Genomic DNA, 55377 nt, shown 5'->3' on the forward strand with positions numbered 1-55377 from the left:
GGCCGTAGAGCTGTGCGACCGAGCTCGACAGCACGACGAGCATCAGGAACGCGAAGATGCCCGCCTCGACCGCCAGCGGGCCCAGCGCCACCTGCTTGTTGCCGAGGATGCCCGCAAGAACGGTCATGCCGCCGTACAGCAGCGTGAAAACGAACAGCGCACGCGGGAAGACGGGCGCGGCGGGCTCTGCGCCCAAGAGGGGCGCGTGGGGGGCTTCGGTCATCGCCCGGCGATCTGGCACCGCGCGCGGCAAAAGGGAAGCGGGCGCGAATCCGGTTTCCTCCAAAACCGCTTTGGGCTAGCGACGCGGGTCATGCCGCCAGTCGTCGCCAGTCTCGTCGGGATCGTCGCGATCCTCGCCATCGCCTTCGCGCTGTCGAGCGGCAAGCGCCGCATCCGGCTGAGGATCGCCGCATCCGCCTTCGCGCTGCAGGCGCTCATCGCCTTCATCGTCCTGCGCACCCCGTGGGGCGTCGCGGGCATCCAGGGCATGGCGAACGGTGTCGCCGCGCTGCTGAGCTACGCCAACGAAGGCACCGCCTTCCTGTTCGGGCGCGAGAATCCGCTGGCCAATACATTCGCGCTCGGCGCGCTGCCGGTGATCGTCTTCTTCGCCGCGCTGGTGTCGATTCTCTACTACCTGCGGATCATGCAGCGGGTCGTGCGCTGGGTCGGCGGGGCGATCGGCTGGGTGACGGGCGTCAGCCGGGTCGAGGCGCTGGGCGCGGCGGCCAACATCTTCGTCGGCCAGTCGGAAAGCCCGCTGGTCGTGCGGCCCTACCTCGCCAACCTGTCGCCGAGCCGATTGTTCACCCTGATGGTCGTCGGCATGGCGGGCGTCGCAGGCACGATCCTGGCCGCTTACGCGGGCCTTCTGGGCGAACGCTACCTGCCGTTCCTCCTCGCCGCCGCGTTCATGAGCGCGCCGGGCGGCATCCTGATGGCCAAGATCATCATGCCAGACACCGACGATGCATCGCCCGCTGCCGAAGGCGAGATCGTGCTGCCCGAAACGCGCATCAGCGCCGAAGGGCCCGCCGCTCTGGTCGAGCGGGGCAAGGCGCACGAGGTCGAGATGGCCGACAGCTTCGAGGACGGGACCAAGCCCGCCAACGTGATCGAGGCCGCCGCGCAAGGCGCGCAGACCGGCGTCAAGCTGGCGGTCGCGGTCGGCGCGATGGTGCTGGCCTTCGTCGCGCTGGTGGCGCTGGCGAACGGAATCCTCGGCTGGTTCGGCGGATTGTTCGGGTACGAGAACTGGAGCTTCCAGGCCGCGCTCGGAGCGCTGTTCGCTCCGGTCATGTTCCTTATCGGCGTGCCGTGGGACCAGGCGCCCATCGCCGGCGGTCTTTTCGGCACCAAGGTCGTGCTCAACGAATTCGTCGCCTTCATCGATCTCGGCCAGATCGGCGCCGGCGTGCTGACCGACCGCAGCCGCGCGATCGTGACCTTCGCCCTGTGCGGTTTCGCCAACTTCTCGTCAATCGCGATCCAGATGGCGGTGACCGGCGGTCTTGCGCCCAACCAGCGCCCGGTAATCGCCAAACTGGGCTTGAAGGCGCTCGCCGCCGGCAGTCTCGCCAACCTCATGTCGGCCGCGCTGGCCGGTCTGTTCCTCCCTTACTGAGCTCTCACCGATGTCCGAAATCGCCTCCGTATCGATCGCCCGCCCGCTGGAGGAAGTCGCCGATGAACTCGGCCGCAGCTTCCGCGAATACGGCTTCGCGGTCATCCGCGACCACGGCATCCCGCAGGACCTCATCGCGCGGGCCGAAGCGCTGTCGAAGGAATTCTTCGCGCTGCCCGATGAGGTCAAGAAGGGCTACAAGATCGAAGGCGGCGGCGGTGCGCGCGGGTACACCCCGTTCGGCGTCGAGCGGGCGAAGGACGCCGAAGTTCACGACCTCAAGGAATTCTGGCACGTCGGGCGCGAGCTGCCCGCCGGGCATCCGCTGAGCGAGTACATGGCCGACAACGTCTGGCCGGACGAGGTCGAGGGTTTCCGCGAGACGTTCTCCGAACTCTACGCTGCATTCGAGACGGCCGGCGGCCGCGTGCTGGAAGCGATCGCGCTCCATCTGGGCCTGCCGCAGGACTGGTTCGCCGCCACGGTCGAGGACGGCAACTCGGTCATGCGCCTGCTGCATTACCCGCCGCTCGACGGGCCGCGGGCCGAAGGCGCGATCCGCGCCGCCGCGCACGGCGACATCAACACCATCACCTTGCTGCTGGGGGCCGAGGAAGCGGGCCTCGAGCTCCTCACCGCCGACGGCGAGTGGAAGGCGGTCGACACCCCTGACGGCGCGCTGGTGGTCAACATCGGCGACATGCTCGACCGGCTGACGAACAGCCGGTTGAAATCGACCCAGCACCGGGTCGTTAATCCGCGCGGGGAGGCGGCCTATCGCAGCCGGTATTCCATGCCGTTCTTCCTGCACTTCCGGCCCGACTTCGACATCGTCACGCTCGACAGCTGCATCGATCCCGATCGGCCCGACGATCACCCCTCCCCGATCAGCAGCCACGAGTTCCTTCAGCAGCGCCTTCGCGAGATCAATCTGGCCTGAAGCTCGCCGCTCGGCTCCCACACACGTTGCGAAAATGTCGCATCGCCGGCAAATTCGCCGCGGCCGGGAACCTATCGGGTAATCGGACGGCAGGACGTTTGCGTACAAGCGTAAGGAAAATGCAGCGGAAACTGCGTTTCTGCACGATTTGAACTCCCGCTTTCGCGCGCGGAAACTGTCACTTCACCGACACAAAAAGGGCGCTAAGGGGGTGGCGCCGCGAGAGAGGCGATTCTCGCCCGGGTGCGGCGCACCGATTTCACAGCTGGTCTTGGGACTCATCCTGCCATCTTCCGGCAGCTTTTTTCGGACAGGGATCTATCCGCACATGAAAATCGCTCTTCTCCGCTCCAGCGCGCTGATCGCCCTCGCGATCCCTGGCGCGGCTTTCGCCCAGTCGACCGGTTCGGTCGATTTCGAGGACGATGCGATCGTCGTCACCGGCACCCGCGCGACCGACGTCGCCGGCGTCGAAATTCCCGACACGCCCAAGGCCAAGCAGGTCCTCGGTGAGGAGATCATCCGTCGCCAGCGCCCCGGCCAGACGGTCAACGACATCGTCAACCTGGTTCCTGGCGTCAGCTTCCAGAACAACGATCCCTGGGGTTCGGGGGGTGGTAATTTCACCATCCGCGGCTTCTCGTCGGACCGCATCTCCCAGACCGTCGACGGCATTCCGCTGAACGATTCGGGCAACTACGCCCTTTACACCAACCAGCAGCAGGACCCCGAGACGCTGGGTTCGGTGAACGTCAACCTCGGCTCGACCGACGTCGACAGCCCGACTGCTTCGGCCGTCGGCGGCACGATCAACATCCGCACGAAGGAGCCGGAAGACACCTTCAAGATCACGAGCTCGATCACCTATGGTGACGTGTTCGGCGAAGGCCGCAAGTACAGCCGTCCCTACATGCGCGGCTTCGCCATGGTCGACACCGGCGATCTCACCGGCTTCGGCACCAAGGCGTTCGTTTCGGCCAGCTACACGCGCTACGACAACCCGTTCAACAACTACGGCGTCAACGAGAAGCAGCAGTATAACGCCCGCATTTGGCAGGACGTCGGCGTAAACGGCGACTTCATCGCCGTGGCCGGTCACTACAACGAGAACCGCAACAACTTCTTCGGCAGCCAGCCGCTGAACAACGATCCGACGCGCACCGCCGGACCGAGCAGCAGCCAGCGCTTCCCGCTGACCAAGGAAGAGCGTTTCTACGACATCAACTTCCCCTGCACGACGACGACGCCGCGCGCCGGCGTGGCCGATGCGGCCAACTCGTGCGGCACCGAATTCGATCGCCGCTACAATCCGTCGAACACCGGCAACATCCGCGGCGCTTCGAAATTCACCATCATGGACGGTCTCGTCCTGACGATCGATCCGAGCTTCCAGTACGTGAAGGCCAACGGCGGCGGCACCTCGACGGCGCGTGAATACGGATACGACGTGATCAGCGCCGGCGGCCGTGCCAACTGCGCGACCAACCCGGCCACCACCGGCCAGATCAACTGCCAGGTCGGCTACTTCGGCGGTTCGCCCTATGCCGGTGTGGATCTCAACGGCGACGGCGACCGTCTCGACACCGTCACGGTCACCACCCCGAGCCAGACCCGTACGCGCCGCTATGTCGTCATCGGCAACCTCGCGTACGAGTTTACGCCCGACCAGTCGGTCCGCCTGAGCTACACGCACGATCGCGCCAACCACCGCCAGACGGGCGAGGCCGGTTTCCTGAAGCCCAACGGCGAGCCGTTCGACGTCTTCCCGGTCAACGACCCGATCGTGGACGCCAACGGGAACGTCCTGCAGAAGCGCGACCGCCAGTCGTACGCGACCCTCGACCAGGTTTCGGGCGAGTATCGCGGCCGCTTCGGCAACTTCCTGGCCGTGCTCGGCCTGCGTGCGCCGTTCTTCAAGCGCGACCTGACGCAGAACTGCTTCAGCACCTCGGGCAACGCCAACCAGGGCTTCGTCGACTGCGCCTACGGCCCGGCGGCGGCGGCCTACCAGGCGGCCAACCCGTACAGCTACAACACGACCGCCAACCGCCCCTCGGGCGCGGCGCTTCCGCAGCAGCGCATCTACAAGTACGACGACATCCTGCCGAACGTCGGTTTCGTCTACGACTTGGGTGCGCCGTCGATCGCGTTCAACTACGCCAAGGGCCTGTCGGTCCCCGGCACCGATCCGCTGTACAACTCGATCTACTTCCCGGCGACCGCGCCGGGCGTGCAGCCCGAGCCTGAGACGACGGACAGCTTCGATCTGTCGTTCCGTTACAAGACCGGCAATGTCCAGGCGCAGGTCGCCGGCTGGTACACCAAGTACAAGAACCGCCTGAAGAACGCGTACGATCCGATCCTTGACCAGATCATCACGCGCAACATCGGCGCGGTCGACAAGTACGGCGTGGACGGCTCGGTGTCCTACCAGCCCACCCGCAACACGCTGCTTTACGTGTTCGGTTCGTGGCAGACGTCGGACATCAAGAACGACCAGACGGGCGGCGTCTGCTCGGCGACCCAGGCGGGCAACGGCCAGTACGGCTGCACCGCGGCGGGCCAGTCGTTCGTCGTCCAGACGGCCGGCAAGCAGGAAGCGGGTAGCCCGAAGGTCACCTTCGGCGGCCGCGGCCAAGTCGAACTCGGTGATCTCAGCATCGGTGCGCAGGTGAAGTACACCGGCAAGCGTTACGTCAACGACGAGAACCTGCCGATCTTCAGCCTTGTCAGCGGCGCATATCGTCAGACGTACACCGCGCAGACGAAGGCCTACACCACGGTCGACTTCGACATCCGCTACAAGATCGCGGAATCGCCGCTGGGCGGCGACGTCGCGGTCCAGCTCAACGTGACGAACCTGTTCGACACGCTGGCGCCGGGCGGCTTCGGCGGTTCGGGCGATCGCTACACGACCCCGTTCGTGCAGATCCTCCCGCCGCGCGCGGCGAGCATCTCGCTGATGTTCGGCTACTAAGGCTTAACCCTCGCGCCGCTACCCGGCGCGGGTCACGAGCAAGCGGCGGCGGCGTTCCTTTGCTGGGGCGCCGCCGCTTCGCGTTCGGGGGGCTGGAACGCGGAGCCGGTCCGGGTCATTGTTGCTGGCGAAGATGGCTGCCGAAACGTCCTTCGCCAACGCCTCGCGGCGCCCGCGGCCGCTCACGCTCGTCGCGATCGTGCTGCTGCACCTGGCAGCGATATACGGCCTTGCCCGCGCGTTCGCCCCGGACGCGGTCGCCTCGGTCGAGGACAGCGTGCTGTCGACGATCACCGTCACGGTCGAGACGAAGCAGTTCGAACCGCCGCCTCCGCCGGAGCCCGAGCCCGAACCCGATGCGGGCGAACAGGGCAACGAGGGCAGGAAGGCCGTGCCGCGCGAAGTCGTCGCGCCCGAACCGCGCATCGTCGTCAAGCCGGCGCCGCCCGCGCCCAAGGCCAGCTCCACCGGCGCCGCCGACACCTCCGGCGCGCGGGACCAAGGCACAGGCACCGGAGCCGGTGGGACAGGGACCGGCACGGGAAGTGGCAACGGCGGCAGCGGGCAGGGCGGAGGCGTCGCGACGAAGCCCGAATGGATCGGCGGCAGGATCAACAACGCGCGCGATTACCCGATCCCGCCCGGCGGCAGGCAGGCACGCGTCGGGACCGAAGTCGTCGTCAAGGTGACCGTCGGTACCGACGGCCGCGCATCGGATTGCAGCGTCTTCCGCCCGAGCCCCGATGCGGAAGCCGACGCGATCACCTGCCGCCTTGTGGTTCAGCGCCTGCGGTTCCGACCCGCGACCGACGCTGCGGGCAACCCCGTCGCGGCGCCGTTCTACTGGCGACAACGCTGGTTCTGACCCCCCCCCGGGGCGGCTGACCGAGCGAGTGGCGCCCTATATTCGAGACGACCCGTGACCCGATGCGCCAGAAGCACGCACGGATTCACAAATATTGTGCGCTGCAGCGGAACCGAATCCGCGCGTGCATCGTTGGGAAGTGTTGCTCGGCTCCTGGGTGGAAAGGATGCCTTCCCGATCATGACTTCCAACGTGTTTCCGACTGCATCGCACGCAGCCCCGCTGGTGCCGTTTCGTTCGCCGCGCGCGCAGCGCCGTGTTGCGGTCGTCGGGAACTACGTCCCCCGGAAGTGCGGGATCGCCACCTTTACCGCCGACCTCGTCGAACAACTCGCGCGGTATCGTCCCGAAGTATCGGTCGACGTCTGGGCGCTCGACGACGCTGGTGACGACCTCGGCTACGAAGGGGTTGCGGGCACGATCGACCGAGCGGACCCCGCCGACTACGCGCGCGCCGCAAAGGCGATCAACGATGCCGGCGTCGACGCGGTCTGGCTTCAGCATGAATACGGTATCTTCGGCGGCGCCGACGGCGAAATGGCGATGGAGTTCGTCGACCGCCTCGCCGCCCCGCTGATTGTTACCTGCCATACCGTACTGACCGAGCCTTCGGTCAACCAGCGCCGCATTCTCGAGCATCTCGTCCAGCGCGCCTCGCGCATCATGGTTATGTCGCACCGCAGCCGCGATCTCCTGATCGAGCGGTATCACGCGCCGTCCGAAGCGGTCGAAGTGATCGAGCACGGCGCGCCCGACCGGCCCTTCGGGCGGCAGGACGAATTCAAGGCGCGCATGGGGCTGGATGGGCGGACCGTGCTCACCACGTTCGGGCTTCTCGGGCCCGGCAAGGGGCTGGAGCACGCGATCGAGGCGCTGCCCGCGATCCTCGCCGATCATCCCGGCGTGCTCTACCGGATCGTCGGCGCGACTCACCCCAATCTCGTTGCCCAGCACGGCGAAAGCTACCGCGAAGGCCTGCAGGCGCGGGCCGAGGCGCTGGGCGTGGCGGACGCGATCGAATGGGACGACCGCTTCGTCGAGACCGACGAACTGCTCGACCAGCTCGAAGCGTGCGACATCTACATCACGCCCTATCCCGGCTTGCAGCAATCCACCAGCGGGACGCTGAGCTATGCCGTCGCGCTGGGCAAGGCGGTCGTCTCCACCCCGTACGTTCATGCGCGCGAGCTGCTCGCCGGCGGGGTGGGCTATATCATCGATCCCAACAGTTCGGGGGCCATCGCGCAGGCGGTGAACTCGCTGCTGGACCATCCGCGCGAACTCGCGGCCATGCAACGCCGCGCCTACGCCAAGGGGCGCGAGACGATCTGGCCGCGCTTCGCCGCTGCCGCCGCCGCGCTGGTGGAAAGTGCGGTGTCCGAAGCCCCGCGCGAACCGGCCCGCCGGACCGCGCCGAGCCTGGCAGCGCTGTTCGCGATGAGCGACGCCACGGGCATGCTCCAGCACAGCAAGGGCGTGGTGCCCGACCGCAACCACGGATACTGTCTCGACGACAACGCCCGTGCGTTGATGCTGATGAACCTCGCCGCGGGTGTCACGCCGGAAGAACGGGCGGTCCGGACGACGGCGTATGCCGCCTTCATCCAGCACGCGTGGAACCCCGACCGCGGGCTGTTTCGCAATTTCATGAACTACGACCGGTCGTGGTGCGAGGACGAGGGGTCGGAGGATTCCAACGGCCGCGCACTCTGGGCGCTGGGGCGCACCGCACAGGATACGACCGACGACGGCATCCGCGACTGGGCGATGGAGCTTTACGACCAAGCGTTGCTCGCCCGGCCGGAGATGGAGAGCCCGCGCGCGGTCGCCTTCGCCATGCTCGGCGCGAGTGCGATGGTTGCGGCCAAACCCGGGCACGACATCTCGCTCGCCCTGCTGGCGCGCGGTACCGATCTGCTCGAACGATTGCTCGGCGGCGCCCGCCGGCCCGACTGGAGCTGGTTCGAAACCGTGCTCGGCTACGACAATCCCCGCCTGCCGCAGGCGCTGATCGAGGCCGGACGGACGCTGGGGCGCGAGGATTACCTCGCGACCGGGCTCGAGACGCTCGACTGGATCGCCGACCGCCAGACTGCCACGAGCGGCCATTTCCGACCTATCGGATCGGAAAGCTTCGGCATCGAATTCGAGGCCCTGCCGTTTGACCAGCAGCCGCTGGAGGCGCAGGCCGCTATCGACGCGGCGGCTTCGGCCTACGCCGCGACCGGCGACGCGCACTGGGCGGTCCACGCCCGCGCTGCTTGGAAATGGTTCTTCGGCGGCAACGACCGCGGCGTCGTGCTCGCCGACCTTGCCACCGGCCGCTGCCGCGACGGCATCAATCCGCGCGGTCTCAACCGGAATACCGGGGCAGAATCGATCCTCGCGTTTCATTTATCGCATTACTCCATGCTAGCGCTCGGGCACACCGCGACCGACGACGATTCGCCAGGGGGCAAGATTGAACACGACCGACAGGAAGCCGGCCGGCCCCTTGCACATCCTTGATACCCGGCTTCACGCCGATCCCTCGCGCGTAGTCCTGCGGCCGTTCCACCTCGGCTGGCAGGCGAAGAATGCCGAGAGCAGCCGTGCAATGAAACTGGTCGAGGATATCGCAGCCTTGCCGGAAGAACGGGTGCGCGCCGAATACGGCAAGATCCTCGCCGACTTTGCCGAGCGTCACTGGCAGACGGAGGACATGTTCCGCGAACGGTGGAAGGAAGTGGAACATTCGCTCCCCCTCGACCGGATGCAGTTTTCCGAAACGCGCCGAAAGCTGATCGGGGCGTACTTCTGCCACGAGTACACCTACTCGGCCGCCGCGCTGATGAACCCGTCCATCGTGCCGCACCCCGACCAGAGCGGGTGCGAGGGCGGGGCGTGCCGCTTCGTCATGAGCCTGCGCGCGGTGGGGGAGGGGCACATCTCCTCGATCGCCTTTCGCGAAGGCATCGCCTGGCACGACGGCCGTTTCGAACTCTGGCCGCAGAGCGCGTTCGCCACCTCGGTCGAACTCGACGATGCCAGCCTGTCGGACGCCGACAGCGCGGTCACCGTCCATCGCCATCGCGAGAGCAGCCTGTCGAACACCGTGATCTTCCCGATCACCGAACAGCAGCGCAACGGCCTCGAGGACCTGCGCATGGTCCGCTTCGACCACGGCGGCGGCGACTACGAATGGATCGGCACCTACACCGCCTATTCGGGCAGCACGATCCGGTCCGAACTCCTGCGCACCACCGACTTCCGCCGCTTCCTGCTCGAGCCGGTCGACGGCCGCGCGGGGCGGAACAAGGGCATGGCGCTGTTCCCCGAAAAGATCGGCGACGACTACGTCATGGTCGGGCGGCAGGACGGCAAGAACCTGTATCTCCTGCGCAGCCGGCGGATCGACCGCTGGGACGACGAGGGGACCTTTTTGATGGGCCCCCGGTATCCGTGGGAATTCATCCAGATCGGCAACTGCGGCAGTCCGATCAAGACCGAGCACGGCTGGCTGCTGTTCACCCATGGCGTGGGCGCGATGCGCAAGTACGCGCTGGGCTGCGCGCTCCTCGACCTCGACGATCCCTCGAAGGTCATCGGACGCACGATGCAGCCGGTCCTGACCGCGGAGGATGCCGACCGGTCGGGCTACGTGCCCAACGTGGTCTACACCTGCGGCGTGCTGCACGTGGGCGAGAGCCTCTTGGTGCCCTACGGTATTTCCGACAGCTCGGTCGGCTTCGCGACTGTCAAGGTCGACGAACTGATGAAACTGATGGTGTGATCGGCGCGTTATGGGTGCGATGAGCCCTCCCCGGATCACCCCCGTCATCTTGTGCGGCGGCAGCGGCACCCGCCTCTGGCCGCGCAGCCGCAAGCCCAAGCCCAAGCCCTTCCTGCCGCTGGTCGGAGAACGCACGATGTTCGAGGCCACGCTCGACCGGTGCATCGACGACGGGACCTTTACCAATGCGGTCATTGTCGCGGGCTCCGCGCACGTATGCCACATCGCCGAACAGGCGGGCGACACCCCCACCGTGATCGTCGAGCCGGCTGCCAAGAACACCGCGCCGGCCATCGGTCTTGCCGCCGCGCTGCTGCCGACGGACGCAATCATGCTCGTCTGCCCGAGCGACCACCACATCGCCGAGCCCGATGCCTTCGTTGCCGCCGCAAAGGCGGCCGCGAAACTCGCCGCCGACGACTGGATGGTCGCCTTCGGCATCGCTGCGGTGCGCCCGGAAACGGGCTACGGCTACATCCGGACGGGCGAACCGATCGAAGGCGGCAACCGGGTCGACCGCTTCGTCGAGAAACCCGACCTCGAGACCGCCGAGCGGTTTCTGGCCGAGGGCGGGCACGCCTGGAACGGCGGCATCTTCGCCTTCCGTGCGGGCGCGTTCATGGACGAACTCGCCGCGCACCGGCCCGACATGGCCGAAGCCGTGCGGCAGGCGGTCGCTGGCGGCCGTTACGACGGGCAGACCTTCCACCCCGCGCCCGAACCGTTCGCCGCGATCGAAGGCGAGTCGGTCGATTACGCGGTGATGGAAAACACCCGCCGCGCCGCGGTCGTCCCCGCCGACATGGGCTGGTCCGACATCGGCGGGTGGGATGCCCTGCGCGATGCGCGTCCGGGCGACGAGGCGGGCAACCGCACGATCGGAAATGCCGAACTGGTCGACTGCCGCAACGTCCTCGTCGAGACCGACGGGCCGCGAGTCTCGGTGATCGGACTGGAAGACGTCATCGTCGTCGTCGACGGCGACGAGGTGCTTGTCACGACCGCAGCCGGCGCGCAGCGGGTCGGCAAGCTTTCGGGAGCGGCGAACCAGTGACAGTCTCCCGCGCACTCGAGACGAAGTCGGTCGAGAAGGTCTGGGGCCGCGAGACGCTGCCTGCACCCTTCAATGCGCCCGAGGGCCAGCGGATCGGGGAAATCTGGTTCGAACCGCCGCCCGAACTGCCCGAACTCCTCGTCAAGTATCTCTTCACCAGCGAGAAGCTGTCGGTCCAGCTCCATCCTTCGGACGCGCAGGCACCCGAAGGCAGCCGCGGCAAGGAGGAGTGCTGGCTCGTCCTCACCGCCGATCCCGGCGCGCAGCTCGCGGTCGGTTTCACCCGTGATGTGTCGCCGGACGAGATGCGCGCCGCCGCGCTCGACGGTTCGATCGAGCAGCTGCTCGCATGGCACGACGTGCAGCCGGGCGACTTCATCTACCTCGATGCCGGCACGGTCCATGCGATCGGGGCGGGGCTGTCGCTGATCGAGGTCCAGCAGAACTCGGACATCACCTATCGCCTCTACGACTACGGTCGCCCGCGCGAGTTGCATCTCGACCAAGGCGTGGCGATCGCGCACGGCTATCCCCAGCCCGAGCGGCTGCGGCGGCACGTGCCCGATACCGGCGAAGTATCGCTCGTCGACGGGCCGCATTTCCGGCTCGACTGGCTCGACGGCGCGCCGTCGGACGAAGCGAAGGCGCGTTACGGCGACCGGGCGCTCCTGGTAATTCCCGTCGATGCGCCGGTGACGCTGGCGGGTGAAGAGATCGTGGCCGGCGGCTGCGGGCTCGCCGCATCGCTGGATGACGTGGCGTTCGCGCGGGGCGGCCGGGCGCTGATCGCCCAGCCGGTCTAGCTTCCCCGCCCGCTCAGCCCCGGGCGATCTTTTCCAGCAGCTCGCTCAGCTCGGCCTTGCCATAGGGCTTTTTCAGAAGCCCCATCGCCCCGTGTTCCTCGAGCTTGTCGGCCAGTTCGCCGTACCCGGTTGCCAGCACGAACGGCACGCCGATGGTCTTCAGCTTGGCCGCCACCGCGTCGGAACTTTCGTTGCCCAGGTTGTAGTCGAGGACCGCGAACTCGGGCGGGTCCTTGGAAATCGATTCCAAAGCCGAGGCCACGCTGCCCGCGGTCGTTACCGTGCCTACGCCCAGCGAGCGCAGGCTGTCCTCGGTATCCATGGCGATGATCATGTTGTCCTCGACCACCAGCACATGGCCGGGGATCGAACCGGCCGACCGTTCCATCGTATGCGGCACCCGCGATTCCTCCGCTGTCTTGCCCGTGCGCGGTTTGCCCGGCTGGACGTAGCGCCCGGGAATCATGAATTCGGCTTCGACGCCCGACAGCTTGTAGCGAATCTGGGCATCACCCTTGAGCTCGTACGGAATCGAACGCTCGATGATGGTCGAGCCGAAACCGCGCCGCTCGGGCGCTCGGACCGGCGGGCCTCCCCGCTCGCGCCATTCGATACACAGGTCCTTGTGATCGTCCTGCGACAGCGTGAGCGTCACCGAACCGCTGCTGTCGCAAAGCGCGCCGTACTTGACCGAGTTGGTCATCATCTCGTGAAGGACGAGCGCCAGGACCGTGTAGGCTTCTGGCGCGACGAGGACGTCGTCGCCTTCGATGGTCACCCGGTCCTCCTTGCCCGCCAGATAGGCGTGGGCCTCGCTCTCGATCAGTTCGGCGAGCGACGAAGGCGTCCAGTGATCCCGCGTGATGTGGTCGTGCGCGGTCGCTAGTGCGGAGATGCGCCCGCCGATCAGCTCGCTGAAGCTGGCGATGTCGGTCGCCTCGTGCCGCGACTGGCTGATGAGGCTGCGGATCAGGTTGAGGATGTTGCGGACCCGGTGGTTCAGTTCCGCGATCAGCAGTTCCTGCTGTTCCTGTGCGCGGGCCCGGGCCTGCACGGCCTCGTCCGTCAGGCGCAGGATCACCTCGAGCAAGGTGACCCGCAGCGACTCGGCGATCTGGCATTCCTCCGTCGTCCATTCGGCGCTCTGTCCGGTGACCGACTGCTGCCACGCCTCGAAGCTCTTGCGCGGGGTGAGCCGCGCCCCGTTGGGGCCGTACTCGACCGGCTTTTCGGGATTGCCGGCCCAGATCACCGACTTCTGCAGTTCCTTGCGCCACAGAACGAAATAATCGCGCGGGCGGCGGCTGACGGGAATGACCATGGCGCCCACGACCTTGTGGGAGAAATTCTGCGCGGCGGGAATGCGCGACGCCAGTTCGTTCGATGCGAACGTCCGGCTGGTCGAACCCGAATTCAACGCCGGGATCAACGCCTTGAACTGTTCCTCGCTCGGCGCTGCGCCCCGGGTGCGGTAGATGCCGTCGATGTAGGCGCTCGAACCGTCGTGCGGGATCACCTCGCCGATCACCCCATCGAGCGTAGGCAGGCTTTCGACGAGCGACACCCCGCCCGCGAGCCGGGCCATCAGCCTGTCGTGAAGCTCGCGCCCCTTGGCCGAAAGCTGGCTACCGATATCGGTCAGCACTCGATCGAGGAGCAGCGAGAAGAGCTGACTGAACAGTTCGGCGACCGTGCGCAGCGAATAGGGCAGGGTGCGGGGGCTGTAGTGGTGGCAGGCGAACAGGCCCCACAGCTTGCCGCGGACGATGATCGAGATCGACAGCGACGCCTCGACGCCCATGTTGCGCAGGTACTCGAGGTGGATCGGCGAAACCGCGCGCAGGGTGGACAGCGACAGGTCGAGCGGCCGTCCCTCGATGCTGAGCTGCGGTATGAGCGGAACCGGCTCGCAGTTGACGTCGCTGATGATGCGGAACGGGTTGCGGATGTAGAGCGCGCGGGCCTGCGCCGGGATGTCCGTTTTGGGATAACGCAGCCCGTGGAACGCCTCGAGGTGGGATTCGCGCGCTTCCGCGATGACTTCGCCCGACAGGTCCTCGTGGAACTTGTAGACCATCACCCGGTCGAACCCGAGCAGGCGCTGCATGTGCCGAGCCGCCTCGTCGACCAGACCCTGAACCTCGCTGCGGTCCTCCAGATCGGTCATGATCGCGCGCAGGGTGCCGACATGGCTGGTGAAACCGACCGCGTCGTGCGGCTCGAACTCGATGACGGTGTTGGAGCCCGACACGTGCAGCGCGACGTCGAACAGCGGCCCCCCGCCGGTCATCGGCATGCCGAAAATCCGTTCGACCGGGTCGGTGCCGCGCAGACGGGCGAGCGCGGTCCGCAGACGCCCTAGCGCCTCGGACGACAGGATTTGCGCGAGTTGCACCCCGGTCGAGATCGCACTGCCGGCGCCCAGCATCTCGTCGAAGTTCGCGGAGTGATGCGAGACGATCCAGTCGCCGTTGACCGCCACCAGCGCGCCGAAAGGCTGGATGCCGCCGAGCAGGTGGATGGGCTCGCGGTCGCAGTTGGTGAGGTCGACTTCGGCTTGGGGGGTCATGCGGCTCTTTTCATGGGTGTGTTGGCCAGCACGGCGGCGAACGTCGAGAAGACGGCGCGCGCGGCGGCGATTGCGGCATCGCGCGTATCGGTATCGGCGAACGGGTCCTGCAAACGGGGGCGCAAGCGGGCGAAGAACGCGGGCATGGCATCGTCGGACAGGAATGCAACCGGTACGCTCGCATCGCGCTTGCGCAGGTCGGCCAGCATGGCACCGTTGCCGAGAGAAGAGCCCGCCAGCGCCCACGCGACGCCGATCGCTCCCGCGGCGGGCGCGCTGAATGCGGGGGCGGAGCGCGGCGGGCTATGACCGATGGCAGCGAGATCGGCTGCGATGAGAGGGGTCTGGACCGGCGGGCGCAAGGCGGCGGAAACGGCTGTCCCTACCCAGGCCTCGATCGGCAAGCGCGCGGCGTACTGGACCTGAAGGAAGCGCGCGTAGTATCGGGGCTGGGCCAGGTCGAGAACGGCCATGCCCGTATCGAGCTGAGCGTGATCGTCTGCGGTTGCCCCGCGCAACACCTGCCTGATCGATTGTGGGTCCTGCACGCCTTTACGCTTCTTCCACTGCCGGAAGCGCCACCACCGCGCGACCTGTTTTCTCGTCGTTCGGAGGGCGCGCGCAATGATCCCGCTCGCCCCCGATATGGCATAACCTTCGTGGGAACCCATAAGTTCCGCCTATTGAAAATTCATTGTTGCGCGGGGCTGAGGGTGCGGCAGCGCCCGGAACCCGCTATATTCGGATCGTGCACACGCCGTCGACCGACCACGCATTACCCGGAAGCGGCAATCGGCTGCGGGCGCTGCTTGCCGCGCTGGTGCTGGGGGCGGGAATCGGGTTCGCCGTGGCATATCTCGTCATGGAGCCTGCGGCTGCCGATCCGCCGCCGGGGCGCACGATCGTGCTGACCCCGGCCGACCGCGCGCAGATCGCCGCGAATCTGGCCGAGGTCCAGGGGGGGCCGCCGACGCAGGCCGAACTCGGCGCCGCCATTGAAGACCGGGTGCGCGAGGAAGTATTCTATCGCGAAGCGCTGCGGCGCGGGTTGGGTCGCGGCGATCCTGTCGTGCGCAAGCGGCTCGCACGATTGATGGAAGGCGCGGCGGCGGACGCCAGCGACGACGATCCGCCCGACCAGGCGACGCTGCGCCGCTGGCTGCGCGATCATCCGGACCGGTTCGCGCAAGACTTGCGGCTCGGGTTCGACCAGGTGTTCTTCGAGACCCGCCCCCGCGCCGTCGTGGGCCGCGCCTTGATCGAGGGCGGTGCCGACTGGGCGCGTGTCGGCGACCCCTCGCGGTTGCCGGCGGCTTTCGCGGACGCCGGCCGCCCCGCCGTCGCTCGCGAGATGGGCGAGGATTTTGCGATCGCAATCGAGGGCCTGCGTCTCGGCCGGGCATGGCAAGGCCCGGTCGAAAGTACGCTCGGCTGGCATCTCGTGCGCCTGCGAAGCCGCGAGCCCGGCACCATCCCGGCGTTCGAGACCGTGCGCGACCGGGTGGAGGCCGACTGGCGGGCGGCCACCGCGGCGACCCGCGCCGATGCCGCGTACGAGGCGCTGCGTCGGCGTTACACGGTGCAAACGGGCGGCTAGGCCGATTTCTCGTTCCGCACGCCCATTCGCCCGCCCCGTTATCTTGCCATTCACCCCCCGGTGCCTACATTCCTCAGGCACACGAAAGGACGGCGAACCGGCATGAGCGAAGACAAGGAGCCGCAGGGCCCCGGGGGCAATCCCTGGATGAAGAGCCTGATGGTGTGGGGCGGGATATTCCTCGCCCTGCTTCTGGTGGTCTCGATGTTCGGCCAGGCGGCCAGTGCGCCGGGCTCGGCGATCGGCTACTCGGAGTTCAAGACCCGCGTCGAGGCCGGTACCGTCAAGAGCGTGGCGATCGCGCCGGACCGGATTACCGGCACGATGAAGAACGGCGATACGTTCTCGACCGTGCCGATCCCCGGCGACGGCCAGCTGCCGCAGCTTCTCGACGAGAAGGGCGTGTCGTACAGCGGCAAGGAACAGGACCAGCCCAACGTCCTCCTCTACCTCCTGATCCAGTCGCTGCCGTTCATCCTCATCCTCGGCATCGCGTTCTTCGCGCTGCGCCAGATGCAGAAGGGTGGCGGCGCGGGCGGCGCGATGGGCTTCGGCAAGTCGAAGGCCAAGATGCTGACCGAAAAGCAGGGCCGCGTGACCTTTGCCGACGTCGCCGGCATCGACGAAGCGCGCGAGGAGCTGGAGGAGATCGTCGAATTCCTCAAGGACCCGTCGCGCTTCTCCAAGCTCGGCGGCCAGATCCCCAAGGGCGCGCTGCTCGTCGGCAGCCCCGGCACCGGCAAGACGCTGCTGGCCCGCGCCATCGCGGGCGAAGCGGGCGTGCCGTTCTTCACCATCTCCGGCTCCGATTTCGTCGAGATGTTCGTCGGCGTCGGCGCCAGCCGCGTGCGCGACATGTTCGAGCAGGCCAAGAAGAACGCGCCGTGCATCGTCTTCATCGACGAGATCGACGCGGTCGGCCGCCACCGCGGTCACGGCCTCGGCAATTCGAACGACGAACGCGAGCAGACGCTGAACCAGCTCCTCGTCGAGATGGACGGCTTCGAGGCGAACGAAGGCATCATCATCATCGCGGCGACCAACCGCCCCGACGTGCTCGACCCCGCGCTGCTGCGCCCGGGCCGCTTCGACCGCCAGGTCGTGGTGCCGGTGCCCGACATCGACGGGCGTGAGCAGATCCTGTCGGTCCACATGAAGAAGGTCCCGCTGGCGCCCGACGTCAACAGCCGCACCATCGCGCGTGGTACGCCGGGGTTCTCGGGTGCGGACCTCGCCAATCTCGTCAACGAGGCGGCGCTGCTCGCGGCGCGGCGCAACAAGCGCCTCGTCGCGATGCAGGAGTTCGAGGACGCCAAGGACAAGGTCATGATGGGCAGCGAGCGCCGATCCATGGTCATGACCGACGACGAGAAGAAGATGACCGCCTATCACGAAGCCGGCCACGCGCTTGTGTCGCTGAACGAGCCGGCGTCGGACCCCATCCACAAGGCCACGATCATCCCGCGCGGCCGTGCGCTGGGCATGGTCATGCGCCTGCCCGAACGCGACAACTACTCGTATCACCGCGACAAGATGCATGCCGATCTCGCGGTCAGCATGGGCGGCCGCGTGGCGGAGGAAATCATCTTCGGTCACGACAAGGTGTCGAGCGGCGCCAGTTCCGACATCCAGTACGCGACCAAGCTCGCCCGCAACATGGTCACCAAGTGGGGCATGAGCGAGAAGCTGGGCCCGCTGCAGTACGAGGAAAGCCAGGAAGGCTATCTCGGCATGGGCCAGACCGCGCGCACGATGGGTTCGGCCGAGACGAACAAGCTGATCGATTCCGAGATCAAGGACCTCGTCGAAGGCGCGCACAAGCGGGCGACCGACATCCTGAAGGACCAGGAGGACAAGCTCCACCTGCTCGCCCAAGCCATGCTCGAATACGAGACGCTGACCGGCGACGAGATCAGGGAACTGCTCGACAGCGGCAAGATCGATCGTCCCGACGAGCCGAGCAAGCCGCTGGCGCGCCCCGTGCGCGGTTCGGCGATCCCCAAGGCCGGGCGCCGCTTCGGCGGCGAGGCTCCGCAGGCCGGCTGACAGCTTCCGTTCAGGACCGGGCGGCGAAATGCCGTCCGGTTCCAACGGGAGGATTTCGCGGTGCGCGCATTCAAACCGGTCGCTTCGGCGATGGCCGTTGCAATGGCTCTGGCCGTGGGCACCACCGCCCATGCCGCACCGTCCGAAATCAACGCCGACGTATTCTACACCAACGCCCGCGAACTGATGGGCAAGGGCATGGCCGCGATGTTCGACAAGCGCGCCAAGCCCATGGTGGCCCAGATGAAGGACGCGGCGACCCTTGTGAAGGCGGAGAACGAGGCTGCGACCGCCCGCGGCAGGCCGATCTATTGCGTCCCCGATGCCGCCCGCAAGAAGGGCATGTCCCCGGACATGGTGGTGGAGAAGATCGGCCGCCTGCCGCAAGCCCAGCGCAAGGCCTCGACCCTGCGGCAGGCATGGCGTGCCGTGCTGATCCGCGACTACCCCTGCCGCTGATTGTTCAGGACACCAGCATCGCGATGATCCCCGCGAACAGCGCGATCGCGATCCAGGCGAAGGCGCTCAGCAGGATCATCCGCACGATCGCGCCCGCCCGGGTAGTGCCATAGGTACCGCGGATCTGCCGGTACATATGGAACGGGGCATAGAGCAGCAGCAGCCCGCCGATGCTCCCCAGGTTGAACCAGAACAGCAGGCTCACCACCGCCACCAGCGCGATCATGAAGGTGATCGAGTAAGTGACGAAAACCGTGTGGTCGTAGCCGCGAAACCGCCGGCTGAACGGAAACAGCAGCCACACGAACGGCACCGACAGCGGGATCAGCATCCAGCTGTATTTGTAGGCGCTCGTCTGTGCCTTGTAGATGGCGAGTTGCGGGTTCTCGCGCACGTGCTCCACCGCCTTCGCGATCGTGCTGCCGGCGGGCAGGGGATTTTCCTCGAAGCCGGTGCGAAACCCTTCGGCGAGATCGTCGGACATCTCGAGCGCACTCGACAGGCCCTCTTGGTCTTCCTCGAGCGAGGCGATGCTCTGCTCGATCCTCTCGCGCTCCGCCCCGGCCGCGTCCGGCAACTGCGCCTTCAACTCCGCGATCTCCTTGGTGTTCGTGTCGTAGGCGAGGCGCGCCTGTTCGGTGCCGACGCCTTCGGGCATCACAGTCGGCGCCGACCCGCCACCCAGCGCATTGAACAGGGCGAAGCTTAGGAACACGACGAACAGGAACAGCGCGATCGGGCTGACGTAGCTCGCGCGTTTGCCGTCGATGTACTCGCGGGTCAGCCGGCCGGGCTGCCAGACGAGCAGCGGAATAGTCCGCCACGTCTTGCCCTCGAAGTGCAGCACGCCGTGGAGCAGGTCGTGGAAGAACGCGCCCACCGTTCGGTGGACGTGCGCCCGCTGCCCGCAGGCATGGCAATGGCTGCCAACGAGCGTAGTGCTGCAGTTGAGGCAGGCCCCCTCTTGCGTGTGACCGGCATCCTCGCCCGCTTCGGGCTCCACCGCACGCGATACCGTGGCCCCCGTTCCGGCATCGGCCAGCCCCGTGGCGATCTCGCTGAAGTCCCCCGACATGGGTCTGCGCAATACACGACGGCGAAGCGCTCGCGCCAGTGGGAACATACATGGAACATGGCGGTTGGATGGGGAAAGGAGTTCACCCCATGACTGCACCCACCCCAAGCGAGCATCCCAAGTCCGAACCCGTTTCCAACGCCGAGAAGCCGGCTGACGAATGGACCACCGGCGACGAGGCCATGACCGGCGCGCAGGCGAGCTATCTCAAGACGTTGAGCGAGGAAGCCGGCCAGCCCGATGCCTACGATACCGGCCTTACCAAGGCCGAAGCGTCGAAGCGGATCGATGCTCTGCAGGCGGAAACCGGGCGGGGCCAGTAGGCCGGGCCGGCGGAACCCGCCCCGACGAAAAAGGGCCACCCTCGCGGGCGGCCCTTTTTCTATATCGCGGGTGAAGCGGGATCAGCCGTCGTAGTCGCCGCCGACCGAGGTCTGGCGGGCCGGGGCGGCCGCGGTGATCCGGAGCGCTTCGGCCGACTGGCTGAGGCTGCCGATCTCGTCCGCCTCGTCCTCGTCGTCGGGCAGGATTTTCTGCAGGCCGACGACGACCGATTCGTGGAGGTCCTTGGGGCCCACGGTCTGCTCCGCGATCTCGCGCAGGGCGACGACCGGGTTCTTGTCGCGATCGCGGTCGAGGGTCAGTTCCGCGCCGCCCGAAATCTCGCGCGCGCGCTGCGCGGCCAGCAGAACGAGGTCGAAACGGTTGGGGATCTTGTCGACGCAATCTTCGACGGTAACGCGCGCCATATGGCACTCCGGTCAAACAGGTGTTTCTGGGAAGGGGATCGCCTAGGCCCGATGCCTCGCCAAGTCAAGAATTTGCCGGTAGGCCCCGCGCCATGACCGCCGCGCCGCCCTATGTCGATCCGCCGCCGTTCACCGTCGAGGCGCAAGGTCAGAAGCTCGTCTTCTACCCGGCCGGCAAGGACCGGCTGGCCGCGCTGATCGCGATGATCGAAAGCGCGCGCGAATCGATCCGGATGTGCTTCTACATATTCACCGAGGATGCGAGCGGGGTGATGGTGCGCGACGCGCTGGCCTGTGCGGCGCGGCGCGGGGTGAGGGTGAACCTCATCCTCGACGGGTTCGGGGCGGATGCGCGCAAGGAGTTCTTCTCCTCGATGTGCGATGCGGGCGCGAAGTTCTGCTGCTTCTCCCCACGGTGGACCCAGCGCTACCTCATCCGCAACCACCAGAAGATCGTCATCGTCGACGGGCGGCAGGCGATGATCGGCGGCTTCAATGTCGAGGACAGCTATTTCGCGCCGCCCGCGCTCAATGGGTGGAACGACCTCGGCGTGACGGTGGAAGGTTCGGCGGTGGACGACCTGTCGCGCTGGTTCGACCAGCTCGACGCCTGGACCGAGGACCCCCACGCCAACTGGCGCGCGATCCGCCGCATGGTGCGCCACTGGCAACCCGGCGACGGGCCGGTCCGCATACTCATCGGCGGGCCGACGCGCGGCCTTTCGAGCTGGGCCCGGTGCGTGCGCAGCGACCTCACCGGCGCGCAGCGGCTCGACATGATCATGGCCTATTTCTCGCCGTCGAACCGCAACCTCAAGGCCATCGGCGATGTCGCCTGCCGCGAAGGGGCGCGGCTGGTGATGGCGGGCAAGAGCGACAACGGCGCGACCATCGGCGCGACCCGCTCGCTTTACGACTACCTGCTGAAGCGGCGCGCCGAGATCTGGGAATTCGACGCCTGCAAGCTCCACACGAAAGTGATCGTAATCGACGACAAGAGCTATGTCGGCAGCGCGAACTTCGACATGCGCAGCCTCTACCTCAATCTCGAGGTCATGCTGCGGATCGAGGATCGGGCGCTCGCCGACCGCCTCAGCGAATACATCGGCCAGCACCTGGGGGCCGCGACGCGCATCACGCCCAGCGAGCACAAGAAACGCGCCGGCCTGTTGAACCGCATCCGCTGGAACGCCTCGTGGTTCCTCGTCGCGGTCGTCGACTACACCGTCAGCCGCAACCTCAACCTGGGGCTCTAGCGCTCAGTCGTAGCTGGAGTAGCCGCGCCCGTCGTCGGCGAGGTCGGAGAAGCGGGTGATGTTGGGCTCGAACTTCAGCCGCACCTTGCCGGTCGAACCGTGGCGCTGCTTGGCGATGATGAGTTCGGCGAGGCCGTGGACGCGCTCCATCTCGCTCGCCCAGGCCATGTGCGCGTCGTGCACCTTGGGATCGTCGTCCCCCTGCGGCACCTTGGGCTCGCGCGCGGCGACGTAGTAGTCCTCGCGGTAGACGAACCACACCATGTCGGCGTCCTGCTCGATCGAGCCCGATTCGCGCAGGTCCGACAGCATCGGCCGCTTGTCCTCGCGCTGTTCGACCGCGCGGCTGAGCTGCGACAGCGCGATCACCGGCAGGTCGAGTTCCTTGGCGAGCGTCTTGAGGCCGCGGCTGATCTCGGAAATCTCGTTGACCCGGTTGTCGTTGGCGCGGCCCGACCCCTGCAGCAGCTGGAGGTAGTCGACCACGATCAGCCCGATGTCGTGCTTGCGCTTCAGCCGCCGGGCACGCGTGCGCAGCGAGGCGATCGTCAGCGCGGGCGTGTCGTCGATGAACAGCGGCAGTTCGGCGAGCTTCTGACTGGCGAACGAGAGCTGCTGGAATTCGTCGCGGCTCAATTTGCCCATTCGCAGCGCGGAGGAGGAGATGCCGGCGGTTTCCGCCAGGATGCGGGTGGCGAGCTGGTCGGCGCTCATTTCCAGGCTGAAGAAGGCCACCCCCGCGCCCACGCTCGCCTTCTCGTCGATCCCGTCGCGCTTGTCGCGTAAGGCTCGGTCGGCGCAGTTGAAGGCGATGTTGGTGGCCAGCGAGGTCTTGCCCATGCCCGGACGCCCGGCGAGGATCACGAGGTCGGAATCGTGCAGGCCGCCGATCTTGTCGTTGATCGAGACGAAGCCGGTGGTGGTGCCGGCGATGTGCCCGCCCGAACCGATCGCCTTCTCGATCTGGCGCAGCGCCTTGTTGGTCGCCATGCCGAAGCTGGTGGCTTCCGAATTGGTCGTCGCGCCCTCGGCCACTTCGAACAGCGCGGCCTCGGCCGCCTCGATCTGTTCCATCGGCGCGACCGATTCGGACGTGTCGAGCGCCCCCTCGACGAGGTTGCGGCCCACGCTCACCAGTTCGCGCAACAGCGCAAGGTCGTAGATCTGTTCGGCGAGTTCGCGCGGGGCGAGAAGACCCTGTCCGTCGGCCGTCAGGCGGGCGAGATAGGTGATGCCGCCCAGTTCCTTCAGCGCCTCGTCCGCCTCGAAATAGGGTTTCAGCGTCACCGGCGTCACCACCGCGCCCCTGTCGAGCAGGGTGACGACGCGTTCGAACACGCGCTGGTGCACGGGCTCGAAGAAATGGCGCGGCAGGATGGGGGTGGCCAGTTCTTCCAGCACCCGGTTGTCGATCAGCACCGCGCCCAGGAACGCGGCCTCGGCCTCGATATTGGCGGGCAGCGCGCGGATCGTGGGCGAATCGGCGGCGGTGTCGGTCGCGGGGCGGATGAGGAGGTCGGTTTCGGCCATGCGCCGCACCATGGTCGAAGCGCGGGTGCGGGAAAAGCACGTTGCGGCGAAAGCTCGCGGACAGGGTTGTGGAAAGCCTTGCGGGCACCCGCGGCCATCTGCGAAGGCTCGCCGACCATGACCGGCGGCTTCAGGGAATCATGGCGGATCGCCAAGATCGCGCTCGACGAGGATACGATCCTCTGGCGCAATGCCGATATCGAACAGGAACGCCGCGTGGCGATCTACGACCTCATCGAGGAGAACGCCTTCAAACCTGTGCGCGGGGTGGAGGCGGGCCACGACGGTCCCTACGACCTGAGGCTGGCGGTGCAGGACGGACGGCTCGCGCTGTCCATCGCGGCGGCCGGCGCGGCCGAACCGTTCGAGACGCTGGTGCTCGGCCTCGCCCGGTTCCGCCGGCCCATCCGCGACTACTTCGCCATCTGCGACAGCTATTACCAGGCGATCCGCAAGGCGACCCCGGCCGAGATCGAGACGATCGACATGGCACGGCGCGCGATCCACAACGATGCCGCCGATCTCCTGCTGGAACGCCTCGCAGGCAAGGTGGAAACCGATCACCCCACCGCACGCCGCCTGTTCACGCTGATCTGCGTGCTGCATATCCGCGGCTGAGCAACGGGGATCGCGAATCGTGGGACGTAAACGCAAGGCCATGGGCTGGCGCACGCGAGTGCTCGGCGTGGCCGTGCTCGCGGTTATCGCCGCGGTGGCGTGGTCGTGGTGGTCGCTCCGCCACTGGACGCCCGACGCCGCTTTATGGCCCGACCAGGGGGCCGAACTGTCCGCCGCCGACGGGCTGGTGCGGATGGACACGCTGAAGGCACTTGGTGCGCGATTCGTCTATTTGGACGCGACCGATGGCGAGACGGGCCGCGACCCGGCCTTCGCGCCCAACCTCGCCAAGGCGCGCGAGGCGGGGCTGCAGGTGGGCGCGGTGCATCGGTTCGATCCGTGCACGATGGCCGACGGGCAATCGGCCGCCTTCGTCGTCACCGTGCCGCGCGCGGGCGACCTGTTACCGCCGGCCATCGCGCTCGACCGGACGGCGGAAGACTGTCCCAAACCGGTCAGCGAGGCGGCGGTCGAAAGCGAGCTGATGACTCTCATCAACCAGGTGGAGGCGCACGCGGGCAAGCCGGCGATCCTCAAACCCTCGCAGGCGTTCGAGGATCGCTATCACCTGGCGGGCCGGATCGAGCGCAACCTGTGGGTCGAAGGGACGTGGCGCGAGCCGACCTATGCCGGACGGCCGTGGCTGATGTGGACCGCCAACGAAGCGTTCGCCAGCGATGCCGCAGACGAACCCTTGCGCTGGGTGGTGGTGCGGCCATAGCCGCGCTGCATATCGCGGTTGCCGTGCGGCCCGCGATTGCCCAATCAGGCTCTAACATCTCGCGAGGCGGCTGCGACCGGCGGCTGCCCGCGCACCTCGCCGCACACGGGAACGACCATGCCAGTTTCGGACACCGACCTCATCGCCGCCGCCCGCGCGGCCGCCGAACAGTCCTATTCGCCTTATTCGAACTTCGCGGTGGGCGCCGCGCTGCTGTTCGCAGACGGCAGCGTCGTCACCGGCACCAACATCGAGAACGCGAGCTATGGCCTCGCGCTCTGCGCCGAGACGGTCGCCATCGCCAAGGCGATGGACGCCGGCGTGCGGGGCGGCCTCGTCAAAGTCGCCGTGACCGGGCCCAATGACCGGGGTGGCGCCGATGCGATCACGCCATGCGGACGGTGCCGGCAGGTGCTCAACGAACTCGCGCAGCTCGGCGGTACCGACCCGGAAGTGCTGTGCGTCGGGCCGCACGAGGTGAAGTCGGTGCGCCTCGGCGAATTGCTGCCCCATGCGTTCGGGCCGGCCAGCCTGGCGTGATCGACCGTCGTTCCGTGCTCGGGGGGCTGGCGGCCGCAGCGATGGCCGCGCCGGTCGCCGCTCCGGCTGCCTTTCGCGAAGCGGCGCGCCGCCTGCCGGACTTCCTCGATCCGGGCGACACGGTGGGGCTCGCCTCGCCCGCCAGCGCGATCGATCCCGAAGAAGGGCTCGCGAGGGCCGAACACTGGATCCGCGGCATGGGCCTCGTCCCCAAGGTCGGCCCCAACGCCGGCAGTCGCTACGGCTACCTCGCGGGCACCGATGCGCAGCGCGCGGCGGATTTCAACGCGATGGTCGCGGACCCCGATGTGACCGCGATCTTCGCGGTGCGCGGCGGATGGGGCGCGGCGCGGATCCTGCCGCTCATCGATTGGGGTGCGGTGCGCGCAAACCCCAAGCTGCTGATCGGCTACTCCGACGTCACCGCGCTGCACCTCGCCTACGCCGCGCGCGCGGGCTTCGCGACGATCCACGGCGGCAACGCGACCAGCAGCTGGCGCCCCGTGCAGTGGGAAAGCCTGTGGCAGCTCGCCTTTGCCGGCGCGCGGCCGGTCCTGGGTGGGGCAAGTGTGGAATCCGTGACCGGGCGGGCGGGGCGCACGATTACCGCCGGGCGGGCGCAAGGCCGTCTGCTGGGCGGTAACATGACCATCGTCAGCACGCTGATGGGGACCGACTGGCTGCCCGACTTTACCGGTGCGATCCTGTTCCTCGAGGATGTCGGCGAGGCCGAGTACCGCGTCGACCGGATGTTCCAGCAGCTGAAACTGGCGGGCGTGCTCGACAAGCTTGCGGGCGTGGTCTTCGGCCAGTGCACCGATTGCACGACGCCGGGGTCGGGCTTCACCCTCGACCAGGTGATCGACCAGCATCTCGCGCCGCTCGGCGTGCCGGCGTTTACCGGGGCGAGCTTCGGCCATGTCGGCAACCAGATCTGCCTGCCATCCGGGGCCGAAGTGGAGCTCGACGCGGATGCCCGGACGATCCGGCTGCTGCGCCCCATCGTCGGATAGGGAAACCCCGCGCTCCCCAGCCGTATCGTCAGCAGGGCAATACTGCCCCGCCGAGGGGGAACGCACCATGCTATTCGAAAACGAACTCGCCGATGCACTGGTGCGCGGTGCGCTGCTGGCCGTTGTCGCGCTCGGTTGGGTCGTGCTCTTGGTGCGGGTCGTGGGGCTGCGTTCGTTCTCGAAAATGACGAACTTCGATTTCGTGATGACGGTCGCGATGGGTTCGCTGGTGGCGAGCGCGTCGCAGTCGAGCAGCTGGACCGCCTACGCCCAGTCGCTGGCGGCCATGGCGGGGCTGTTCGCGATCCAGTTCATCGCCGCCCGGCTGCGTATTAATTCGAAGGCGATGCGGGGCGTCTTGGAAAACGAGCCGCTGCTGCTGATGCGCGACGGGGAATTCATCGCATCCGCCCTGGAACAGAGCCGCGTCGCGCGCGGCGATCTCGTGGCCAAGCTGCGCGAGGCGAACGTGCTCGAGCTGAAGGACGTGCGCGCCGCGGTGCTGGAAACCACCGGCGACGTATCGGTCCTGCACGGCGACCGCCTCGAGCCGGTGCTGCTCGAGGGGGTGCGGGGCGTCTAGCCCGCGTCGGGCCCCAGCCATTCGAGCAGCGCGGCGAGACAATCGCGCGCCAGCAGGCGGCAGCGTTCCGGACTCCACCCCTGCGCTTCGTCGGGCAGGTCGTCGTTGTCCTTGAACGGCATTTCCAATGTCATCGAACAGGCGCCGAACCGCTCGGCGAGCTGGTTGGTGCTCATCGAGAGGTTGGCGGTACCGGGCTTCGACACGGCGTAGCCCTTGGCGGTCTGGAAATCGGGCGTGCGGCGTTCGAGAATGCGCTGGTAGCGGTAATACTTGTCGCCCAGTTCGTCGGTCCACGAAGGGATGCCTTCGAACCCGGCGAGGAAGACCGCGGCGATCGCCTCGTCCCCGTGAACGTCCATCGCGAAATCGACGCCGCTTTCGTCCATCGCGTTGCGGATCGCGAGGACCTCGGGCGACTTGTCGGCGGAGGGGCTCTCCCACTCGCGGTTGAGGTTGGTGCCGACCGCGTTCGTACGCAGGTGGCCCCGGCGGCTGCCGTCGGGATTGCAGTTGGGCACGACGTGGAACCGGCAGCGCTGGCGCAGCGCGCGGGCGACGGGGTCGGACGGATCGGTGAGGCAGGCGAGCGCGCCTTCCATCCACCATTCGGCCATCGATTCGCCCGGATGCTGCCGTGCGTAGAGCCAGACCTGCGTGTCGCCCTCGCCGAATTCGAGGCAATCGAGCGATTGCCCGTCGAGCGTGGTGCCGAGCCGGCGATAGTCCACCCCCTCGCTGGCAGCCGCTTCGGCGACGAGATCGTGATGCCGTTCCATCGAATAGGGCGCGAAGTATGCGAACCAGGCGATGTCGCTGGCAGGGGTGTAGGTGATCGTGAGGGTGCCGCCGTCGGCATCCTTGTCGTAAGTCGTGTCGGCACGGCCCCAGAACTCGCGATCCTCGCTGACGCAGGCGCGGTATCCCGGCCAGCCTTCAGGATAGGCCGAGGTGCCGAGATCGACGATCTTCAGCGTCAGTTCGCGGCCCTTCGCTCCCGAAACGCGGAAATGGAACCACTGGCGGAATTCGCTCATGTGGTCGGCCGGGATCGACAGGCGCGTGGCGGCGCCGTCGATTTCGATGACATTGATGTTGCCGCTGTCGAATTCGGCGTCGATCGAGATGCCGAAATTCGGCGTTTGTGCGTTCATCGCGCCGCGATAGTCGCTCCGGAAACGCCTGGGAACCCTGCAAACAGCCTGCCCGCCATTTCACCGGCAAGCCGCCGCGGATCGGCGTCTTTCGAGCCTGCACGCGGTGCCGCTTCGGCGCGGCCCTCCCACGCGCGGACCCCGTTCGCATCCTCGATCGCGACCGCCAGCGTGCTGTCGAGCGCCGCGCTGGAACGGTTGCCGCCGAAGAGGAAACCGAGGCCGAGCCCGAGGTTCACACCGCTACGCCGGCCGTAATATCCGCCGCCGGACCCCACGCCCACACCGACGCTGACACCGCTGCCGGACCGCGCGCGACCGTTCTCGACTTCCACCTGCTCGAGGTTGACCACCGCGACCCTCGGGGCATTGGCCACGACGGTAAAGCCCTGGCGCACGAGCGCCGCGGCGACCGCATCGGTCCACGCCTGCGATTCGAGGCTGCCCGGCTCGAGCCCGGTACCCGCACGAACGGCGATCGGGCCGGGCGCGGCGGCGGCCAGCGATTCGGCGGTGTGGAAACGGGTGACGGCAACTTCGGTAGCGGCAGCGGGCGCGGCGAGCGCGAGTGCGGCGACGGCAGCGAGCGGGAATGCGATTTTCATGGTACGGCCCCTGTGAAAGCGATTGAAACCATAGCGCTTTGTCGATGGCCGTCCGATGAACGCGAGGCGGTATCGCCGCTGCCGTGACCCGTCGCGGCGGGTTGACTTGGCCGGGGCGCATCCCTAGGTGCCGCGCTTCGATTTTGGGACCCGGGATCGCCGGGCATTGGAACAGTCATGAAGATCCGCAACAGCCTCAAGTCGCTCAAGGACCGTCACCGCGATTGCCGCGTGATCCGTCGCCGCGGGCGCACTTACGTCATCAACAAGACCAACCGCCGCTTCAAGGCCCGCCAGGGCTGATGCACGCGCCGCGGTTCGTCCGCGGCTGGTCGGTACCGGAAGCCCCCGCCGAAACGGGGGCTTTTTGTCGTGCCTGACGCCGATCCGCAAACCGCGACCGGCGATGTCGAGGCGGTCGTATTCGACATCGGCCGCGTGCTGATCCAGTGGGATCTGCGCGCACTGTTCGGAAAGCTGATCGCCGATCCCAAACGGCTCGACTGGTTCCTTGCCAACGTCGTGACCGAAAAGTGGCATTTCCAGCACGACGCGGGCCGGCCGCTGGGCGAGATGGTGCCCGAGCTGAAGGCGCTCCATCCCGATTGGGACGCCGAGATCGAGGCCTACGCCACCCGCTTCCTCGAGACGATCCCGGGTCCGGTGCCGGGCTCTGCGGAGCTGGTCGAGCGCCTCGACGCGCGCGGCGTGCCGCTTTACGCGATCACCAACTTCGGCGCGGAATTCTGGGCGCAGTTCCGCCCCACCTTGCCGGTGCTCGATCGTATGCGCGACATCGTGGTGTCGGGCGACGAGAAGCTCGCCAAGCCCGGTGCCGCCATCTTCGAGCTTGCTGCCGAACGCTTCGGCCATGAACCAGGAACCATGCTCTTCATCGACGACAACGCCGACAACGTCGCCGCCGCGCGCGCATTGGGTTGGCAGGTGCATCATTTTCGCGACGCCGCCCTGCTCGAAGCCGACTTGGCGGCTCGCGGCCTGATCTGAGCGGCAAAGAAAAACCCCCGGCATCGCTGCCGGGGGCGTTCGAGGCTGCCACCTGTCGGGTCGGAGAGGACAGGGTGGTCTGGAAATCTCAGCGGTTGCAGCGCGCCAGGTCTTCGGCGGCGAGCGCCTTGCCGTCGGCGACGAAGTTCGAAATTTGGCCGACTTCCTTGGCAAGACGGGCGCAGACGATCGCCGGGCGGCTCGTGCCGCGCGAGGCGACGCATGCGGTGTCGGTGCAGGTCCAGACCTGTCCGCTCGCGATGGGGCGGGTCTTTTCGACCGGCGCGGTCAGTTCCGCGCGATAGTATGGGCCATCGGACCCAGCAGCGTAAGCGGGAGAGGGATCAATGGCGGTGCCGATGGTCAGCGCCGTCCAGGCGAGCGCGACCACGGCTGCGGCGGGGCGACCGCCGCGAAGCGAGAGAGGCATCGTGTTTTCCTTTTCGTATGGCCAAGCCGGCTTCAAAGGAATACCGGTTGCGAATCGATACCTAATCAAACCGATTTTAAGTTGCAACAGAAAACCTAGTTTCGCGTTTCAGTGGCGTTGCAGTTCGGTTACAAGGCGAAAACGAAAGAGGGATTTCCGATGGGTCTGCGCGAACCGCTGAACGAAATGACCGCCTGCGGCCTGCCCGAGGCTCTCGAAGTCATGGGCGAACGGTGGAGCTTCATGATCCTGCGCGCCAGTTTCAACGGGCTGTACCATTTCGAGGAGTTCCTGAGCGAACTCGGCATTGCGCGGAACATCCTGTCGAACCGGCTGGCCAAGCTGGTCCAGCACGGCATTCTCGACCGGCAACCGTGTGCCGACGACCGCCGCCGCATCGAATATCGCCTGACCGCGAAGGGGATGGACCTGCTCCCCGCCATGGTCGCACTGCGCCAGTGGGGCCAGAAATACGGCGGCGGCGATGTGGTCGAAAACCCCGTCCTTGCCGACGAGCAGGACCGGCTGGGTATCGGGCCCATCGCCATCGTGTCGCACGACGGCCGTGTCCTGGGGCCGAAGGACCTTCTGTTCGTCGATCGGGCCGATCTCGGCAAGCGGGCCGACGGCACCGTGGCCGCTCCTGCCGACGGCTTCGACCGGGTCCGGGACGACGACGCATCGGCCCTGCGGGTCGCCGCCGTCCGCTGAGCGGCGCTCCGCTCTCTCCCGACAAGCGCTACATCGTCGTGCGCGGCCGTCTCTGGCGGGCGGCCAATCCCGGCCTTTCGCGGGAGGACCGAGACCGTCTTGTCGCCGACCTGATGGCCGCCCGCCGTGCGGTACGCGATGCCAAGGACGATGAGGAAGCCATGAAGGCCGCCCGTGCCGCCGTGCACGCAGCGAAGGTGGCGCTGGGCGAGCGTGGCCCGGTCTGGTGGACCGACGGGGCGCCCGACTACAACCGGCACATGGCCCGAAACACGCCCTACGCCGACTGGGCCGCTGGGGTCGAATGATCCGTTAAGGCGCCCGGCGCGCTTCGTAGGTGATGCGGATGCGCACCCATTCGCCGACGAGCGACTTTCCGCCCTTTACCGGAGGGCGGACCTGGAACTGCCAGGCCGCTGCCAGCACCGCGCGCCCGAGTGTTCCGGGATCGGGATACTCGTCGAGGAGGTAGCAGTCCTCCACCCGCCACGCGGGCGCGGTGCGGCAGTTGATCGTCGCCCACCCGGGCTGGTCGACGGTGGACAGGTAGCCGCGCAGATCCTGCTGGCTCGGCTCGCGGTACCAGCGGGCGGCATAGACCGGCTCGCCGCGAGGCCCGCTGCCGACAATCTGCGAATCTCCCGACGACGATGCGCGAGACCCGCCCGCGGGGCCGCTGACATCGTCGCGCAAACGGGCCGCGATCCGGCCGGGTACGGCGGCAGCCGGCGCTGCCGGAGTACTGGTTGCGACGGGCAGGGTCGCCGCGGGCGTGGGCATGGGCCGAGGGGCGGGGACCGGCACCGGCAGCGCGGAAGGCTGGCGCTCCACCGGGGGACGGGGCGGCTGTTGCACCGGATCGAGCGGCGAGGGCCGCGTTTCGCGTTCGGGCTGCGGCTCGACTTCCGGCGCCGGCGGCGTGTCCGGCGCGAAGGTCACGCTCGTCAGGCTCTCGGCGCCCTCGCGCGAACCGGTTATGCCCTGCCCCAGCGTGAGCAGCAGGAGGAGCAGGAAGCTTTCCAGCGCCAATGCCAGCGCCATTCCCACGAACCGCCGGCGCACCTCCGGCCACCGCGCGTCGAACGCGGCGAAGATGCCGCGCGGGCGATCGCCGTCCGGATCGTACGCGGCGTGAGGGGGGAAGTCGGTGGTCATGGGGCGGATGGTCCAAACCCCAATGCCGGATGCAGGCGCCCGGCACCAGTGCCGCGTCGCCCGTCAGGCGCGCGGAGCGCTGCGGCGATAGCTCAGGGCCTCGGCGACATGGATCCGGCCGACCGTCTCCGCCCCCGACAGATCGGCGATCGTGCGCGCGACCCGGCGGATGCGGGTATAGCCGCGCGCCGATAGCCTCATCGCCTCGGCCGCCTGCATCAGCAGCTTCGCTCCCGGCTCGTCGGGCGCGGCGAAGCGCTCCAGCGGCTCGCCGTCGAGTTCGGCATTGGTGCGCGCACCGGTTTCGGCGGCGCGGGCGGTCTGGACGGCGCGTGCGGCGGCGACCCGGGCGGCGACTTCGGCGCTGCCTTCGGCGGGCGGGGGCAGCGCGAGGTCCATGGCGCTCACCGGGTCAACCTCCACATGGAGATCGATACGGTCGAGCATCGGGCCTGACACCTTGCTTTGGTAGTCGGCGGCACAGCGCGGCGCGCGGCTGCATGCGAGCGCCGGGTCGCCGAGGTGGCCGCATCGGCACGGGTTCATCGCGGCGACCATCTGGACGCGCGCGGGAAAGCTGACGTGCGCGTTGGCGCGGGCGACGTCGACCTTGCCGGTCTCGAGCGGCTGGCGCAGCGAATCGAGCACCGCGCGCTGGAATTCGGGCAGTTCGTCGAGAAACAGGACGCCGAGATGCGCGAGGCTGACTTCGCCCGGCTTCACCTTCAGCCCGCCGCCGGTAAGCGCGGCCATGCTGGCCGAATGGTGAGGCGCGCGGAACGGGCGGACGCGGCTGATCCGGCCGCCTTCGAGCGTGCCTGCGACCGAGGCGACCATGCTGGTCTCCAGCGCCTCGGCCGGAGTGAGCGGCGGAAGAATGCCCGGTAGGCAACTTGCCAGCAGCGACTTGCCCGCACCCGGAGGGCCGATCATCAGCAGGTTGTGCCCGCCGGCCGCCGCGATCTCGAGCGCGCGCTTGGCGGTTTCCTGGCCCTTCACTTGGCGCAGGTCCGGACCGAAGCCGGGCTCCTCCACCTCGCCGGGAAGCGGATCGGGCAGCCGCTGCGTGCCTTTCAGATGGTTGAGCAGGCTGACGAGATCGGGCGCGGCGATCACCGGCACGCCGCTCGCCCAGCGGGCTTCCGACCCCTGGCTGGCAGGGCAGATCAGGCCCGCCTCCTGCTCGCTGGCATGGATCGCCGCGAGCAGGACGCCGGGCGAAGCCGCGATGCGGCCGTCGAGTGCCAGCTCGCCCACCGCGATCCAGTCGCCGAGCTGCTCGGCATCGGTCACGCCCATCGCCGCCAGCAGGGCGAGCGCGATGGGCAGGTCGTAGTGGCTGCCCTCCTTGGGCAGGTCGGCTGGCGACAGGTTGATCGTGATCCGCTTGGGCGGCAGGCTGAGGCCCATCGCGGCGAGCGCGGCGTGGACCCGTTCGCGGCTTTCGGCCACCGCCTTGTCGGGCAGGCCGACGACATTGAAGCGCGGCATGCCGGCGGCGACCTGGCATTGCACCTCGACGCTGCGCGCCTCCAGCCCGAGATAGGCCACCGTCCGGACCAGTGCGACCACCGAAACCCCCTGAATTGCCGGCGCGTTCTGGCGGGCAAAGCGGGGATGGTCAACGCAATCGCAAGTATAGCGCTTCGCCTTTTCGCAAGGGCGCCGGATGCATTTCGTGGCCATGCGTTCGCTTGCCGCCCCGTTCCTTGCACTCGTTGCTCTCATTGCCGCTCCGGCACAGGCGCAGCGCCATGTGACGGTGATCGTCGCCGAATGGGTGGAGGCGGAAGGGGCCGGGCGCTTCGTCGCGGGCCGCGGCCCCGCACTGCCGGAAGGCGAAGCCTTCGGACCGTTCAGGGTGATCGGCGACGACCGGGCCGCGCTCGTCGATGCGACCGATGCCGCCAGCCCCCGCCAGTTCGCCGCGATGCTGGCCCGGCACCCCGGTATCGCGACGATCGAAATGGTCGAGTGCCCCGGAACCGACGACGATACCGCGAACCTTGCGCTCGGTCGGATGATTCGCGAACGCGGCATCGCGACCCATGTGCCGGCCGGTGGCTCGGTACGCTCGGGCGCGGTCGAGCTGTTCCTGGCCGGCGCGACCCGCCGCATCGACGACGGGGCGGAGTTCGCCGTTCATTCATGGCGCGATTCGGACGGCCGCGAGGCTGGCGATTTCGACGTCGATGCCGCGCCCAACCGGGCCTACATCGAATACTATCGCGAGATGGGGCTCGCCGATGCGCAGGCGTTTTACGCTATGACTAACTCGGTCCCCAACGAGGGCGCGCGCTGGCTCACCGCGGCCGAGATGCGCGAATGGATCGGTTCGAAGGCACCGAGCATCGCTTACCTTGACTTGGGGGCGGGCTTCCCATAGTGGCGCGCCCCTGACGGCGGTCCTCGCGGGCTGCCCCTTTTGCATTCTTAGATACCGAGGATCCGATGAAGCGGACTTTCCAGCCCAGCAATCTCGTGCGCGCCCGTCGCCACGGTTTCTTCGCGCGCAAGGCGACCCCGGGCGGTCGCAAGGTCCTGCGCGCCCGCCGCGCTCGCGGCCGCAAGAAGCTCTGCGCCTAACCTTCTGGCGCCTCGGGCGCCGGCGGCTGCCTCTGCGGTGTTTGGCATCGGCCTAACCAGCCGACGCCCCTTCGGGCTCCCTCGTCGGGAGCCCGTTTTCGTGCCCGGCGTCAAAGCCTCGCATCGGCGGCCCTTCCATCGGGTGTATTAGTCGCCTATATCGCCTTTGCATGACCGTTTCCACCATCCGCAAGCGGCCCGATTTCCTCGCGGCGAATCGCGGGCTCCGCGTGGCACGGCCCGGGTTCGTCCTGCTCGCGCAGCCCAACGGCGGGCGCGGCAAGCGGTTCGGCATCACCGTGACCAAGAAGATCGGCAACGCGGTCGTGCGCAACCGGATGAAGCGGCGCTTTCGCGAACTGCTGCGCGCGGCACTGCCCGGCGAAGGACTACCCGATACCGACCACGTGCTTATCGGCCGCGAAGGCGGGGTTGGGCGCGATTTCGCGAAGATGCGCGCCGAACTCGCCGAAGCGCTCGCGCGCGCGGCCGCCGGCGAGGGCGATCCGCCCCGCCGCCGCAGGCCCGCCCGGTGAAGCAAATCCTCATCCTCGTCGCTCGCGCATGGCAATTGGGCCCCAGCCGCATCCTGCCTCCGTCATGCCGCTATGCCCCATCCTGTTCCGCCTATGCGATCGAGGCGCTGGAGAAGCACGGGGCAATCAAGGGTGGATGGATCGCGGCGAAGCGTATAATGCGCTGCCACCCCTGGGGCGGGCACGGCTACGATCCGGTGCCCTGACGACATACCCCAACAGGATACGGGAACGCCTTTCTTGGACAACCAGCGCAATCTTCTCCTCGCCGTGGTGCTGTGCGGCTTGCTCCTCTTCGGGTGGGATTTCGCCATGCAGCGGATTTATCCGCAGCCGGTCGAGGAAGTTCGCCGCGATACCGCGACAGCTCCGGTGGCGACCACCGCTGACGGGAAGAAGGTGGTCCGCACTCGCGAGGGCGGACTGACCGATCCGGCGATGGTGGCGCTCGAGAAGCGCGACCTCGCCACCGTTCTGAAAAGCCCCGAGCGGGTGCGCATCGATGCACCCGAACTGGCAGGATCAATCGACCTCGTCGGCGCGCGGATCGACGACCTGACGCTGAAGACCCACCGCGAAACGGTCGACAAGTCGTCCGGCCCGGTGCGTCTGTTCAGCCCGGCGGGAACTCCGGCGCAGCACTTCGCGCAGTTCGGCTGGGTGGGCGAGGGCGTGAAGGTTCCGACCGCGCAGACCGTGTGGCAGGCGACCGGCGGACCGCTCGCCCCCGGCACGCCGGTCACCCTGCGCTGGGCCAACGGTTCGGGCCAGGTCTTCACGATCGAACTGTCGATCGACAGCGAATACATGATCACGGCCAAGCAGACGGTCGCCAACGCATCGGGCCGGCCCGTCGTCGTGCGCCCGTTCGCCACCGTCAGCCGCACCAGCGCGACGGCAAGCGCCAGCACCTTTACACTGCATTCGGGCCCCATCGGCTATTTCGGCGACGGGGTCGATTTCGGCACCGACTACGACGACGTCGCCGAAACAGGGCGGGTGACGCCCGAGGGCCGCGCCCGTTGGCTGGGCTTCACCGACATCTATTGGCTGTCGGCAATCATTCCGCAGTCTCGCACGCGGGTTGACGCGGATTTTCGGTCTATGGGCGGCGATCTGGTTCGTGCGGACGCTATCTACGACCCTGTGACCGTTCCGAACGGCCGACAGATTTCCCGCACCACACAACTCTTCGCAGGCGCCAAGGATGCCGACGTGCTGGGCGGTTACGAGGCCGCCGGCGTACCGGGGTTCCAGAACGCGATCGACTGGGGCTGGTTCGGCGTCATCGAGAAGCCGATCCACTGGCTGCTCGCCAAGCTCTATGATCTCGTCGGCAACTTCGGCCTCGCGATCATCCTCCTCACGTTCGTCGTGCGCGGGGCGATGTTCCCCATCGCGCAGAAACAGTTCGCCAGCATGGCGGCAATGCGGGCGATCCAGCCCAAGATGAAGGCGCTGCAGGACCGCTACAAGGACGACCGGCAGAAACAGCAGCAGGAGATCATGGCGCTCTACAAGAGCGAGGGCGTGAACCCGCTCGCGGGCTGCCTGCCGATCCTGCTGCAGATCCCAATCTTCTTCGGCTTGTACAAGGTGCTGATGATCTCGATCGACATGCGCCACAAGCCGTTCGCGCTGTGGATCAACGACCTGTCGGCGCCCGATCCGCTGCATATCCTCAACCTGTTCGGCCTGCTGCCGTTCACGCCTCCCAGTTTTCTGGCGATCGGTCCGCTGGCGGTCCTGCTCGGTATCTCGATGTGGCTGACGTTCCGCCTCAATCCGCCGGCGTCGGACCCGATCCAGGCAAAGATGTTCGCGATCATGCCGTGGATCCTGATGTTCGTGATGGCCCCCTTCGCGGCCGGCCTGCTGATCTACTGGATCACCTCGAACCTGCTGACGCTGGCGCAGCAGAGCTACCTCTATTCCAAGCATCCGCAGCTGCGCGCGCAGGCGATCAAGGACAAGGAAGACAAGGAACGCGCCGCCGCCGGCGAGGCGAAGGCCGCCAAGTGAGCGCGGCGAAATGAGCGAGGTCGATCAGGCCGAGCGGGAGGAACTCGCCGAACGCGCCCGCAAGCTGTTGACCGGCCGCGTCGAGTTCCTGCTGTCGGCGCCCCAGCTCAAGTTCCTGCCCGAGCCCGAGGTGCCCGAGATCGCGTTTGCCGGACGGTCGAACGTGGGCAAAAGCTCGCTCCTCAACGCCCTCACCAATCGCAAGAGCCTGGCGCGCGCCTCGGTCACGCCGGGGCGTACGCAGGAACTGAACTTCTTCGACGTCGGCGAGCCGCTCGCCATCCGGCTGGTGGACATGCCCGGCTACGGTTTCGCCAAGGCGCCGGTGAAGGTCGTCGAACGGTGGAAGATGCTGGTGCGCGATTTCCTGCGCGGGCGGGCGGTGCTGAAACGAACGCTGGTGCTGATCGACAGCCGCCACGGGCCCAAGGACGTCGATCGCGAGATGATGAAGATGCTCGACGAGGCGGCCGTCGGCTACCGGCTGGTCCTGACCAAGGCCGACAAGATCAAGGCGAGCGAGCTCGCCGCGGTGACGGCCGCGACCGAGGCCGAAGCGCGCAAGCACGTTGCCGCCTATCCCGAAATCAGCGTGACTTCGAGCGAGAAGGGCATGGGTATCGCCGAACTGCGCGCCGCGGTGCTCGCCGACGCCGAAAGCTGAGTTCGGCGCTCAGTAGTCGCCCCGTCCGTGCGTCCAAGCATGGGCAAGCCGGTGATAGCGGTCTCCCCCTTCCCGCGCCATCCGGTCGGCGAAATCGAGGGTCGCGCGCATGCAGGCGGCATCCAGCCGGTCGGCGAAATGCATGCCGCAGCGGTCTTCGGTCTGCCACACGATCTCGCCGTAGATTTCGAAGCCGAGCCACGACAGCCGACCCGCGATAAGGCGGCGCGGGCGCATCAGGCGAAAGCATGCACCCGTCGCCGAGATATCCTCGATATGGGCGCGAATGTCGGCTTCGGAATCGAGGAATCGCGCGCTGATGTCGACCGGATGACGTGTCGAGCGGCGGCGTCCGACGAGCTCGTCAAGAGACGGCCTGAGTTCCGGCGCCGCCTGTTGCGGAGTGGTTGCGAGCATGGATGCGACCCCATTTTGCGGTGATTGCCCTTCGAATGCGTAAGGGTTTCTCCGTGTTCCCCAACCATCGGATTATGAAGGTTTATTTCGGGTAAACGCGACCGGGCTCAGGTGGCGAACAGGGCGTCGAGACTGGCGAAGGCCTTCATCTCGATCGCATTGCCGCTGGGGTCGCGAAAGAACATCGTGCGCTGTTCGCCCGGTTCGCCAGCAAAGCGGGTGTAGGGCTCGATTTCGAAATGCGTTCCGGCAGCGCGCATCCGTTCCGCAAGCGCGCCAAAGTCCTCGAGCGTCAGGACAACGCCGAAATGCGGTACAGGTACGCCATGCCCGTCGACATGGTTGACCGCCGCATCCCCGTTGTGCGCGGTCGGCGCGAGGTGCGCGACGATCTGGTGGCCCATGAAGTCGAAGTCGATCCATTCGTCGCTGCTCCGCCCTTCCGCACAGCCGAGGACGCCGCCGTAGAAGGCGCGCGCTTCGGCAAGGTCGCGGACGGGGAAGGCGAGGTGGAACGGGCGCAGCGTCATCGCTCCTGACTAGCGCCGCGGCGCCCGCGCGCAAGGCGTTCAGCCTCGACACCCGCCCGGTGAATGCCTAGGGCGCCCGGAGGCGGGCAACAGGGTAGCCAGATGAAGCTGATCGTCGGCAACAGGAATTATTCGAGCTGGTCGCTGCGAGGGTGGCTCGCGTGCAAGCAGTCGGGCCTCTCGTTCGAGGAACTGACCGTTCCGCTCTACGGCGACGAGTGGGACGAGATGAAGCGCGACATGGGCGAGATCCAGCCCAGCCACGGCAAGGTGCCGATCCTGTGGGACGGCGACACGGTGATTTGGGACAGCCTCGCCATCCTCGAGTATCTCGCCGACCGGGTCGGGCGCGACCGTTTCTGGCCGAAGGACGACACGCCCCGCGGCATGGCCCGGGCGATGGTCGCGGAAATGCATTCCGGTTACCTGCCGCTGCGCCGCCAATGCCCGATGAACGTGCGCATGCGCCACGAAGGGGTCCGGATCGGCGACGATGCGAAGGCCGACATCGTACGCATCCTCCAGCTCTGGGCCGAGGCCCGCGCCCGGTTCGGGCGAGGCGGGCCGTTCCTGTTCGGCACGTTCGGCGCGGCCGACATCTTCTACGCCCCGGTCGTCAGCCGCTTCCTCACTTACGGAATCGGCGTGCCCGGTTTCGCGCAGGCCTATATGGAGGCCATGTGGGAACACGAATGGATGCAGGCATGGATCGCGGCCGCCGAGAACGAGCAATGGGTAATCGAACAATGGGACAGCGTACCGGCGGCCGGCTGATCGGCATCTTCGCCGCAGCGCTCGCGCTGCTGCAGCCGGGGTCCGCGGCTGCGTGGGGTTACTACGGGCACCAGACGACCGCGAACATCGCCATGGCGAACGTCTCGCCGCGGACGCGCGCAGGCATCGCCCGGCTGCTCGCGCAGAGCCGCGAACTCGGGACACCCGATTGCCCGGTTACGACGCTGGCGCAGGCGGCCACCTGGCCCGATTGCATCCGCCGCGATCCGTGGCGCTGGGCCTATACCTTTCCCTGGCACTACCAGACCGAACCGATCGCCCAGCCCTACGACGCGCGCAAAAACTGCAGCAGCGGTGCGTGCGTTTCGGCGCAGGTCGAACGCAACCAGCGCATCCTTGCCGACGAGAGCCTGCCTGCCAGCGTGCGGGTGGAAGCGCTGGCGTTCATGGTGCACTTCGCGGGCGACATCCATATGCCACTCCATTCGGGCGACAACGACGACAAGGGTGGCAACGACGTCGTCACGCAGTACGGCATCGTTCCGGGCCTGAACCTCCATTCGATCTGGGACGGCGCGCTCGCCGAACGCGCGATCACGTCGGCGACCCCTCCGCTGGTACGCCGCTACACCGCAGCCGAGCGGGCGGCACTGGCCGGCGGCGGGCCGGCCGACTGGGGCCGGGAGAGCCACGACCTGGCGAAGAACTTCGTCTATCCCAACGCCTTCGGCAGCGCGCCCCCCTCGGACAGCGCCACGCTGACGCAGGAAGCCATCGTGGCCGCGGTTCCCATCGCGGCACGGCGCATCCAGCAGGCCGGCATCCGCATCGCCGACTACCTCGATATCGCCTTTGCGCCGGGCCCGCTGCCGCAGCCCGATCGCGGTGACCGCCGGTGAGCCGCGCCCTCGATCACGCCGAAGCGCTGATCGCCTGCCCCAGCGTCACGCCGGCGCGGGGGCTGGTGTTCGACGCGCTGGAGCGGATTCTCGCCCCGCTCGGTTTCGAGATCGACCGGTTCCTGGCGGGCGAGGGGGCCGCCGCGGTCGAGAACCTGTTTGCTATCCGGCGCGGCCCGCCGCGCGCGCGGCACTTCGCGTTCGCCGGGCATCTCGATGTCGTCCCGCCGGGGGAAGGCTGGGCCAGCGCGCCATTCCTGCCCGAACGGCGCGGCGACCTGCTCTATGGTCGCGGGGCGGTCGACATGAAGGGCGCGATCGCGGCCATGGCCGCGGCGGCGGAAAACCTACCCGCGGACGCCGGTACGCTGAGCTTTGTCATCACCGGCGACGAAGAAGGGCCCGCGCTCCACGGCACCCGCGCGCTGATCGAGCGGATGAAGGAGCGCGGAGACATCCCCGACCTGATCCTCGTCGGCGAACCCACCTCGGTGAACCGGCTCGGCGACATGGCCAAGATCGGGCGGCGCGGGTCGGTCAACATCTGGCTGACGGTGGAGGGGACGCAAGGTCACGTCGCCTACCCGCACCTCGCCGACAATCCGATCACCAAACTGGTCGCGATGCTCGCGGAACTGAAGGCACTTCACCTCGACGGGGGGACCGACTGGTTCCAGCCTTCGAACCTGGAGGTGACCGATCTCGAGGTTGGCAACCCGGCGCACAACGTCATCCCGGCCAGGGCGAGTGCGCGAATCTCCATCCGGTTCAACGACACGCACACCGGAGCCGCGCTGGTGGCCAAAGTGGACGCCATCGCCGAAAAGCACGGCGGGAGCGCCCGCGCAGTCGTCAGCGGCGAGGCTTTCCTCACCCCGCCCGGCGACTTTTCCGCGATAATCGCGGACGCCGTGCGGGCCGAAACCAATGTGTCGCCGGAGCTGTCGACCACGGGCGGCACGAGCGATGCGCGCTTCCTCAAGGACATCGCCCCGGTCATCGAGTTCGGCCTCGTCAATGCGACGATGCACAAGACCGACGAGGCGGTGGCCATAGCCGACCTCGATACCCTGGCGCGCATTTATGCACGGATTGCTCGCGCCGCGCTGCAAGCCTGATTGCCGCGCCCCCGGGCCGCTGATAATCGGCGCAATCGAAATAGCGGGGAGGGACCCACGATGGACCGCAAGCTGACGCTCTGGATTCTCGTCGGCATGGTGCTGGGCGTGATCGTGGGACAGGTGCTCAACGTAACGCTTGCGCCCGAGGTGGTGACCGAAAGCGTCGCCCCGTGGCTCAAGCTGCTGAGCGACATCTTCCTCAACCTCATCAAGATGCTGGTCGCGCCGCTCGTGCTGTCCACCATCGTCGTGGGCATCGCCAACATGGGCGACAGCAGCGCGCTGGGCCGCATCGGCGTGCGCAGCCTGACATGGTTCATCACCGCCAGCCTGATTTCGATCGGGCTCGGATTGCTGATGGTCAACATCTTCCAGCCCGGCGTCGGCGCGCCGATCCCCGACGTGGCCGAAGCGACCGCCGCGCTGGGCGAAGTCAAGGAATTGAAGGCGACCGAGTTCATCCTGTCGATCTTCCCCAAGAACGCCTTCGAGGCGCTAGCCACGAACAACATCCTGCAGATCCTCGTCTTCTCGATCTTCGCGGGCGTTGCATTGTCCGCCATCGGCAAGCGGGGCGAAGCGCTCGTACGCGGCGCCGATGCGCTGGCCGAAATGATGCTGCAGGTGACCGGCTACGTCATGCGCTACGCGCCCATCGCGGTGTTCGCCGCGCTCGCCAATGTCGTGGCGAAGAGCGGGCTCGGCATCCTCGGCACCTATGTCGAACTGCTGCTCGAGTTCTACTTCAGCTTGGCGATCCTGTGGATCATCCTTCTCGGCATCGGCGCGGTCTTCCTCGGTAGCCGGATCTGGACGCTGATCCGCTACATCCGCCAGCCTATGATGATCGCGTTCTCCACCGCGTCGAGCGAGGCGGCGCTGCCCAAGCTGTTCGAACAGCTCGATCGGTTCGGCGTGCCCCGGCGTATCTCGGGCTTTATGCTGCCGCTCGGCTACAGCTTCAATCTCGACGGCAGCATGATGTACATGAGCTTCGCGACGATCTTCATCGCGCAGGCTTACGGGATCGACCTCAGTATCGGCACGCAGATCATGATCCTGCTGACGCTGATGATCTCGTCAAAGGGCATCGCCGCCGTGCCGCGCGCCAGCCTCGTCGTCATCACCGGCACGCTGGCGATGTTCGGCCTGCCGGTGGAAGGTGTGGCGATCATCCTGGCGATCGACCAGTTCCTCGACATGGGTCGCACTGCGACGAACGTCGTCGGCAACGCGGTGGCGACGTCGGTGATCACGAAGTGGGAGGGGATGCTCGAGGTCGAGGAACCCGAGTTCGTCCCCCATCCCGAAGCGCCGGCGCACACCGCCGCCGACGGCAAGCGCGGCCTCGATCTCGACCCGTCGAACTTCGAAAAGCCCGCCTGACGGTGGCCATCGGCGGCCCGGGCCGCTAGCCTCCCCCTCGAAAGTCCGCGCGGCAGGCGCGACGAGGGGAGCTGGCGCGTGCGTTTCTGGTTCGGGATTCCGTTGTGGCAGCGGGTCATCGGGGCGCTGATCCTCGGCGGGCTGACCGGCTACATCTGGGGTCCGGGTGCCGAGAGCGTCAAGATCGTCGGCGACGTGTTCATCGACTTCATCAAGATGCTGATCGTGCCGCTGATCTTCTTCAGCGTGGTCTCCGGCGTCGCTTCCATCGGCAATCTCGGGCGGCTCGGCAGTGTAGGCTGGCGGGCGATTCTGCTGTTCGTCGCCACCGGACAGGTGGCGGTGATCCTCGGGCTGACGCTCGGCACTCTGGTGCAACCCGGCATCGGGGTGGACGCCTCGGGCCTCCAGATGGGCGACATCCCCGAACCCGCCGCGTTCGACTGGCGCGCGATGCTTCGCAGCATGATCCCGGTGAGCCCGGTGGGCGTCATGGCCGACGTCCAGGTGCTGCCGCTGATCGTTTTCAGCCTGCTGGTCGGCGTCGGCATCCTGCTCGCTCGCGGCGACGTGCCCGACGACGACGAAGCCGAGACCGACAGCGGCGTCCATGGCGCGGCCATGATCGCGCGGGCGTTCGATGGCGGCGCGCTGATCTTCCAGAAGATCACGATCCTGGTGATGGAACTGACCCCGTTCGGCGTCTTCGCGCTGATGGCATGGGTCGTCGGCACGCTCGGCATCCCTGCGGTGGTCGCGCTCGGGAAGCTGGTGGCGCTGAACTACGCCGGGTGCTTCCTCATCATCGGGGTGATGTACGTCGGCATCCTCGCGGCCGCGGCGAAGGTATCGGTAGCGGGTTTCTTCCGCGGCATGATCGACGCGATCGCGGTCGCCTATTCCACCGCCAGTTCGTCGGCGACCTTGCCGGTCACCCTGCGCTGCACCCAGCGCAATCTCGGGGTCAGCAAGCCGACGTCCAGCTTCGTCGTGTCGCTGGGTTCCACCATCAACATGGACGGGACGGCGATGTACCTCGGCCTCGTCACGCTGTTCGGCGCGCAGCTGTTCGGGGTGGACCTGTCCTGGGCGGACTATTTCACCATCGCGCTGCTGGCGACGATCGGCTCGATCGGCGCTGCGGGGATCCCTGGCGGCGGGCTGGTGATGATGGGCGCGGTATTTACCGCGGTGGGCGTGCCGCTGGAGACGATAGCCTTCGTCGCCGGGGTGGATCGGATCATGGACATGATGCGCACCGCCACCAACGTGACCGGCGACGCCACCGTGACTGTCACCACCGCCAGCATGCTGGGCGAACTCGACAAGCGCGAACTGGCGAGCGCCCACGACGTCTAGCGCCCCGCTAGCGATTGCGGGGCTTCTCCAGCACTTTCTTGCGATAGCTGCACAGGTCCACCACCGGGCACCGCCAGCACTCGGGTGTGCGTGCCTTGCACACGTAGCGGCCGTGGAGGATCAGCCAGTGGTGCGCGCCTAGTCGGAAGGGGGCGGGGACGCGGCGTTCCAGCTTGGCCTCGACCGCTTCGGGCGTCTTGCCCTTGGCAAGGCCGGTGCGATTGCCGACACGAAAGATGTGCGTGTCGACCGCGAAGGCTTCCTGCCCGAACCAGCAGTTGAGCACGACGTTGGCGGTCTTGCGCCCGACGCCCGGCAAGCGGACGAGGTCGTCGCGGGTACCGGGTACATCGCCGCCGAATTCGTCGACCAGCAGCCGGCTCAAGGCGATGACGTTCTTCGCCTTCGAATTGAACAGGCCGATCGTCTTGATGTGGTCCTTGAGCCCTTCCTCGCCGAGGTCGAGCATCTGCTGCGGCGTTTCCACCTTCGCAAACAATGCCCGGGTCGCCTTGTTGACGCCGACGTCGGTCGCCTGCGCCGACAGCGCGACGGCGACCACCAACTGGTAGGCGTTGCCGTATTCGAGTTCGGTTTCGGGGGCGGGGTTGTCTTCGGCAAGGCGACGGAAGAACTCAAAAATCTGGTCCTTCGTCATGGCAACGGCGTCAAAGCCCCAGCACCTGCGGCATCGAGTAGCGACCCGCGCCGCGTCCGATCAGCCAGGCCGCGCCGCGCACTGCGCCGGCGGCGAAGATCGAGCGATCCTCGGCCACATGCGAGAGGGTCAGCCGCTCGTGCTCCCCGGCCAGGATCACGCTGTGGTCGCCGGCCACCGTCCCGCCGCGCAGGCTCGCGAAACCGATCGCACCTTGCGCGCGTGCACCGGTGACACCGTCGCGCCCGCGTTCGGCATTGTCGGTAAGCGCGATCCCGCGTCCCGCCGCCGCCGCTTCGCCTAGCAGGAGCGCCGTGCCGCTCGGCGCGTCGACCTTCATGCGGTGGTGCATCTCGACGATCTCGATGTCCCACTCGGGCCCGAGCTTCGCCGCCGCCTCGCGCACCAGATGGGCGAGGAGGGTGACGCCCAGCGAGGTGTTGCCCGTCTGGAGCACGGGGATCGCCAGCGCGGCCGAATCGATGGCGGCGTGGTGTCGTTCCTCCAGCCCCGTGGTGCCGACGAGGATCGGTCTACCCGCACCGATGGCCGCGTGGAGGTTGCCTTCGAGCGCGGCGGGGACGCTGAAATCGACCAGCACGTCGCTCGCCTCGGCGAGGTTCGCGGCGTTGCCGCCCTGGTCGACCCCGCCGGCATTGTCGTGTCCGGCTGCCTCGATAGCGCGCGCCAAAGCATGGCCCATGCGCCCTTCGCTACCGATGATTCCGATACGTGCCATTGTGTAAGACCCCACCTGGCTGCTTCATGCGCGACATGAACGCCATCCGCAACATCGTCATCCTCACCGGGGCCGGGATCAGCGCCGAGAGCGGCATCGACACATTCCGGGGTGGCGGCGGGCTGTGGGAGCAGCACCGGGTGGAGGACGTCGCCACTCCGGAAGCGTTCGCGCGCGATCCCGAACTGGTGCTGCGCTTCTACGACATGCGGCGCGCGGCGATCCAGGAGAAGCAACCGAACCCCGCGCATTTCGCGCTGGCGAAACTCGACAGGGAATGGCCGGGCGACCTGCTCATCGTCACCCAAAACGTCGACGACCTGCACGAGCGCGCCGGAGGGCGGCGGGTGCTGCACATGCACGGCGAACATCTCAACGCCTGGTGCACCGCATGCGACGAACGCTCCCGCTGGACCGGGCCGCTGATCGACCGGCCCGCATGCCCCGGATGCGGCGAGGCGGCCCTGCGGCCCGACGTCGTCTGGTTCGGCGAAATGCCCTACCGCATGGAGGAGATCTACGCCGCGATGCGGGACGCGCACCTGTTCGTCAGCATCGGCACGAGCGGGGCGGTCTATCCCGCCGCCGGGTTCGTCCGCGATGCGCGAAGCCTGAGGGCGCGGACGCTCGAACTCAATCTCGAGCGCAGCCACGGTTCGGGCTGGTTCGACGAGACCCGGCTGGGGCCGGCGAGCGAACTGGTCCCGGCGTGGGTGGAGGAAATGCTTGCAGGAAATGCAAATTGATGAAGTACATGCGCTGCCCACCGAACAACTCGTCCATAGAGGCGCGCCAGAACGCGAAAACCCCGCCGGAGGGCGGGGCTTGCGAGAAAGCGAAGTTCACACGGTCAAAGAGCCAACACGAGGCTAGCGCAGGGCGGGGCGTGTAGGAAAATGGTTTTCGTCGGCTTTCGAGGTGGGAAGTGGGCACTGCTAGACTTCCCATGAGCGGAGCATTGACACCGCTCGTTCGTAGGTCAACTCAAGTGCATCAAGCTCATCATCATTTAAGCTGATAGTGAGCAGCAGCTTGCCAAGGCTAGGTTTGCCTTGCAAAGTCCCGGATGTCCTTCGATCTCCATCTTATAGCAGCCGACAAAGGGTGCATCGGGGGCGGAGGGTGTATCCGGGCTGTAGTTCCAAAATGTTTCATTGCCGGTCTTGCGCCACCCACTGCCCCTCCATTCCACATCCTGTGAACCGCAAACCGTTCGGGAAACATACCCTCGACCATTCGCTCGTGCGCACACGGCCTCCCGGTCCTGCACCAACATACTACGCTGCTGGCGCAATTCGGCTTCCGGGTTCATGATGATTAGAAATCCCTCGATGTCGGACTTCGGCAGCGGGATGAGATTCGCCTTCGGCACCAGATAGCGGTGCCCTGCCACCTCCTGCTGTGCATCAGCGCAACTGCTCAAGAACAGAGCTATTACGCCGACCGTTAGGCGGAAAGCTAGCAGTGTTTGGCCACGGACTATCATGTTCAAGCAATGGCGCCTGTCTGGAATGTCTGCAATGGGGTCGTTAACCGCCGCCCCCACACCCGCCGCACCGCGGGTCCTTCGCGATGCGGAAGCTGCGCATTCCGGGGGCGAGGCCGTCGAGCGTGTGGAGCGTGCCCCATTGCGGCTCGCCCATCTGGGGGGCGACCAGCACGCGCACGGCTTGCAGCGCGGCGAAGGCGCCGGTCCAGCCGGCCATCGCGCCCAGCATGCCGTCGTCGGCGCAGGTATCGCAGTCCTCCGCATCAAACGCATCGCCGACGAAGCAGCGGTAGCAGGCGTGTTCGGGCAGATGCCCGGCGAACGCGCCGACCTGCCCCTGGAAGCGCCCGACCGCGGCCGAGAGCAGCGGCACGCCGGAAGCGACGCAGGCGTCGGATACGGCGAGACGGGTGGTGAAATTGTCGGTGCCGTCGAGCACGAGGGTCGCACCCGCGATGGCGGCGGCGGCGTTCTCGCGGTCGATCCGGCGGTCGATGAGTTCGACTGCCAGCTGGTCGTCGAAGTTCGCCAGCCAGCGCCGCGCCCCGACCGCCTTGCCGTGACCTACGTCGCGCGCGGCGTAGAGCGTCTGGCGCTGGAGGTTCGACAGTTCCACCTTGCCGTCGTCGATCAGCGTCAGGCGGCCGACCCCCGCGCCCGCGAGGTACTGGAGCGCGGGGCTGCCGATGCCGCCCAGGCCCACGATCACCACGTGCGCCCGGGCCAGCGCTACCTGCCCCGTGCCGCCGATTTCGGGCAGGACGATGTGGCGCGCGAAGCGGTCGAGGCGCGCCTCGTCGAGGTCGGCCGGGAAAGCGGCGCCGGTCATTCGGCGGCGCTGCGCCGTTCGCGCTTGAAGCCCATCATGCCGAGCCACCACTGCAGCGCGATGACGGCGCCCTTCGTCGGTTGCAGCCCGCCTACGATTATCACGGTCGCCAGCGGCAGGATGATCGCCGCGGTGGCGAACGCCGACATCTCGAGATCGCCGGCGAGCAGGATGATGAGCGGGGCCAGCAGGTGCCCGACGACGAGGATCGCGACATAGGCCGGGATGTCGTCGGCCCGCGCGTGGGTCCAGTCCTGGCCGCAGGCGGGGCAGCGCTCGACCGGCTTCAGCCATTTGGCGAACAGTTTCGCCTCGCCGCAACGCGGGCACTGGCCCTTAATCCCCCGCCAGGCCGCCTGCCAGTAGGTTTCGGCGAGCGTGGCGGGCAGCGGGGCCGGCACCGGGCCGTTAGGGGCGGCGGGCGCAGCGGGGCGGGACGAGTCCATGGACAAGCTGTTGGCAGCCCGTGGGCATGCTGTCGACAGGGCTGTGCGCAGCCCTGTCGATTGGCGGTGGAACTGGAGTGGAAAGCGTCAGCTCTCCAGCTGGCGCAGCAGGCTCCGCACGTCGCCGTCCATGTCGGCATCGCGCTGGCGCAGGTCCTCGATCAGGCGCACCGCGTGGATGACGGTCGAATGGTCGCGCCCGCCGAACTTGCGGCCGATCTCGGGATAGCTGCGCGGGGTGAGCACCTTGGACAGGTACATCGCCACCTGCCGCGGGCGCACGACGGCGCGGGCGCGGCGCTTGCTCGCCATTTCCGACCGGTCGATGCGGTAGAACTGGCAGACGGTGCGCTGGATCTCGTCGATGGTAATCCGGCGGCGGTTGGCCGACAGGATGTCGGTAAGCTGTTCCTCGGCGAGCTGGAGGCTGACCTCCTGCCCCGTGAGCTGCGCGTAGGCGATCAGCTTGTTCAGGCCGCCCACCAGTTCGCGCACGTTGCGGGTGATGGTGCGGGCGAGGAAATCGACGACGTCCTCGGGCACTTCCAGCGGGGCGAAACGGGTGAGCTTCGACTGGAGGATGGATTTCCTCAGCTCGATGTCGGCCGCCTGGATGTCGGCGACGAGACCCATGCTGAGCCGCGACAGGAGACGGGGTTCGACCCCGTCCAGCGCCTGCGGGGCGCGGTCGGCGGCGAAGACCAGCCGCTTGCCCTCGTTCAGCAGCGCATCGATCGTGTAGAGCAGTTCCTCTTGCGCCGATGCCTTGCCGATGATGAACTGGATGTCGTCGACCAGCAGCAGGTCGAAGCTGCGCAGGCGGGCCTTGAACTCGATCGTCTGGTTCGACTTCAGCGCCTGGACGAATTCCACCATGAAGCGCTCGGCGCTGCAGTAGAAGATCCGCGCGCGCGGGTGGGCCGAGAGATAGGCGTGGCCGATCGCGTGGAGCAGGTGCGTCTTGCCCTGGCCGGTCGCGGCCTTGAGGTAGAGCGGGCTGAACTGCGGCGTTTCGGTCGCCGACATGCGCTGCGCGGCGTTGCAGGCCAGCACGTTCGCTTCGCCGGTGACGAAGGCCGCAAAGGTGAGCGAGGGGTCGAGGCCGACCGAGGATGTGAACCCGCGCTCGCCGATCGAGCTTGCGGGGTGGGAGATCATCGCCGGATCGCCGCCGTCGTTGGCCGCGCGGCGCCCTTCGCCGAAGCTCAGCTCGGGCAGGCGGCGGCGGCCCGGGTGGACCTTGATCTCGAGATTGCGAATCTCGCTGCGGGCGATCTTCCAGGCGAGCGAAAGCCGGTCGTGGAAGCGATCGTTGACCCAGTTGGCGCTGAATTCGGTTGGCAGGTAGAGTTCGAGCGTGCCGGTATTCTCGGCGAAACCGCCGACCTGGATCGGCTTGATCCACTGGCTGTGGAGCTGGTGGCCCAGATCCTTGCGCAGCCCCTGGCTGATATCCGCCCAGTCGGCGGCCAGGTTGACTGCTTCCAGATCTTCCATGCCCTCTACGCCAGCCTTCCTGCGGGCGGCATTGGGGCCGCCGTTGTTGTCGTTCATGTCCGTCCACCCCCGTCCGGTTCGTCATGGCCGATCGGGGCGAATCCCGTCGTCCCCGGCCGTCCGTTGGACACGTCTTTCCCGCCCCGAAGATCCCATGATTCGGGGCCCGTGAAAGCGATCCAGTGATGTAGAAGCCCGGGCTGTCCCGCCCCGGGCGACAGCCGTTCTTTTCAACAGCGCCGGGCGACTGGCAAGGGCGGCGGCGCAAAAAAAGCGAAATAAAGCCTGTTGACTCGGCCTACCCCGCAGACTTGCGTTCAAGGTACTGGAATCGCTTGGTTAGCACCGTGTTACGGTTCTGCGAATCGCGGGTTTTCCGTGAGTCGCCCCACCGGGTCCGCAGGCAAAGAAAAACGCCGGCGCATCGCTGCACCGGCGTCGTCCTTTTTTGTTCTTCGATCGTCCGCCCGCGAAGCCGCGGCGGCGAATCGGAAGCGCCGAATCAGAGCGCGCCGACGCGCTTCGACAGGCGGCTCATCTTGCGGCTGGCGGTGTTCTTGTGAAGCACGCCGCGGGCGACGCCGCGGGCCAGTTCGGGCTGCGCTGCCTTCAGCGCGTCGGTCGCCGCCGTCTTGTCGCCGCCTTCGATCGCGGTTTCGACCTTCTTCAGGAACGAGCGAATGCGGCTCATGCGCGCGCCGTTGATCTGGGCGCGGTTGGCGTTGCGGATGATGCGCTTCTTGGCTTGCGGCGTATTGGCCATGTCTGTCCTCGGTCGGGCCGCCCGGTGCGGCCGTGAAATCTGGTGTGCGTGATGCGTCGCGACGGGCGGACCCGCCGGGAAAGGCGCGCCCCTAGCGGGGGTGCCCGATTCCGTCAAGCGAAACGGGCCGCTCCGGTGCGGGCGGGTGGCCTAGCGCTGGCAGCGCGGGCAGAACCACGTGCTGCGCCCGCCCTGCACGATGCGCCGCACGGTGCCGCCGTCCTCGCGCAGGCAGGCCGCGCCCTCGCGCCCGTAGACGGCGAAGCGGGTGGCGAAATACCCGAGCTGGCCATCGGGGCGGGCGTAGTCGCGCAAGGTCGATCCGCCGTCGCCGATCGATTGTTCGAGCACGGCCACGATCTCGGGCACCAGCCGGTCGAGCCGGCCGCGGGTGACCTTGCCGGCCGCCTTGCGCGGGTCGATCCCGGCGCGCCACAGCGCCTCGCACACGTATATGTTGCCGAGGCCCGCAACGATGGCCTGGTCGAGCAGAAGCAGCTTGATGGCCTGTTTCCGTCCCGCGAACGCTCTCTGGAGGTGAAGGCCGGTAAGGCCGGGTCCGAGCGGTTCGGGACCGAGCGCGGCGAACGCCGGCCATTCGTCCAGCGCGGCCGTGTCGACGAGATCGACCGAACCGAATCGCCGCGCGTCGTTGAGGGCGAAGCGGTGCCCGGCGGTCTCGAGCACCAGGTGGTCGTGCTTCTCGATTTCGGCGGGGTCGATCCGCCAGCGGCCGCTCATGCCGAGGTGGAAGACGAGCGTGGTGTCGCGGTCGGTATGGACGAGGCCGTATTTCGCCCGCCGGCCGAGCCCGGTCACCCGCGCGCCGGTCAGCCGCTGGACCAGGCCTTCGGGAAACGGGCGGCGCATGTCGGGGCGGTTCACCGCCACCCGCTCGATCCGCTCGCCGTCGAGAAAGGCGGCGAGGCCGCGCACGGTGGTTTCGACTTCGGGAAGCTCGGGCATGGGCCGGGCTCTATCATCCTTTGCTAGCGCGGCAATTCCCCCCTAATGCCCCGCGCATGAGCCAAGACGCACGCGAAACGGTTTCCTTCGGTTACGAAGAGGTCCCCCCCGAGGAGAAGACGCGCCGGGTGGGCGCGGTGTTCTCGGGCGTGGCGGCCAAGTACGACGTCATGAACGACGCGATGAGCGTCGGGATGCACCGGTTGTGGAAGGACCGGTTCGTGCGCGCGGTGAAGCCGCGCGCGGGCGAGGCGGTGCTCGACATGGCCGGCGGCACGGGCGACATCGCCTTTCGCATGGCGGCCCGGGGCGCGAGCGTGACGGTGGCCGACATCAACCAGGAAATGCTCGACGTCGGCATCGAGCGGGCGATGGAGCGCGGGATCGACGGCTTGGTCTGGAGCCGGCAGAACGCGGAAGAGCTGAGCTATCCCGACAGGGTATTCGACGCCTACACGATCGCGTTCGGCATCCGCAACGTCACCGACATTCCCAAGGCCCTGCGCGAGGCGCACCGCGTGCTGAATTACGGCGGGAGGTTCTTCTGCCTCGAGTTCTCGACCACCGAATGGCCGGGCTTCCGCGAGGTCTACGACGCCTATTCGCACAAGCTGGTGCCGAAGATCGGGCAGGCCATCGCGGGCGATGCGGACAGCTACCGCTATCTCATCGAATCGATCCGCCGCTTCCCGCCGATGCCCGAATTCGAACGGATGATCGGCGAAGCCGGTTTCGCCCGCACGAAGGTCGAGCCGATCCTGGGCGGTCTCGTCGCGATCCATTCGGGGTGGAAGGTCTAGCGGTGACACGCCCCGCCACGCATATCCTGCGGCTTCTGAAATGGGGGCGCAGCCTCGCGCGGCACGGCGCGCTGCGCGGGATCGAGGCCGATCCCAACACGCCGGCGCCGGTCGTGCGGCTGGCGCGGATCGCGCGGCTGGGCACGGTGCAGCCGCGCACGCCCGACTATGCCGCCGCGTTCCAGGAGATCGGCCCGGCGGCGATCAAGCTCGGCCAGTCGCTCGCCACCCGGCCCGACTTGGTCGGCGAGGAAGCGACCCACAACCTGCTCACCCTGCAGGATAGCCTGCCGCCTGTCCCGTTCGAAGCGATCGAGGCGGAGATCGCCCGCAGTTTCGACGCGCCGGTATCCAGCCTGTTCGCCGAGATCGACCCGGTGCCGGTGGGCTCGGCCTCGATCGCGCAGGTCTACAAGGCGGTCACCACCGAAGGGCGCACGGTCGCGGTCAAGGTCCAGCGGCCGGGCATTCGCGAGAAGCTGGCGCGCGACATCGCGACCTACGAATGGGCGGCCGCGCATCTCGAGGCGATGGGCGGTGAGGCGGCGCGGCTGCGCCCCCGGCTGACGATCGCGAACTTCAAGCGCTGGACCAGCCGCGAGCTCGACCTGCGGCGCGAGGCGGCCAGTGCGTCCGAACTTGCCGACGCCATGAAGGGCTTCGACGGGTATTGCATCCCCTCGGTCGACTGGGACCGCACCAACGGCCGTGTGCTGACGATCGAGTGGATCGACGGCATCAAGATTTCCGACCGCGCGGCGCTGATGGCGGCGGGTCACGACCTGCCCGCGCTTGCCCGCCGGCTGGTCCTCGCATTCCTCAGCCAGGCGATCAGCGCCGGTTTCTTCCATGCCGACATGCACCAGGGCAACCTGTTTGTGCGCGCCGACGGGACGATCGTGGCGATCGATTTCGGCATCATGGGGCGGATCGACCGGCAGGCGCGCCAGTGGCTGGCCGAAATCCTCTACGGCCTCACCACCGGCAACTATCGCCGGGTGGCCGAAATCCATTTCGAGGCGCAGTATGTGCCGGCGTACCATTCGGTCGACGAATTCGCGACCGCGCTGCGCGCCGTGGGCGAACCGATGCGCGGCAAGCCGGTGAGCGAGCTCAGCGTCGGACAGATGCTCGACGGGCTGTTCGCGATCACCCGCGATTTCGACATGGCGACCCAGCCGCATCTCTTGCTGCTGCAAAAGACGATGGTGATGGTGGAGGGGCTCGCCACCAGCCTCGATCCCTCGATCAATATGTGGGACGTGTCCGCCCCGTTCGTGCGCGAATGGATCCGCGACGAACTGGGGCCCGAGGCGGTGATCGCCGACCGGCTCAAGACCGACGTCGAGACGCTGCTCCGCATCCCCGAGCTCGTTCGGCGGATCGAGGACAGCTACCCCGCCAAGGGCGGCGCGCCCGAGCCGCCGCCGCTGCCGCACATCCCGCTGATGTGGGAGCGGAAAGGCGAAATTAACCATTGGCCCCGATACCTCGCCGCGGCTGCGGTAGGGGGTCTGGCTGCGTGGGCATCGATTGCGAGCGGACTGATCGGCTGACGGCGGCCTCGCGGTTGGCCGGCCTGCCGCCGCTTGCGGCGCGGGCGATCCTCGCGCTGATTGCCGCCCTAATACTCGCCGCCGCATTCGTTCCGTTCAAGGAAGCGCATTCGCCAGCCGGTGCGGCATCGCGGGCCGGCAACGCGACTGCCTCGACCAAGCCCGCTCGCGACGCCGACCTCGAATTTTACGAGGCGGTCGCCGATCGGATCGCCGCGCGCGAGCGATACTACGATTTCATCGTGCCGGCGCAGCGGGCGGCGGGATACCCGGTCAACCCGGGCTTCGCGGTGCGCCTGCCGACGCTTGCGTACCTGTCGGCATGGCTCGGGTCCACCGGGCTGCTCGCCGCCGCAATCGCGCTCACGGGCGCATGCGCGTTCGCCTGGTGGCGGCGGCTGGGCGAAGAGGTGGCCGATCCCGGCGTGCGGCGCATTGCCTTCGCGCTGCTGCTGGTGGGCCTTTCGCTCGGGCTCAATCGCCACTTCTTTCCGCTGCACGAGTTCTGGGCGGGAATGCTGCTCGCGCTCTCACTTGCGCTGCACAGGCCGGACCGCGGCAGGTGGGGGGCGGCACTCGCCGTCGCCGCGCTGGCACTGGCGATCCGCGAGTTGGCGCTGCCGTTCGTGATACTGATGGCGGCGATGGCGGCATGGCGCCGCGACTGGCGCGAGGCGGCGGCGTGGGGCGCTCTCGTCGCAATATTCGTCGCCGGGCTGGCCGTGCACTTCCAGCTCGTCGCCGCATCGACGACGCCCGCCGATCCGCGCTCGGCCTCGTGGATCGCGCTAGGCGGGCTTCCGGGTTGGTTGTCGAAGATCGTCCTCACGACCAACCTGCGGCTGCTCCCGCAATGGATCGCGGCCCCGGTGGTGGTGCTGGCGATGGTCGGCTGGACGAGCTGGCGGGGCAGGGCGGGCGCGACCGGCGCGCTGCTGTTCGGCGGCTATGCGGTCGCCTTCATGATCGCCGGCCGGCCGGAGAACTATTACTGGGGCGCGCTGGTCGGGCCGGCTTTCCTCGCCGGGCTAGCCTTCGCGCCGGAAGCCCTCGGCGCCCTGTGGCGATCGGCCGCGCGCAAGGGCCCGACCAAGCGTCCCGCGCTCAGCTGACGGCGGAACCCACGCCGCGGTGGGGCAGGACGCGGCTGCCCGTTACGCTCAGCACGACCGCGGCCGCTTCCACCAGCATCGGCAGCCAGAAACCCGGCTCCGCCCCGTCGGCGACCGCGCTGATCAGGCGGCCGAGGAAGGCGATGCCGAACAGCGCGGCCGGCACCAGCAGCAGCTCGCCGTTGCGCCGCCAGGCGCCCCAGATCATTGCCGCCCCGCCGACGAAGAACAGCGCGGGAAAGTCCGCCCGCAGCACCGCGAGCCCGGCGGGCCCGTCGGGCGACAGCGCGAAGCTCGCCCCGGCGGACAGCGGCATGACCAGGAAGTTGGCGCCCATCAGCAGGAAGAACAGGCCTTCGACGAAGATCAGCGCGGTCAGGATCAGGCGCATGCGGCAGTATACTCCCCTC

General features: G+C 67.6%; 58 protein-coding genes (1 of these 58 running past the window's edge). 37 read left to right on the top strand and 21 right to left on the bottom strand.

Annotated features, from left to right (window positions below):
* Positions 1 to 223: the beginning of a queuosine precursor transporter gene (locus tag D4766_RS09620; RefSeq protein ID WP_120717267.1), read on the bottom strand. It extends 464 nt beyond the left edge of the window; the window shows 223 of its 687 coding nt (coding positions 1–223); its start codon is at positions 221 to 223; the stop codon falls past the left edge of the window.
* A gap of 90 nt (positions 224 to 313) precedes the next feature.
* On the opposite strand from D4766_RS09620, the gene D4766_RS09625 reads away from it, so the two are divergent.
* From D4766_RS09625 to D4766_RS09660, 8 genes are all read left to right on the top strand, one after another.
* Positions 314 to 1627, top strand: coding sequence for a NupC/NupG family nucleoside CNT transporter (locus D4766_RS09625; protein ID WP_120717268.1), 1314 nt, complete (start codon positions 314 to 316; stop codon positions 1625 to 1627).
* 10 nt (positions 1628 to 1637) lie between these two features.
* Positions 1638 to 2567: an isopenicillin N synthase family dioxygenase gene (locus D4766_RS09630; RefSeq protein ID WP_120717269.1), complete on the top strand. Its 930-nt coding sequence runs from the start codon at positions 1638 to 1640 to the stop codon at positions 2565 to 2567.
* A 328-nt stretch (positions 2568 to 2895) separates the two neighbouring features.
* Entirely contained in the window at positions 2896 to 5544 is a 2649-nt protein-coding gene (locus D4766_RS09635; RefSeq protein ID WP_120717270.1) for a TonB-dependent receptor, read from the top strand.
* Positions 5545 to 5677: 133 nt separating this feature from the next.
* Positions 5678 to 6409, top strand: coding sequence for an energy transducer TonB (locus D4766_RS09640; RefSeq protein WP_120717271.1), 732 nt, complete (start codon positions 5678 to 5680; stop codon positions 6407 to 6409).
* 180 nt (positions 6410 to 6589) lie between these two features.
* Positions 6590 to 8917 (top strand): glycosyltransferase family 4 protein, encoded by a 2328-nt coding sequence (locus tag D4766_RS09645; RefSeq protein WP_120717272.1) that lies wholly within the window; start codon positions 6590 to 6592, stop codon positions 8915 to 8917.
* Complete coding sequence (locus D4766_RS09650) at positions 8871 to 10181, top strand: glycoside hydrolase family 130 protein (RefSeq protein ID WP_234024763.1); 1311 nt, start codon at positions 8871 to 8873, stop codon at positions 10179 to 10181. The genes D4766_RS09645 and D4766_RS09650 overlap by 47 nt, the downstream gene beginning before the upstream one ends.
* Positions 10182 to 10200: 19 nt before the next feature.
* Positions 10201 to 11235 (top strand): mannose-1-phosphate guanylyltransferase, encoded by a 1035-nt coding sequence (locus D4766_RS09655; protein ID WP_234024764.1) that lies wholly within the window; start codon positions 10201 to 10203, stop codon positions 11233 to 11235.
* Entirely contained in the window at positions 11232 to 12038 is an 807-nt protein-coding gene (locus tag D4766_RS09660; protein WP_120717274.1) for a class I mannose-6-phosphate isomerase, read from the top strand. The genes D4766_RS09655 and D4766_RS09660 overlap by 4 nt, the downstream gene beginning before the upstream one ends.
* A gap of 13 nt (positions 12039 to 12051) precedes the next feature.
* Here the strand turns inward: D4766_RS09660 and D4766_RS09665 are convergent, their stop codons facing one another.
* Both D4766_RS09665 and D4766_RS09670 read right to left on the bottom strand, forming a co-directional pair.
* Positions 12052 to 14607: an HWE histidine kinase domain-containing protein gene (locus D4766_RS09665; RefSeq protein ID WP_120717275.1), complete on the bottom strand. Its 2556-nt coding sequence runs from the start codon at positions 14605 to 14607 to the stop codon at positions 12052 to 12054.
* The gene (locus D4766_RS09670) at positions 14604 to 15080 is read right to left on the bottom strand and encodes a heme oxygenase-like domain-containing protein (RefSeq protein ID WP_162935731.1); all 477 of its coding nucleotides are present in this window, start codon (positions 15078 to 15080) and stop codon (positions 14604 to 14606) included. Before D4766_RS09670 ends, D4766_RS09665 begins: the two co-directional genes overlap by 4 nt.
* Positions 15081 to 15355: 275 nt before the next feature.
* Here D4766_RS09670 and D4766_RS09675 point away from each other — a divergent pair, with 275 nt between their 5' ends.
* The 3 genes from D4766_RS09675 to D4766_RS09685 all read left to right on the top strand — a co-directional run bounded on the left by D4766_RS09675 (position 15356) and on the right by D4766_RS09685 (position 18709).
* Positions 15356 to 16204 carry a peptidylprolyl isomerase gene (locus D4766_RS09675; RefSeq protein WP_162935732.1) on the top strand — a complete coding sequence of 283 codons (849 nt, stop codon included), beginning with the start codon at positions 15356 to 15358 and terminating at the stop codon, positions 16202 to 16204.
* A 102-nt stretch (positions 16205 to 16306) separates the two neighbouring features.
* Positions 16307 to 18250 carry an ATP-dependent zinc metalloprotease FtsH gene (gene ftsH / locus D4766_RS09680; protein WP_120717278.1) on the top strand — a complete coding sequence of 648 codons (1944 nt, stop codon included), beginning with the start codon at positions 16307 to 16309 and terminating at the stop codon, positions 18248 to 18250.
* Positions 18251 to 18352: 102 nt separating this feature from the next.
* Positions 18353 to 18709 (top strand): hypothetical protein, encoded by a 357-nt coding sequence (locus D4766_RS09685; protein WP_162935733.1) that lies wholly within the window; start codon positions 18353 to 18355, stop codon positions 18707 to 18709.
* 4 nt (positions 18710 to 18713) lie between these two features.
* Here the strand turns inward: D4766_RS09685 and D4766_RS09690 are convergent, their stop codons facing one another.
* Positions 18714 to 19784, bottom strand: a complete 1071-nt coding sequence (locus D4766_RS09690; RefSeq protein WP_120717280.1) for a DUF3667 domain-containing protein — start codon at positions 19782 to 19784, stop codon at positions 18714 to 18716.
* 89 nt (positions 19785 to 19873) lie between these two features.
* Here D4766_RS09690 and D4766_RS09695 point away from each other — a divergent pair, with 89 nt between their 5' ends.
* Positions 19874 to 20107 (top strand): DUF3072 domain-containing protein, encoded by a 234-nt coding sequence (locus D4766_RS09695; protein ID WP_120717281.1) that lies wholly within the window; start codon positions 19874 to 19876, stop codon positions 20105 to 20107.
* An 81-nt stretch (positions 20108 to 20188) separates the two neighbouring features.
* Here D4766_RS09695 and rpoZ read toward each other — a convergent pair whose 3' ends face one another.
* Positions 20189 to 20533, bottom strand: a complete 345-nt coding sequence (rpoZ, locus tag D4766_RS09700) for a DNA-directed RNA polymerase subunit omega (protein ID WP_120717282.1) — start codon at positions 20531 to 20533, stop codon at positions 20189 to 20191.
* Positions 20534 to 20625: 92 nt separating this feature from the next.
* Here rpoZ and D4766_RS09705 point away from each other — a divergent pair, with 92 nt between their 5' ends.
* Positions 20626 to 21789, top strand: a complete 1164-nt coding sequence (locus D4766_RS09705) for a phospholipase D-like domain-containing protein (protein WP_120717283.1) — start codon at positions 20626 to 20628, stop codon at positions 21787 to 21789.
* 3 nt (positions 21790 to 21792) lie between these two features.
* Here D4766_RS09705 and D4766_RS09710 read toward each other — a convergent pair whose 3' ends face one another.
* A complete protein-coding gene (locus D4766_RS09710; protein WP_120718159.1) occupies positions 21793 to 23319 on the bottom strand; it encodes a replicative DNA helicase in 1527 nt (508 codons plus the stop codon).
* Between the two features lie 117 nt (positions 23320 to 23436).
* On the opposite strand from D4766_RS09710, the gene D4766_RS09715 reads away from it, so the two are divergent.
* The 5 genes from D4766_RS09715 to D4766_RS09735 all read left to right on the top strand — a co-directional run bounded on the left by D4766_RS09715 (position 23437) and on the right by D4766_RS09735 (position 26794).
* Complete coding sequence (locus D4766_RS09715) at positions 23437 to 23937, top strand: UPF0262 family protein (protein ID WP_120718160.1); 501 nt, start codon at positions 23437 to 23439, stop codon at positions 23935 to 23937.
* Positions 23938 to 23956: 19 nt separating this feature from the next.
* Positions 23957 to 24658: a glycoside hydrolase family 25 protein gene (locus D4766_RS09720; RefSeq protein WP_234024765.1), complete on the top strand. Its 702-nt coding sequence runs from the start codon at positions 23957 to 23959 to the stop codon at positions 24656 to 24658.
* A 117-nt stretch (positions 24659 to 24775) separates the two neighbouring features.
* On the top strand, positions 24776 to 25198 hold the full coding sequence (locus D4766_RS09725) for a cytidine deaminase (RefSeq protein WP_120717285.1): 423 nt from the start codon (positions 24776 to 24778) through the stop codon (positions 25196 to 25198).
* Positions 25195 to 26211: a S66 peptidase family protein gene (locus tag D4766_RS09730; RefSeq protein WP_234024766.1), complete on the top strand. Its 1017-nt coding sequence runs from the start codon at positions 25195 to 25197 to the stop codon at positions 26209 to 26211. Before D4766_RS09725 ends, D4766_RS09730 begins: the two co-directional genes overlap by 4 nt.
* A gap of 67 nt (positions 26212 to 26278) precedes the next feature.
* Positions 26279 to 26794 carry a DUF421 domain-containing protein gene (locus D4766_RS09735; RefSeq protein WP_120717286.1) on the top strand — a complete coding sequence of 172 codons (516 nt, stop codon included), beginning with the start codon at positions 26279 to 26281 and terminating at the stop codon, positions 26792 to 26794.
* On the opposite strand, the gene D4766_RS09740 is transcribed toward D4766_RS09735, so the two are convergent.
* Together D4766_RS09740 and D4766_RS13845 are read right to left on the bottom strand one after the other, a co-directional pair.
* Complete coding sequence (locus D4766_RS09740; protein WP_120717287.1) at positions 26791 to 27948, bottom strand: M14 family metallopeptidase; 1158 nt, start codon at positions 27946 to 27948, stop codon at positions 26791 to 26793. The two genes, D4766_RS09735 and D4766_RS09740, sit on opposite strands and share 4 nt — an antisense overlap.
* Positions 27945 to 28553: a DUF4136 domain-containing protein gene (locus D4766_RS13845; RefSeq protein WP_162935734.1), complete on the bottom strand. Its 609-nt coding sequence runs from the start codon at positions 28551 to 28553 to the stop codon at positions 27945 to 27947. The genes D4766_RS09740 and D4766_RS13845 overlap by 4 nt, the downstream gene beginning before the upstream one ends.
* A 177-nt stretch (positions 28554 to 28730) precedes the next feature.
* On the opposite strand from D4766_RS13845, the gene ykgO reads away from it, so the two are divergent.
* Together ykgO and D4766_RS09760 are read left to right on the top strand one after the other, a co-directional pair.
* Positions 28731 to 28856, top strand: coding sequence for a type B 50S ribosomal protein L36 (gene ykgO, locus D4766_RS09755; protein ID WP_029941846.1), 126 nt, complete (start codon positions 28731 to 28733; stop codon positions 28854 to 28856).
* A 69-nt stretch (positions 28857 to 28925) separates the two neighbouring features.
* Entirely contained in the window at positions 28926 to 29561 is a 636-nt protein-coding gene (locus D4766_RS09760; RefSeq protein ID WP_120717290.1) for an HAD family hydrolase, read from the top strand.
* A gap of 88 nt (positions 29562 to 29649) precedes the next feature.
* Here D4766_RS09760 and D4766_RS09765 read toward each other — a convergent pair whose 3' ends face one another.
* Complete coding sequence (locus D4766_RS09765) at positions 29650 to 29991, bottom strand: CC_3452 family protein (RefSeq protein WP_120717291.1); 342 nt, start codon at positions 29989 to 29991, stop codon at positions 29650 to 29652.
* Positions 29992 to 30150: 159 nt separating this feature from the next.
* Between D4766_RS09765 and D4766_RS09770 the strand changes: the two genes are divergently transcribed.
* Both D4766_RS09770 and D4766_RS09775 read left to right on the top strand, forming a co-directional pair.
* Positions 30151 to 30702, top strand: a complete 552-nt coding sequence (locus tag D4766_RS09770; protein ID WP_120718162.1) for a winged helix-turn-helix transcriptional regulator — start codon at positions 30151 to 30153, stop codon at positions 30700 to 30702.
* Between the two features lie 38 nt (positions 30703 to 30740).
* Complete coding sequence (locus D4766_RS09775; protein ID WP_234024767.1) at positions 30741 to 31010, top strand: hypothetical protein; 270 nt, start codon at positions 30741 to 30743, stop codon at positions 31008 to 31010.
* A 4-nt stretch (positions 31011 to 31014) separates the two neighbouring features.
* Here D4766_RS09775 and D4766_RS09780 read toward each other — a convergent pair whose 3' ends face one another.
* Both D4766_RS09780 and D4766_RS09785 read right to left on the bottom strand, forming a co-directional pair.
* Positions 31015 to 31857, bottom strand: a complete 843-nt coding sequence (locus D4766_RS09780) for a hypothetical protein (protein WP_120717292.1) — start codon at positions 31855 to 31857, stop codon at positions 31015 to 31017.
* A gap of 63 nt (positions 31858 to 31920) precedes the next feature.
* Positions 31921 to 33429: a YifB family Mg chelatase-like AAA ATPase gene (locus tag D4766_RS09785; RefSeq protein WP_120717293.1), complete on the bottom strand. Its 1509-nt coding sequence runs from the start codon at positions 33427 to 33429 to the stop codon at positions 31921 to 31923.
* 97 nt (positions 33430 to 33526) lie between these two features.
* On the opposite strand from D4766_RS09785, the gene D4766_RS09790 reads away from it, so the two are divergent.
* The 6 genes from D4766_RS09790 (at position 33527) to yihA (ending at position 37665) form a co-directional block, all read left to right on the top strand.
* On the top strand, positions 33527 to 34243 hold the full coding sequence (locus D4766_RS09790) for an alpha/beta hydrolase (protein WP_234024768.1): 717 nt from the start codon (positions 33527 to 33529) through the stop codon (positions 34241 to 34243).
* A 65-nt stretch (positions 34244 to 34308) separates the two neighbouring features.
* A complete protein-coding gene (rpmH, locus tag D4766_RS09795; RefSeq protein ID WP_057884309.1) occupies positions 34309 to 34443 on the top strand; it encodes a 50S ribosomal protein L34 in 135 nt (44 codons plus the stop codon).
* 170 nt (positions 34444 to 34613) lie between these two features.
* The gene (rnpA, locus tag D4766_RS09800) at positions 34614 to 34979 is read left to right on the top strand and encodes a ribonuclease P protein component (RefSeq protein ID WP_120717294.1); all 366 of its coding nucleotides are present in this window, start codon (positions 34614 to 34616) and stop codon (positions 34977 to 34979) included.
* Positions 34976 to 35185 carry a membrane protein insertion efficiency factor YidD gene (gene yidD, locus D4766_RS09805; RefSeq protein WP_120717295.1) on the top strand — a complete coding sequence of 70 codons (210 nt, stop codon included), beginning with the start codon at positions 34976 to 34978 and terminating at the stop codon, positions 35183 to 35185. The genes rnpA and yidD overlap by 4 nt, the downstream gene beginning before the upstream one ends.
* Before the next feature lie 34 nt (positions 35186 to 35219).
* Positions 35220 to 37001 carry a membrane protein insertase YidC gene (gene yidC, locus D4766_RS09810; protein ID WP_120717296.1) on the top strand — a complete coding sequence of 594 codons (1782 nt, stop codon included), beginning with the start codon at positions 35220 to 35222 and terminating at the stop codon, positions 36999 to 37001.
* A 10-nt stretch (positions 37002 to 37011) separates the two neighbouring features.
* Entirely contained in the window at positions 37012 to 37665 is a 654-nt protein-coding gene (yihA, locus tag D4766_RS09815; RefSeq protein WP_120717297.1) for a ribosome biogenesis GTP-binding protein YihA/YsxC, read from the top strand.
* Between the two features lie 9 nt (positions 37666 to 37674).
* Here yihA and D4766_RS09820 read toward each other — a convergent pair whose 3' ends face one another.
* Positions 37675 to 38082 (bottom strand): PilZ domain-containing protein, encoded by a 408-nt coding sequence (locus tag D4766_RS09820; protein WP_120717298.1) that lies wholly within the window; start codon positions 38080 to 38082, stop codon positions 37675 to 37677.
* Between the two features lie 107 nt (positions 38083 to 38189).
* On the bottom strand, positions 38190 to 38612 hold the full coding sequence (locus D4766_RS09825; RefSeq protein ID WP_120717299.1) for a VOC family protein: 423 nt from the start codon (positions 38610 to 38612) through the stop codon (positions 38190 to 38192).
* A 102-nt stretch (positions 38613 to 38714) separates the two neighbouring features.
* Here D4766_RS09825 and D4766_RS09830 point away from each other — a divergent pair, with 102 nt between their 5' ends.
* The 5 genes from D4766_RS09830 to D4766_RS09850 all read left to right on the top strand — a co-directional run bounded on the left by D4766_RS09830 (position 38715) and on the right by D4766_RS09850 (position 44112).
* A complete protein-coding gene (locus D4766_RS09830) occupies positions 38715 to 39386 on the top strand; it encodes a glutathione S-transferase family protein (RefSeq protein ID WP_120717300.1) in 672 nt (223 codons plus the stop codon).
* The gene (locus D4766_RS09835; RefSeq protein WP_120717301.1) at positions 39359 to 40246 is read left to right on the top strand and encodes a S1/P1 nuclease; all 888 of its coding nucleotides are present in this window, start codon (positions 39359 to 39361) and stop codon (positions 40244 to 40246) included. Before D4766_RS09830 ends, D4766_RS09835 begins: the two co-directional genes overlap by 28 nt.
* Complete coding sequence (dapE, locus tag D4766_RS09840; protein ID WP_120717302.1) at positions 40243 to 41364, top strand: succinyl-diaminopimelate desuccinylase; 1122 nt, start codon at positions 40243 to 40245, stop codon at positions 41362 to 41364. The genes D4766_RS09835 and dapE overlap by 4 nt, the downstream gene beginning before the upstream one ends.
* 60 nt (positions 41365 to 41424) lie before the next feature.
* On the top strand, positions 41425 to 42753 hold the full coding sequence (locus D4766_RS09845; protein ID WP_120717303.1) for a dicarboxylate/amino acid:cation symporter: 1329 nt from the start codon (positions 41425 to 41427) through the stop codon (positions 42751 to 42753).
* Positions 42754 to 42831: 78 nt separating this feature from the next.
* Complete coding sequence (locus D4766_RS09850) at positions 42832 to 44112, top strand: dicarboxylate/amino acid:cation symporter (RefSeq protein ID WP_120717304.1); 1281 nt, start codon at positions 42832 to 42834, stop codon at positions 44110 to 44112.
* Positions 44113 to 44119: 7 nt separating this feature from the next.
* On the opposite strand, the gene nth is transcribed toward D4766_RS09850, so the two are convergent.
* Together nth and dapB are read right to left on the bottom strand one after the other, a co-directional pair.
* Positions 44120 to 44770, bottom strand: coding sequence for an endonuclease III (gene nth / locus D4766_RS09855; RefSeq protein ID WP_120717305.1), 651 nt, complete (start codon positions 44768 to 44770; stop codon positions 44120 to 44122).
* 10 nt (positions 44771 to 44780) lie between these two features.
* Positions 44781 to 45509 (bottom strand): 4-hydroxy-tetrahydrodipicolinate reductase, encoded by a 729-nt coding sequence (gene dapB, locus D4766_RS09860; RefSeq protein WP_120717306.1) that lies wholly within the window; start codon positions 45507 to 45509, stop codon positions 44781 to 44783.
* A gap of 35 nt (positions 45510 to 45544) precedes the next feature.
* Here dapB and D4766_RS09865 point away from each other — a divergent pair, with 35 nt between their 5' ends.
* Entirely contained in the window at positions 45545 to 46255 is a 711-nt protein-coding gene (locus D4766_RS09865) for an NAD-dependent deacylase (RefSeq protein WP_120718165.1), read from the top strand.
* A 783-nt stretch (positions 46256 to 47038) separates the two neighbouring features.
* Here D4766_RS09865 and D4766_RS09870 read toward each other — a convergent pair.
* The 5 genes from D4766_RS09870 to mutM all read right to left on the bottom strand — a co-directional run bounded on the left by D4766_RS09870 (position 47039) and on the right by mutM (position 51499).
* On the bottom strand, positions 47039 to 47827 hold the full coding sequence (locus tag D4766_RS09870) for a HesA/MoeB/ThiF family protein (protein ID WP_120717307.1): 789 nt from the start codon (positions 47825 to 47827) through the stop codon (positions 47039 to 47041).
* Positions 47824 to 48273, bottom strand: coding sequence for a DUF983 domain-containing protein (locus D4766_RS09875; protein ID WP_120717308.1), 450 nt, complete (start codon positions 48271 to 48273; stop codon positions 47824 to 47826). Before D4766_RS09875 ends, D4766_RS09870 begins: the two co-directional genes overlap by 4 nt.
* Positions 48274 to 48360: 87 nt before the next feature.
* Entirely contained in the window at positions 48361 to 49827 is a 1467-nt protein-coding gene (dnaA, locus tag D4766_RS09880) for a chromosomal replication initiator protein DnaA (protein ID WP_120717309.1), read from the bottom strand.
* Positions 49828 to 50272: 445 nt separating this feature from the next.
* The gene (rpsT, locus tag D4766_RS09885) at positions 50273 to 50533 is read right to left on the bottom strand and encodes a 30S ribosomal protein S20 (RefSeq protein WP_120717310.1); all 261 of its coding nucleotides are present in this window, start codon (positions 50531 to 50533) and stop codon (positions 50273 to 50275) included.
* A 150-nt stretch (positions 50534 to 50683) separates the two neighbouring features.
* Complete coding sequence (gene mutM, locus D4766_RS09890; protein WP_120717311.1) at positions 50684 to 51499, bottom strand: bifunctional DNA-formamidopyrimidine glycosylase/DNA-(apurinic or apyrimidinic site) lyase; 816 nt, start codon at positions 51497 to 51499, stop codon at positions 50684 to 50686.
* A gap of 56 nt (positions 51500 to 51555) precedes the next feature.
* Here mutM and D4766_RS09895 point away from each other — a divergent pair, with 56 nt between their 5' ends.
* From D4766_RS09895 to D4766_RS09905, 3 genes are read left to right on the top strand one after another with little or no spacing between them, the layout of a single operon-like run.
* Positions 51556 to 52299, top strand: a complete 744-nt coding sequence (locus tag D4766_RS09895; RefSeq protein WP_120717312.1) for a class I SAM-dependent methyltransferase — start codon at positions 51556 to 51558, stop codon at positions 52297 to 52299.
* Positions 52300 to 52301: 2 nt separating this feature from the next.
* Positions 52302 to 53855, top strand: coding sequence for a 2-polyprenylphenol 6-hydroxylase (gene ubiB, locus D4766_RS09900; protein WP_120717313.1), 1554 nt, complete (start codon positions 52302 to 52304; stop codon positions 53853 to 53855).
* On the top strand, positions 53822 to 54967 hold the full coding sequence (locus D4766_RS09905) for a hypothetical protein (RefSeq protein WP_234024769.1): 1146 nt from the start codon (positions 53822 to 53824) through the stop codon (positions 54965 to 54967). Before ubiB ends, D4766_RS09905 begins: the two co-directional genes overlap by 34 nt.
* On the opposite strand, the gene D4766_RS09910 is transcribed toward D4766_RS09905, so the two are convergent.
* Positions 54960 to 55358 carry a DUF4345 family protein gene (locus D4766_RS09910; protein WP_120717314.1) on the bottom strand — a complete coding sequence of 133 codons (399 nt, stop codon included), beginning with the start codon at positions 55356 to 55358 and terminating at the stop codon, positions 54960 to 54962. The genes D4766_RS09905 and D4766_RS09910 overlap by 8 nt on opposite strands.
* Positions 55359 to 55377 lie beyond the last annotated feature (19 nt).

The sequence above is a fragment of the Tsuneonella amylolytica genome (genome assembly GCF_003626915.1).
GTDB classification, from domain to species: Bacteria; Pseudomonadota; Alphaproteobacteria; order Sphingomonadales; family Sphingomonadaceae; genus Tsuneonella; species Tsuneonella amylolytica.

Excerpts from the sequence above, each read along its gene's own strand:
- D4766_RS09625 (WP_120717268.1), top strand. The coding sequence starts at position 314 with ATGCCGCCAGTCGTCGCCAGTCTCGTCGGGATCGTCGCGATCCTCGCC.
- D4766_RS09630 (WP_120717269.1), top strand. The coding sequence starts at position 1,638 with ATGTCCGAAATCGCCTCCGTATCGATCGCCCGCCCGCTGGAGGAAGTC.
- D4766_RS09635 (WP_120717270.1), top strand. The coding sequence starts at position 2,896 with ATGAAAATCGCTCTTCTCCGCTCCAGCGCGCTGATCGCCCTCGCGATC.
- D4766_RS09640 (WP_120717271.1), top strand. The coding sequence starts at position 5,678 with ATGGCTGCCGAAACGTCCTTCGCCAACGCCTCGCGGCGCCCGCGGCCG.
- D4766_RS09645 (WP_120717272.1), top strand. The coding sequence starts at position 6,590 with ATGACTTCCAACGTGTTTCCGACTGCATCGCACGCAGCCCCGCTGGTG.
- D4766_RS09655 (WP_234024764.1), top strand. The coding sequence starts at position 10,201 with ATGAGCCCTCCCCGGATCACCCCCGTCATCTTGTGCGGCGGCAGCGGC.
- D4766_RS09665 (WP_120717275.1), bottom strand. The coding sequence starts at position 14,607 with ATGACCCCCCAAGCCGAAGTCGACCTCACCAACTGCGACCGCGAGCCC.
- D4766_RS09670 (WP_162935731.1), bottom strand. The coding sequence starts at position 15,080 with ATGGCCGTTCTCGACCTGGCCCAGCCCCGATACTACGCGCGCTTCCTT.
- ftsH (WP_120717278.1), top strand. The coding sequence starts at position 16,307 with ATGAGCGAAGACAAGGAGCCGCAGGGCCCCGGGGGCAATCCCTGGATG.
- D4766_RS09685 (WP_162935733.1), top strand. The coding sequence starts at position 18,353 with ATGGCTCTGGCCGTGGGCACCACCGCCCATGCCGCACCGTCCGAAATC.
- D4766_RS09690 (WP_120717280.1), bottom strand. The coding sequence starts at position 19,784 with ATGTCGGGGGACTTCAGCGAGATCGCCACGGGGCTGGCCGATGCCGGA.
- D4766_RS09695 (WP_120717281.1), top strand. The coding sequence starts at position 19,874 with ATGACTGCACCCACCCCAAGCGAGCATCCCAAGTCCGAACCCGTTTCC.
- rpoZ (WP_120717282.1), bottom strand. The coding sequence starts at position 20,533 with ATGGCGCGCGTTACCGTCGAAGATTGCGTCGACAAGATCCCCAACCGT.
- D4766_RS09705 (WP_120717283.1), top strand. The coding sequence starts at position 20,626 with ATGACCGCCGCGCCGCCCTATGTCGATCCGCCGCCGTTCACCGTCGAG.
- D4766_RS09710 (WP_120718159.1), bottom strand. The coding sequence starts at position 23,319 with ATGGCCGAAACCGACCTCCTCATCCGCCCCGCGACCGACACCGCCGCC.
- D4766_RS09715 (WP_120718160.1), top strand. The coding sequence starts at position 23,437 with ATGACCGGCGGCTTCAGGGAATCATGGCGGATCGCCAAGATCGCGCTC.
- D4766_RS09725 (WP_120717285.1), top strand. The coding sequence starts at position 24,776 with ATGCCAGTTTCGGACACCGACCTCATCGCCGCCGCCCGCGCGGCCGCC.
- D4766_RS09735 (WP_120717286.1), top strand. The coding sequence starts at position 26,279 with ATGCTATTCGAAAACGAACTCGCCGATGCACTGGTGCGCGGTGCGCTG.
- D4766_RS09740 (WP_120717287.1), bottom strand. The coding sequence starts at position 27,948 with ATGAACGCACAAACGCCGAATTTCGGCATCTCGATCGACGCCGAATTC.
- D4766_RS13845 (WP_162935734.1), bottom strand. The coding sequence starts at position 28,553 with ATGAAAATCGCATTCCCGCTCGCTGCCGTCGCCGCACTCGCGCTCGCC.
- ykgO (WP_029941846.1), top strand. The coding sequence starts at position 28,731 with ATGAAGATCCGCAACAGCCTCAAGTCGCTCAAGGACCGTCACCGCGAT.
- D4766_RS09765 (WP_120717291.1), bottom strand. The coding sequence starts at position 29,991 with ATGCCTCTCTCGCTTCGCGGCGGTCGCCCCGCCGCAGCCGTGGTCGCG.
- D4766_RS09770 (WP_120718162.1), top strand. The coding sequence starts at position 30,151 with ATGGGTCTGCGCGAACCGCTGAACGAAATGACCGCCTGCGGCCTGCCC.
- D4766_RS09780 (WP_120717292.1), bottom strand. The coding sequence starts at position 31,857 with ATGACCACCGACTTCCCCCCTCACGCCGCGTACGATCCGGACGGCGAT.
- D4766_RS09790 (WP_234024768.1), top strand. The coding sequence starts at position 33,527 with ATGCATTTCGTGGCCATGCGTTCGCTTGCCGCCCCGTTCCTTGCACTC.
- rpmH (WP_057884309.1), top strand. The coding sequence starts at position 34,309 with ATGAAGCGGACTTTCCAGCCCAGCAATCTCGTGCGCGCCCGTCGCCAC.
- rnpA (WP_120717294.1), top strand. The coding sequence starts at position 34,614 with ATGACCGTTTCCACCATCCGCAAGCGGCCCGATTTCCTCGCGGCGAAT.
- yihA (WP_120717297.1), top strand. The coding sequence starts at position 37,012 with ATGAGCGAGGTCGATCAGGCCGAGCGGGAGGAACTCGCCGAACGCGCC.
- D4766_RS09820 (WP_120717298.1), bottom strand. The coding sequence starts at position 38,082 with ATGCTCGCAACCACTCCGCAACAGGCGGCGCCGGAACTCAGGCCGTCT.
- D4766_RS09825 (WP_120717299.1), bottom strand. The coding sequence starts at position 38,612 with ATGACGCTGCGCCCGTTCCACCTCGCCTTCCCCGTCCGCGACCTTGCC.
- D4766_RS09830 (WP_120717300.1), top strand. The coding sequence starts at position 38,715 with ATGAAGCTGATCGTCGGCAACAGGAATTATTCGAGCTGGTCGCTGCGA.
- D4766_RS09835 (WP_120717301.1), top strand. The coding sequence starts at position 39,359 with ATGGGACAGCGTACCGGCGGCCGGCTGATCGGCATCTTCGCCGCAGCG.
- D4766_RS09845 (WP_120717303.1), top strand. The coding sequence starts at position 41,425 with ATGGACCGCAAGCTGACGCTCTGGATTCTCGTCGGCATGGTGCTGGGC.
- nth (WP_120717305.1), bottom strand. The coding sequence starts at position 44,770 with ATGACGAAGGACCAGATTTTTGAGTTCTTCCGTCGCCTTGCCGAAGAC.
- dapB (WP_120717306.1), bottom strand. The coding sequence starts at position 45,509 with ATGGCACGTATCGGAATCATCGGTAGCGAAGGGCGCATGGGCCATGCT.
- D4766_RS09865 (WP_120718165.1), top strand. The coding sequence starts at position 45,545 with ATGAACGCCATCCGCAACATCGTCATCCTCACCGGGGCCGGGATCAGC.
- D4766_RS09870 (WP_120717307.1), bottom strand. The coding sequence starts at position 47,827 with ATGACCGGCGCCGCTTTCCCGGCCGACCTCGACGAGGCGCGCCTCGAC.
- D4766_RS09875 (WP_120717308.1), bottom strand. The coding sequence starts at position 48,273 with ATGGACTCGTCCCGCCCCGCTGCGCCCGCCGCCCCTAACGGCCCGGTG.
- dnaA (WP_120717309.1), bottom strand. The coding sequence starts at position 49,827 with ATGAACGACAACAACGGCGGCCCCAATGCCGCCCGCAGGAAGGCTGGC.
- rpsT (WP_120717310.1), bottom strand. The coding sequence starts at position 50,533 with ATGGCCAATACGCCGCAAGCCAAGAAGCGCATCATCCGCAACGCCAAC.
- mutM (WP_120717311.1), bottom strand. The coding sequence starts at position 51,499 with ATGCCCGAGCTTCCCGAAGTCGAAACCACCGTGCGCGGCCTCGCCGCC.
- D4766_RS09895 (WP_120717312.1), top strand. The coding sequence starts at position 51,556 with ATGAGCCAAGACGCACGCGAAACGGTTTCCTTCGGTTACGAAGAGGTC.
- D4766_RS09910 (WP_120717314.1), bottom strand. The coding sequence starts at position 55,358 with ATGCGCCTGATCCTGACCGCGCTGATCTTCGTCGAAGGCCTGTTCTTC.